The sequence below is a fragment of the Flavobacterium sp. XN-5 genome (genome assembly GCF_008033395.2).
In the GTDB taxonomy this organism is placed as follows: Bacteria; Bacteroidota; Bacteroidia; order Flavobacteriales; family Flavobacteriaceae; genus Flavobacterium; species Flavobacterium hiemivividum.
The window spans coordinates 1,095,760-1,153,430 of the sequence record NZ_VOGZ02000001.1; the positions used below are offsets into that span (position 1 = coordinate 1,095,760).

General features: G+C 34.7%; 40 protein-coding genes and 1 pseudogene (2 of these 41 only partly in view). 17 read left to right on the forward strand and 24 right to left on the reverse strand.

The genetic code is table 11. The annotated features are described in order from the left end of the window. The 3 genes in view from FQU23_RS04885 to FQU23_RS04895 are tightly spaced (at most 29 nt apart) and all read right to left on the reverse strand, a layout consistent with a single transcriptional unit that may run on beyond the window. A protein-coding gene (locus FQU23_RS04885) for a glycosidase (RefSeq protein WP_147672830.1) crosses the window boundary here: on the reverse strand, positions 1 to 730 show its 5' portion. It extends 467 nt beyond the left edge of the window; only the first 730 of its 1,197 coding nucleotides appear in the window; the start codon lies at positions 728 to 730; its stop codon lies off the left edge, out of view. A gap of 29 nt (positions 731 to 759) precedes the next feature. Beyond that, positions 760 to 2,151, reverse strand: a complete 1,392-nt coding sequence (locus FQU23_RS04890) for an MFS transporter (RefSeq protein WP_147672831.1) — start codon at positions 2,149 to 2,151, stop codon at positions 760 to 762. Positions 2,152 to 2,154: 3 nt separating this feature from the next. Further along, positions 2,155 to 3,330, reverse strand: coding sequence for a glycoside hydrolase family 26 protein (locus FQU23_RS04895; protein ID WP_147672832.1), 1,176 nt, complete (start codon positions 3,328 to 3,330; stop codon positions 2,155 to 2,157). Between the two features lie 255 nt (positions 3,331 to 3,585). On the opposite strand from FQU23_RS04895, the gene FQU23_RS04900 reads away from it, so the two are divergent. From FQU23_RS04900 to FQU23_RS04975, 16 genes and pseudogenes are all read left to right on the forward strand, one after another. Further along, on the forward strand, positions 3,586 to 4,464 hold the full coding sequence (locus FQU23_RS04900) for an AraC family transcriptional regulator (RefSeq protein WP_147672833.1): 879 nt from the start codon (positions 3,586 to 3,588) through the stop codon (positions 4,462 to 4,464). 314 nt (positions 4,465 to 4,778) lie between these two features. Beyond that, a complete protein-coding gene (locus FQU23_RS04905; RefSeq protein ID WP_147672834.1) occupies positions 4,779 to 7,958 on the forward strand; it encodes a SusC/RagA family TonB-linked outer membrane protein in 3,180 nt (1,059 codons plus the stop codon). Positions 7,959 to 7,970: 12 nt separating this feature from the next. Next, positions 7,971 to 9,533: a RagB/SusD family nutrient uptake outer membrane protein gene (locus tag FQU23_RS04910; RefSeq protein ID WP_147672835.1), complete on the forward strand. Its 1,563-nt coding sequence runs from the start codon at positions 7,971 to 7,973 to the stop codon at positions 9,531 to 9,533. Between the two features lie 25 nt (positions 9,534 to 9,558). Then, positions 9,559 to 10,626, forward strand: coding sequence for a hypothetical protein (locus FQU23_RS04915; protein ID WP_147672836.1), 1,068 nt, complete (start codon positions 9,559 to 9,561; stop codon positions 10,624 to 10,626). A gap of 86 nt (positions 10,627 to 10,712) precedes the next feature. Beyond that, positions 10,713 to 11,951 (forward strand): glycoside hydrolase family 27 protein, encoded by a 1,239-nt coding sequence (locus FQU23_RS04920; RefSeq protein ID WP_147672837.1) that lies wholly within the window; start codon positions 10,713 to 10,715, stop codon positions 11,949 to 11,951. 6 nt (positions 11,952 to 11,957) lie between these two features. Continuing rightward, a complete protein-coding gene (locus tag FQU23_RS04925; protein WP_147672838.1) occupies positions 11,958 to 12,923 on the forward strand; it encodes a glycoside hydrolase family 5 protein in 966 nt (321 codons plus the stop codon). Between the two features lie 5 nt (positions 12,924 to 12,928). Beyond that, complete coding sequence (locus tag FQU23_RS04930; RefSeq protein WP_147672839.1) at positions 12,929 to 13,444, forward strand: phosphoheptose isomerase; 516 nt, start codon at positions 12,929 to 12,931, stop codon at positions 13,442 to 13,444. A gap of 163 nt (positions 13,445 to 13,607) precedes the next feature. After that, positions 13,608 to 13,817, forward strand: a pseudogene (locus tag FQU23_RS04935) (ATPase); the annotation flags it as partial. 181 nt (positions 13,818 to 13,998) lie between these two features. Continuing rightward, positions 13,999 to 17,292, forward strand: coding sequence for a type ISP restriction/modification enzyme (locus tag FQU23_RS04940; RefSeq protein WP_147672840.1), 3,294 nt, complete (start codon positions 13,999 to 14,001; stop codon positions 17,290 to 17,292). Further along, the gene (locus FQU23_RS04945) at positions 17,293 to 17,838 is read left to right on the forward strand and encodes a hypothetical protein (protein ID WP_147672841.1); all 546 of its coding nucleotides are present in this window, start codon (positions 17,293 to 17,295) and stop codon (positions 17,836 to 17,838) included. It begins immediately after the preceding gene. A gap of 3 nt (positions 17,839 to 17,841) precedes the next feature. Then, a complete protein-coding gene (locus FQU23_RS04950; protein WP_165425725.1) occupies positions 17,842 to 18,009 on the forward strand; it encodes a hypothetical protein in 168 nt (55 codons plus the stop codon). Positions 18,010 to 18,345: 336 nt separating this feature from the next. After that, positions 18,346 to 18,678, forward strand: a complete 333-nt coding sequence (locus tag FQU23_RS04955) for a type II toxin-antitoxin system RelE/ParE family toxin (protein ID WP_147672842.1) — start codon at positions 18,346 to 18,348, stop codon at positions 18,676 to 18,678. 92 nt (positions 18,679 to 18,770) lie between these two features. Beyond that, positions 18,771 to 19,784: an ImmA/IrrE family metallo-endopeptidase gene (locus FQU23_RS04960; RefSeq protein ID WP_245181066.1), complete on the forward strand. Its 1,014-nt coding sequence runs from the start codon at positions 18,771 to 18,773 to the stop codon at positions 19,782 to 19,784. A 1,202-nt stretch (positions 19,785 to 20,986) separates the two neighbouring features. Beyond that, on the forward strand, positions 20,987 to 21,406 hold the full coding sequence (locus tag FQU23_RS04965; protein ID WP_147672844.1) for a DUF6943 family protein: 420 nt from the start codon (positions 20,987 to 20,989) through the stop codon (positions 21,404 to 21,406). Between the two features lie 243 nt (positions 21,407 to 21,649). Further along, positions 21,650 to 22,213, forward strand: coding sequence for a TIR domain-containing protein (locus tag FQU23_RS04970; protein WP_209282314.1), 564 nt, complete (start codon positions 21,650 to 21,652; stop codon positions 22,211 to 22,213). 5 nt (positions 22,214 to 22,218) lie between these two features. Continuing rightward, positions 22,219 to 23,064, forward strand: coding sequence for a macro domain-containing protein (locus FQU23_RS04975; protein WP_147672846.1), 846 nt, complete (start codon positions 22,219 to 22,221; stop codon positions 23,062 to 23,064). 100 nt (positions 23,065 to 23,164) lie between these two features. Here FQU23_RS04975 and FQU23_RS04980 read toward each other — a convergent pair whose 3' ends face one another. The 14 genes from FQU23_RS04980 to FQU23_RS05045 all read right to left on the reverse strand — a co-directional run bounded on the left by FQU23_RS04980 (position 23,165) and on the right by FQU23_RS05045 (position 46,558). After that, positions 23,165 to 23,335 (reverse strand): hypothetical protein, encoded by a 171-nt coding sequence (locus tag FQU23_RS04980; protein ID WP_165425726.1) that lies wholly within the window; start codon positions 23,333 to 23,335, stop codon positions 23,165 to 23,167. Beyond that, positions 23,322 to 23,582, reverse strand: a complete 261-nt coding sequence (locus FQU23_RS04985; protein WP_147672847.1) for a hypothetical protein — start codon at positions 23,580 to 23,582, stop codon at positions 23,322 to 23,324. The genes FQU23_RS04980 and FQU23_RS04985 overlap by 14 nt, the downstream gene beginning before the upstream one ends. Then, entirely contained in the window at positions 23,579 to 23,989 is a 411-nt protein-coding gene (locus FQU23_RS04990) for a DUF5675 family protein (protein ID WP_147672848.1), read from the reverse strand. Before FQU23_RS04990 ends, FQU23_RS04985 begins: the two co-directional genes overlap by 4 nt. A gap of 1 nt (position 23,990) precedes the next feature. After that, positions 23,991 to 24,746: a hypothetical protein gene (locus FQU23_RS04995; RefSeq protein ID WP_147672849.1), complete on the reverse strand. Its 756-nt coding sequence runs from the start codon at positions 24,744 to 24,746 to the stop codon at positions 23,991 to 23,993. Positions 24,747 to 25,582: 836 nt separating this feature from the next. Continuing rightward, on the reverse strand, positions 25,583 to 28,534 hold the full coding sequence (locus FQU23_RS05000; protein WP_147672852.1) for an FAD-binding and (Fe-S)-binding domain-containing protein: 2,952 nt from the start codon (positions 28,532 to 28,534) through the stop codon (positions 25,583 to 25,585). 52 nt (positions 28,535 to 28,586) lie between these two features. After that, the gene (locus FQU23_RS05005; protein ID WP_147672853.1) at positions 28,587 to 30,884 is read right to left on the reverse strand and encodes an aminotransferase class III-fold pyridoxal phosphate-dependent enzyme; all 2,298 of its coding nucleotides are present in this window, start codon (positions 30,882 to 30,884) and stop codon (positions 28,587 to 28,589) included. Positions 30,885 to 30,910: 26 nt separating this feature from the next. Continuing rightward, positions 30,911 to 33,046, reverse strand: coding sequence for a beta-galactosidase (locus FQU23_RS05010; protein ID WP_147672854.1), 2,136 nt, complete (start codon positions 33,044 to 33,046; stop codon positions 30,911 to 30,913). A 17-nt stretch (positions 33,047 to 33,063) separates the two neighbouring features. Further along, the gene (locus FQU23_RS05015) at positions 33,064 to 35,067 is read right to left on the reverse strand and encodes an MGH1-like glycoside hydrolase domain-containing protein (RefSeq protein WP_147672855.1); all 2,004 of its coding nucleotides are present in this window, start codon (positions 35,065 to 35,067) and stop codon (positions 33,064 to 33,066) included. Between the two features lie 204 nt (positions 35,068 to 35,271). Further along, complete coding sequence (locus FQU23_RS05020) at positions 35,272 to 36,774, reverse strand: RagB/SusD family nutrient uptake outer membrane protein (protein WP_147672856.1); 1,503 nt, start codon at positions 36,772 to 36,774, stop codon at positions 35,272 to 35,274. Positions 36,775 to 36,795: 21 nt separating this feature from the next. Further along, a complete protein-coding gene (locus tag FQU23_RS05025; protein WP_147672857.1) occupies positions 36,796 to 39,933 on the reverse strand; it encodes a SusC/RagA family TonB-linked outer membrane protein in 3,138 nt (1,045 codons plus the stop codon). Between the two features lie 58 nt (positions 39,934 to 39,991). Next, positions 39,992 to 41,548: an aldehyde dehydrogenase family protein gene (locus tag FQU23_RS05030; protein WP_147672859.1), complete on the reverse strand. Its 1,557-nt coding sequence runs from the start codon at positions 41,546 to 41,548 to the stop codon at positions 39,992 to 39,994. A 166-nt stretch (positions 41,549 to 41,714) separates the two neighbouring features. After that, on the reverse strand, positions 41,715 to 42,527 hold the full coding sequence (locus FQU23_RS05035; RefSeq protein WP_147672860.1) for a DUF1338 domain-containing protein: 813 nt from the start codon (positions 42,525 to 42,527) through the stop codon (positions 41,715 to 41,717). A gap of 947 nt (positions 42,528 to 43,474) precedes the next feature. Next, complete coding sequence (locus FQU23_RS05040; protein WP_147672861.1) at positions 43,475 to 45,169, reverse strand: tetratricopeptide repeat protein; 1,695 nt, start codon at positions 45,167 to 45,169, stop codon at positions 43,475 to 43,477. A 573-nt stretch (positions 45,170 to 45,742) separates the two neighbouring features. Further along, a complete protein-coding gene (locus tag FQU23_RS05045; RefSeq protein ID WP_147672863.1) occupies positions 45,743 to 46,558 on the reverse strand; it encodes a DUF1338 domain-containing protein in 816 nt (271 codons plus the stop codon). Positions 46,559 to 46,745: 187 nt separating this feature from the next. On the opposite strand from FQU23_RS05045, the gene FQU23_RS05050 reads away from it, so the two are divergent. Next, on the forward strand, positions 46,746 to 47,219 hold the full coding sequence (locus FQU23_RS05050) for an Lrp/AsnC family transcriptional regulator (protein WP_147672864.1): 474 nt from the start codon (positions 46,746 to 46,748) through the stop codon (positions 47,217 to 47,219). 54 nt (positions 47,220 to 47,273) lie between these two features. Here the strand turns inward: FQU23_RS05050 and nagA are convergent, their stop codons facing one another. The 7 genes from nagA to FQU23_RS05085 all read right to left on the reverse strand — a co-directional run. After that, positions 47,274 to 48,401 carry an N-acetylglucosamine-6-phosphate deacetylase gene (gene nagA, locus FQU23_RS05055; protein WP_147672865.1) on the reverse strand — a complete coding sequence of 376 codons (1,128 nt, stop codon included), beginning with the start codon at positions 48,399 to 48,401 and terminating at the stop codon, positions 47,274 to 47,276. 51 nt (positions 48,402 to 48,452) lie between these two features. Then, positions 48,453 to 51,137, reverse strand: coding sequence for a family 20 glycosylhydrolase (locus FQU23_RS05060; RefSeq protein WP_209282315.1), 2,685 nt, complete (start codon positions 51,135 to 51,137; stop codon positions 48,453 to 48,455). 16 nt (positions 51,138 to 51,153) lie between these two features. Continuing rightward, a complete protein-coding gene (locus FQU23_RS05065) occupies positions 51,154 to 52,299 on the reverse strand; it encodes a sialidase family protein (protein WP_147672866.1) in 1,146 nt (381 codons plus the stop codon). A 113-nt stretch (positions 52,300 to 52,412) separates the two neighbouring features. Continuing rightward, positions 52,413 to 53,597: an AGE family epimerase/isomerase gene (locus FQU23_RS05070; protein WP_147672867.1), complete on the reverse strand. Its 1,185-nt coding sequence runs from the start codon at positions 53,595 to 53,597 to the stop codon at positions 52,413 to 52,415. Positions 53,598 to 53,691: 94 nt separating this feature from the next. Then, complete coding sequence (locus FQU23_RS05075; protein ID WP_147672868.1) at positions 53,692 to 55,782, reverse strand: GDSL-type esterase/lipase family protein; 2,091 nt, start codon at positions 55,780 to 55,782, stop codon at positions 53,692 to 53,694. Positions 55,783 to 55,935: 153 nt separating this feature from the next. Beyond that, positions 55,936 to 57,180 carry an MFS transporter gene (locus FQU23_RS05080; protein WP_147672869.1) on the reverse strand — a complete coding sequence of 415 codons (1,245 nt, stop codon included), beginning with the start codon at positions 57,178 to 57,180 and terminating at the stop codon, positions 55,936 to 55,938. Between the two features lie 71 nt (positions 57,181 to 57,251). After that, positions 57,252 to 57,671, reverse strand: the end of a protein-coding gene (locus FQU23_RS05085; RefSeq protein ID WP_147672870.1) for a galactose oxidase. 756 nt of this gene lie beyond the right edge of the window; only the last 420 of its 1,176 coding nucleotides appear in the window; its start codon lies beyond the right edge, outside the window — the gene reads right to left on this strand; the stop codon is at positions 57,252 to 57,254.

The window sequence follows — 57,671 nt, forward strand, 5'->3', positions numbered from 1 at the left end:
TTGGATTTGACATATCATCGATATAACCAAGTCCAACACCTCCTCCATTTCCGATATCAATAAATCCATCTTGTGGACGGGTATATACTGCATATTTTCCGTTTACGAATTCTGGATGAAAAACTACATTTCTTTGTTGTCCAGTATTTGAAATTAAATCAGGCAAACGTTCCCAATTAACTAAATCTTTAGTTCGCACTATTCCTGCATTTGCAATAGCGGAGCTCGTATCTCCTTTAGGAGCATTAGGATCTTTTCGTTCTGTGCAAAAAATTCCGTAAATCCATCCATCTTCATGATTGACTAAACGCATATCGTATATATTTGTATCCGGGTTTCCTTCAATTTGAGGAATTACACAGGGTTTTTCCCAAAATTCAAAATTGTCAACACCGTTTGGACTTTCAGCAATAGCAATGAATGATTTGCGATCAAAACCCTCTACACGAACAGCAAGAATATATTTGTTATTCCATTTTATAGCTCCCGAATTTAGAGTGGCATTGACACCAATTCGTTCCATAAAGTAAGGATTAGTAAACTCATTTAAATCATATCTCCATTCAATTGGAGCATGATTGCCTGTAATAATAGGGTTTTTATAGCGTGTGAAAACTCCGTTACCAACAGCTGATTGAGGCTCATTTTTTTGCTCGATCAATTGTTGAAATTCATTTCTAATTTCAATTTTTCTTTTTTGAAAATCTGTGTTTATTGTTTTTGTATTCATAATCGAAAGTTCTAAAATCAAGTAATTATTTAATTAGTTAAATTTCTTTTTTCATCAAGTTCTTGTCCGATGAGTTGTAATTTCTTTTCGGTCAGTGGGTAGAATAATATAAAAAGGACTGAGATCACTGCTGCTGCTGCGGGGAAAATGCTCAACATGAGTTGAATTCCATTTTGTGTTACTGCAGTTTGCTCTATATTTGCCTGAAAGCCATAATACGCAAGAAGCCATCCAGTTGCTGCTCCACCTATAGTCCATCCAAACTTTTGAGACATGGAGGAAGCTGAGAACACTAATCCCGTAGCTCTACGTCCTTGCTTCCATTCAGAATAATCAGCACTATCAGCATACATTGACCATATTAGTGGAAAAATACAACCAGCGCAAATGCTTATTAATACTTGGAAGGACATAATAAGGAATAGGTCTTCTTTTCCAAAAAAATAAAAAACAACACTTAAGATAGCTGCCAAAGTCATAGCACCAAAAAAGGTGTTTTTTTTACCAATTTTATTTGCGATTGGTGTAGCGGCAATTACTCCAATAATATTAGCTGCTTGCCCCAAAACAAAGTATAATGAAGTTGGTGTCATGGCAAAAGATTCTCCAAAAAGATTAATGCTATAACTTACCGTATTACTGACATAGTATTTAAAGTAATAAACAGCTGCACCATCACGGATTGAGTTGAATACTAAGGCTCCGATTCCTGCTCCAAGAAGAATCCACCAAGGTTTGTTTTTCCATAAATCATTAAGGTCTTCCTTTAAATCATTTTTCTCATCAGAAATGGGTTGAACTCTTTCTTTAGTTAGGAAAAAACAACCCCAGAAAAAGATGGTTGTGATAGTTCCAAAAACGATTATCGTGTACAACCAACCTGTTTTTGAATTCATGTTTCCGCCAAAATGATTTACCAATGGTTCAATTAACCAAAGAGCCAATAAACTTCCTGCAAAAGCGAAGACCATTCGATAGGACGAAAGAGTAGTGCGCTCTTTTCTATCAGATGATATCACACCTAGCAATGAGGCATACGGAACGTTGATAATAGAATACACCATCATCATTGATGAATAAGTTACATAGGCATAGATTATTTTTCCTTTTTCATCAAAATCTGGTGTGTAAAAGGTTAGTATTCCAATAATAGCAAATGGTACTGCTGTCCATAAAAGATAGGGTCTGAATTTCCCCCAACGAGTCTTTGTACGGTCAGCAATAATCCCTACCAAGGGATCAAAACAGGAATCCCATATTCTCGTTATCAGAAACATAGTCCCAACAACAGCAGGCGCTAAACCGAAAACATCAGTGTAAAAAAACATGAGATACATACTGAATATCTTCCAAAACATGGAGGAGGCAGCATCTCCCAAGCCATAACCAACTTTTTCTTTTATACTTATTTTGTTGTGCATTTTTTAGAGTTTAATGTTAAAAAGTTTGATAAAATATCTATTATATAGGCATTCTTTTGCAGCTTCTTTTTCGAATAAAATATTATCAAGATTGTAAAACTTCAGGAAGTCTGCTTCACTTTTATGCCCTTTGTAAGGAGCGTAATAATGCATTTTGTTTTCTTTTTCTTGCCAGCCGTGATTCCTCCAAACCAATACATAAGAGATTTTATAGTCCCCAATAGCTTTCATTAATGTATTTGTCCACCATTTATCATAAGGAATCGTTTCATAGCCAGTCTCTGCAAATGCCATAATTTTATTTTCTTCTTTGGCTACTTCATTCATGATTTTAAATTGTTTCTGACAACTCTCAATAAACGAATTATCAATAATAGGATCTGAGTATTGGTACTTGTCAAAACTCAGAATATCAGCATAATCACTACCAGGGTAATACTCTAAAAATTCCTCTTTGCTATTGAAATCAGCCGTATTATAGACATATATCAAATTATGTAATCCTTTTTGCTGAAAATAATCTATAGTAAACCTCCATAAAGTTTTAAATTCTTCTGGGCTGGCATTATTTTTACACCACCAAAACCAGGTTCCTGTTAGTTCGTGATAAGGACGATATAGTATTGGAATTAATCTCCCTTTTTTATCTTTTAGGGTTAACATATATTTAGCAGCCTCATCCAACCAACCTTTGAATTTCTCATGACTTTCTCCACCTGGTAAAGCTGAAGCCAGCGATTTTGGAGTAGTGTCCCATGCGTCATTTCCCGTAAGTGGATTGTCAAAATGCCAGCTAAGGGTTATTACACCTCCTCTTTCATGACCATCTATTATATATTGTCTCATTTTGTCAAATGGAACGTCGTCAGTGTTAATTGGAGATTTGTTTTCTATACCGCCTAGATCCCATCCATAAACAGAAGGGTAGTCACCTGTGATTTCTTTGACATCACTTCTTCCTGCTTCATATCTCCAATTTACTCCATAAGCCAAATCATCCTGATGCCCAAAGAGGATTCCTTTATTGATATTTTTTTGTAGATTCTTGTAAAGAATAGTAGTTTTTCTTGTCGCTTTTTTATCTAAAAGAGATGATTTAGTATTTGTTTTTTGGGCCTCAGCCTGATAAAAGGTTGCGACTATAAGTCCAATTAGAAGTATTCTTATTTTATTTTTCATAGTTTTAAAATATTAAATATTGCGTGCTAAGACTACTTAATTACATGCTTTTGGTTAAATTTAATAGTTGGTAAAATTCTGCAAAAAGTATCGATATTATAAATAAAAAACATTAAAAATCCATTTTATGTTATTTTTAAAAACATTAAATGAGAATTTTGTAAATTTATAATTCAAAGGTAATTCGAAAGTTCAGGTATAATTAATAGTATATTATCAATATTATATCATATTATTGCAAATAAAAAATAAGACATGAGTAAGTTAAGTAAATTTTACAGAGAAATCCCACCACTTTCACCTCTAGATAGCTTTTTAGTATTTGATAGAGTTAAGGATACTTTTGATTTTCCAGTGCATTATCATCCTGAATTTGAGATTAACTTTATACTAAATGGTAAAGGAGTAAAACGTGTTGTAGGTGATAATATTGAAGAAATTGACAGTGTAGAACTGGTTCTTATTGGGTCTAATTTGTATCATGGTTGGGAATTAAACACCTGTACAACCAAAAAAATTCGTGAAATTACAATTCAATTCCACAATGATTTATTTCATGACTCTTTGTTATCTAGAAGAATTATGACTCCTATAAAGGAAATGTTTAATAGATCTATTCATGGCATATTATTTTCTAAAAAAATAGCAGAAGAACTTACTCCAAGATTAATTAAACTTTCCAAATTAGACGGAATGGATTATTTTCTAGAGATTACATCTATATTGTTTGATCTTGCAAATTCAAGAAACCAGAGGCTTTTATCAACCTACACTGTTGATTATGATACCTTTGAAGATTATGACAAAATGAAGTTAGTATACGATTATGTGCAAAAAAACTTTACTGAAAAAATAACACTTGAAGACGTTTCTAACGTTGCCAGTATGACAAGTATATCCTTTAATAGATTCATTAAAAAACGTACAGGAAAAACTTTTGTCAATTATATTAATGATATCAGAATTGGATACGCTGCAAGATGGTTAGTTGAGAAAGACATGAGTATCTCTGAAATCGCATTCAAATCTGGTTTTAATAATATTGCTAATTTTAACAGAAGCTTCAAAGCAATAAAAAAACGCACCCCGAGCCAGTATAGAGAAGATTTCTCTGGGTTGAAGCGAATATTGTAAATCATACTCCCCTTTTTTCTATACCATCGTAATTGATGGGATTCCCTCCTACTTCTGATATATTAATTATATATATTCTATTTATTTGTCTTTAAAATTATATATGGTGTAAATAAATCCATATATAATTATCGATTTATAGTTTTTATTAGTGTTAAAGTAAAAATATTATCATTAATTGATATTATACTATTAATTCAACGTATGCATATCCTATACATTTGTAAACGTAAATTATCATTTAATTGACATTATCTGATTTTAGAACGTCTAATCTGAGATTTGCAACATTTTTAACTAACTAACTATTTATTATGAAAAAAGTTTTAATTAATTTAAATCATTGGAAAGCAAATGGCAGAATTGTTCCACTGGTGTTAATTTTATTGCTCGCTAGCGGGTTTGTTTCTGCACAAACAAAAATTTCAGGGGTTGTTTCTGATAATGATGGACTAACATTACCTGGTGTGAACATTTTCGTTGTTGGATCTACTAAATCCGTATCAACAGATATGGACGGGAAATATGAGATTGATGTACCGACTACAGCGTCATTGACATTCTCTTTTATTGGGTATCAAACTCAAAAAATTGACGTAAAAGGCAGGTCAAGAATTAATGTAATATTAGTTAGCGATTCACAAGCTTTAAATGAAGTTGTTGTTATAGGGTATCAGACATTAAAAAGAGGTGATGTTAATGGATCAATATCAAGCATAAAGGCTGAGGATTTGGACGATATTCCGCAAGTGAGTGTAGATCAATTACTACAAGGTAGAGCAGCTGGGGTTGTAGTTACTAATAATTCAGGACAACCTGGTAGTAGTGTTTCTGTAAAAATTCGTGGAGCCTCTTCTTTAGGTGGATCAAATGAACCTTTGTATATTATTGATGGTGTCGCTATATCTGGGGATTCCAATAATCAAGCGACTAGTGGGCGACCTATATCTGCTGCTTACTCTAATGCAAATGCATCTAGTGTAACTGTTAGTCCTTTGTCTTTGATTAATCCAAACGATATCGAATCTATTGATATCCTGAAAGATGCTTCTGCAACTGCTATTTATGGTTCAAGAGCTGCAAATGGAGTTGTAATTGTTACTACCAAAAAAGGTAAAAAAGGAGAAGGTAAATTTTCATATGATTCATTTTTATCTATTCAAAAGGTAACAAATTTGTTGCCTACGATGAATTTACAACAATATGCTACACAACAAAATGCTCTTGCTGAAGTTTTTGGAAATGCACTAAGACCAGAATTTGTAGATCCGAGTTTATTAGGAAATGGTACTGATTGGCAAGATGAAGTTTTTAGGACTGCTCACATGAAAAGCCACCAAATATCCTATTCAGGCGGTAATGATTCTTCAAATTATTATATTTCTGGAGGTTTTGTTGATCAAGAAGGTACAGTAATTGGGTCGGCTTACAAAAGATATAACTTTAAGACCAATGTTAATTCTACTGTAAAAAGTTGGTTAAAAGTAGGGGCGAATATTGCGGTTGGACTATCGGATGATCAATTAACTTTAAACGGTAACACTTCTGGTATTATTAGTACAGCCTTGTTTGCAGCTCCAGATGTAGCTGTTAGAAATTTGGATGGTAGTTATTCAGGACCACCTGTTGGAGGAAATCCTTTAGGTGATTTTATAAACCCTATTGCTCAAGCGTTAATTAATACCAACACATTAAATAGAAAAAACTTTTCTGGAAACTTCTTTTCTGAATTCAAATTATTTAAAGGATTAGAATATCGCGTAGATTTAAGTGCTAGTACTGAATTTACAGAAGGCGAAGAATTTAGACCTACTTATGTATGGGGATCTAGAAGAAATGATATTTCTAATTATCTAGAGAGAAAGCAAGATTGGTATAGTATAAACGTAAAAAACATATTAACTTATAAAAATTCATATAAAAATAATAATTTTAATTTTTTATTGGGACATGAGACTAATGATGGTCACTGGAAAGGAAATTCGTATTCTATTTCAGGATTAGCTAGTAATGATTTACCTTCTATTGATAATGGAGATTTAAAAACAATAGCTGCTTCAAATTATCAAGGAAGCGCTAGTTTACTGTCTTATTTTTCACGTTTAATATATGATTATGATAATAAATATGGAATTAGTGCCTCATATAGAGCAGATGGTAGTTCAAAATTTGCCACTGGAAATAAGTGGGGATTTTTCCCATCTGTGGCGCTTTCTTGGAAATTATCAAATGAACCTTTTATGGAGGGCACTAGGGATTATGTTGATAATATCAAGTTCAGACTTGGTTATGGAGAAACGGGTAGTCAGGAAACTTCAGGAGGACAGTACACCTCAAATATCCAAAATATGGCTGTAGTAGGCGGTATCGCTTATTTGGCAGACAATATTGCAAATCCTAATGTAACTTGGGAAACTTCAGTTCAAAAAAATCTTGGTATCGATTTTACAATGTTCCATTCAGCATTGTCAGGTACAGTTGATGTGTATCAAAAAGTTTCAAAAGGGTTTTTGTTTCCTTTACCATTGCCAGGAATTATTACTGGATGGCCTGGACAAAGTTATAGAGGAGCTATCAATTCTCCAATAGCAAATCTTGGAAGTATGGAAAACAAAGGAATAGATGTTTCATTATCTTATTCTAAAAGATTTAATGATAGTTTTAATTGGAATTCAACAATTATTTTCTCTAAATATGAAAATAAGTTGTTAGAAATGAAAGATAATGTTGTTTTGTCTGCCTCTGCAGATTTGACAGACAATGACTCTAGAGTAGTCACTAATACTTTCGTAGGCGGAGCTATTGGTCAGTTTTATGGTTTTGAATCATTAGGAATATACAGAACAGCAGATGCTGCTGCTGCGGGACCTAAAGTAAGATTAGGTAATTCTGATATTGCAAGCCAAGCTGGAGATGTAATTTATAGAGATATTAACGATGATGGAGTTATTTCAGACGCTGATAAAACACAAATAGGTGATCCAAATCCTGATTTTACTTTTAGTTGGAATAATACTTTTAAATTCAAAAACCTTGATTTAGGGATTTTTGTAAGTGGTACTCAAGGAAATAAAATAATGAATTTAACTAGACGTTATGGAACTCTAAATGGTTCATTATATAAAAATCAATTAGCGGAAGCTGGAGATTTTTATTCAGAAACAAATACAAATGCTTCATTACCTAGACCTACAAATTTAGACAAGAGCGACCCTAACACTTATATATCTAGCCGTTATGTTGAGGATGGATCTTATATTAGATTACAAAACGTAACATTTGGATATTCATTTCCATCAGCTTTAATTAAAAAAATACAAATTTCTAAGCTAAGATTATACACAGGTATTCAAAATCTTTACACTTTTACAAAATACACTGGATACGACCCTGAAGTAGGTTCTCTTAATCAAAATGTTAGGTTATCAGGTATCGATAATGGACGTTATCCTTCACCTAGAACTTTTACTTTTGGTTTGAATGTTGAATTTTAATAAAAACATATTATGAAAAAATATAAAAATAATTTTAAATTACTAGCTTTATCATTAGTAGTTGTACTATCATCTTGTTCTGATGACTTTATTGAACGACCTTCTGAAGATTCATTTAATTCAGAAAATTTCTTTGCCACTGATGCACAAGTACAAAACACTACACTTGCTTTCTATAGTAGAATTTGGTGGGATTTTGATAACAAATGGAATGCTTGTATTGGTGACTTGGGTGCTGGAAATATTGTTGGTGGAGCTGATGGAAATGACTTATCAGAATTTAAGTTAACTTCTGCTTCTGAAGCCATAAGTACTCCATGGTATGTTAGTTATAGTGTGATTGCTCAATCTAATAATATTATTAATAATCTGGCTAAAAATGCTGGTCCAAATGTTTCCCCACAAGCAATCAATACTGCTATAGCAGAAGCACACTTTATGAGAGGTCTTGCTTATTTTTACTTAGTTAGGATTTTTAAGGAAGTTCCAATTATAGAGGATAATCTTGCAGTAGCTTCTGAGCCATTTTTATATCCTAATTTTGAATCTGATGTTTACACTTTAATCAAAAAAGATTTTTTATATGCAGCCAATAATTTGCCCGTAAAAATGAGAGGCTCAAACTATGCAAATAATATTAAAATATCAAGTGGTACTGCTAAATCATTTTTAGCAAAAGCGTGTTTGCAAAACAAAGATTATACTGATGCCGCTAAATATGCAACCGAAGTTATAGATAGTGGAGAGTTTAAATTGTTAGGAACATCGGATGTTCCAGGAACTACTTATAATGATCTATTTACCTATAAGTACAATAACAATGAAGAGACTATCTTCGCATGGCAACATGAAGCAAGAGGATATTTTTTCAGTAATACAAACACGATACAATATGGAATTCCTAACCTGACACTTACAAATTATGGTGCAACTTATGTTCCTTCAGTAGATTTACAAACTGCTTTTACAGCAAGTGGGGTTTCAGATGTAAGAAGAAAAGCATCTTATATGAAAGTTGGTGATTCTTACCCTGAATTGCTTTCAGATTCGGGACAAGGTTTTACCATGACTGAAGATTCATACCCTGATGGTTACAATACTAGTAATGCTTTTATAAAAAAATATGTTATTGGAAAACAAACTGGTGCCACTGGAGCGATGGATGGTAATGGTTCTTCATTAACGACTTATGTAATGAGGTATTCAGATGTTTTATTGATTCAAGCAGAAGCTTTGCTTGCGGGTGCTGCTTCGACTACTAATCCTGTTGCATTAGCATCATTTAACAAAGTAAGAAATAGAGCTGGATTACCTTCTGTAACTACAATTACAAAATTAGGATTACTTAATGAAAGAAGATTGGAGTTTGCTTTCGAAGGACAATATTGGTATGACTTACAACGCTTGCCGAGCAATGAAGCAATAGCTTTAATTTCGGCTCAGGACAGAGGCAAATTTGGTACTGTTTTAAATGTTACACCAAAAGCTGCAGATTTGTATTTTCCAAAACCAGCGGATGAGTTGATAAATAATCCCAATTTAGGAAAACCAGCCGTGGCATATCAGTCAAACTAAAATTTTAAAAATAAAATTATAAATTATGAAAAATTTTAAAAATTTCAAATTATTGAGTTTTTTCGTTATTGCCTCAATGTTTATTATAGCCTTGAGTTCTTGTACAAAAAACGATGATGATGCTTCAATGACAAATTTGAGTATCATAAGTGTTAGTAAGGCATTAAACGGTTCTCCTAATAATAGTAGTCCAGAAAACAATGATTCACTTACAAGTGTAGGATACCCTAGTAATATGTACATCATTAGAGGTACAGGTCTAAGTAAGGTGAGACATGTATATTTTAATGATTTAGAATCATCTTTCAATCGTACATTGGTTACGGATAACGTCATGTTTGTAACCATTAATAAAAACACTCCGTACACAGATGTGTCTAATCTTTTAAAATTAGTTTCAGATTCAGAATCTGCTACCTATTCATTTGTAGTAGGTCCTCCTGCACCTATATTTAGTTCTTTCAACCCTATCAACGCAGTTGCGGGTGACATAATGACTATCAAAGGAGAGTTTTTCTTGGATCCAATAGTTAAATTTGGTGATATTGATGCCGAAGTATTAGCTGGTGGTACATTAAATGAAATTCAAATTAAAGTACCTGCTGGAGCAGATAAGAAATTATTAACAGTAAGAACTATTTCAGGAACTACAACTTCTACTTATGCTGTTGGTACTGCTATTTTTGATGATATATTCTACAGTCCGTGGACAATTGAATCATGGAATAACCATAGTTATGAAACAGTTCCTAATGCCCAACAAGGAAATGTAGTGATTAAAAAGACGATGGCTGCTTATGATAATATGCAAGGAAATTGGGATTGGGATGAGCAAATAGCTGACTATAGAGGAATCCGAATTTCTATTAAAGCTCAAAAACCAGGTCAGCTTAAATTCATTTTTAATGGAGATTGGTCAGAAAGAAACATGTTAGATGTTACCACTGAATGGACTACTTATGTTATTACTTGGGATAAGTTAGGAAACCCTGCTGCGGTTCAAAATATATCATTTCAAAATTTCACAAAAGTTGGAAATGATGGTGCTGAAAATACATTCTATATAGACAATGTAGGCTATGCATTAAAATAATAAAAATGGTTTTTTGGTAAGTTTGGTTGAGATATTCCCTAATTGAAAAGTTAGGGAATATTTTTTTAAAAATAAATGAAAAATATATGAAAAAGTATAATTACTTAGTTTTGATGGCATTGCTGTCATTAACTGTATTTAGTCAAGGAAACACGTACACTCAGGGCTTTGGAAAATTTGAAGGTTTAGCCATGACTCCTCCAATGGGGTGGAATTCTTGGAATACATTTGAAACCAATATTGATGAAAAATTGGTAAAAGAAACAGCTGATATTATGGTGTCCTCTGGTATGGCGGCAGCTGGATATAATTATATTGTTCTAGATGACGGTTGGATGGCAAAGGAACGTGATGTTAACGGTAATCTAGTTCCTGATCCAGTTAAATTTCCAAGTGGAATGAAGTCATTAATTGATTATGTTCATGCTAAAGGATTGAAATTTGGACTCTATAATTGTGCTGGAGTACAAACCTGTGCTGGATATCCAGGAACTAGAGGATACGAATACCAAGACGCCCGATTTTATGCTAGTTTGAAAATTGATTACTTAAAATATGATTGGTGTAATACTGCGGGGATTAATGCCCCTGAAGCTTATGCTACAATGAGTAATGCTTTGAAAACTGCTGGAAGACCTATTGCTTTTAGTCTTTGTGAGTGGGGAGATAACAAGCCATGGGAATGGGGAAAACCTATAGGGAATTTATGGAGAATTTCGGGAGACATTTACCCTTGTTTTGATTGTGAATATCATCATGAAGAGGGAAACTGGTCCTCTTGGGGATTTATGAAAATTATAGAAATGCGCAAAGATATTCGTAAGTTTTCTGGACCCGATCATTGGAATGACTTTGACATGTTGGAAGTAGGTAATGGAATGAGTAATACTGAAGATAAATCTCATTTTACACTATGGTCTATGATGGCTTCTCCTTTAATTGCTGGAAATGATTTTCGAAAAATGTCAAATGAAACTTTGGCTATTTTAACCAATAAAGAACTAATCTCAATTAATCAAGATAAATTAGGGATTCAAGGATTTAAACTTTCGGCGGAAGATGGATTGGAAGTTTGGGTAAAACCCTTATCAGATGAAAATTGGGCAATTACATTTTTGAATAGAACAGACCAAACTAAAACAATCAATTACGATTGGAAAAAAAATCTAATTAAAGATGTTGATTTTGGCTTTGAAGCTGACTTTAATAAAACAACATTTAAAATTAAAGATCTGTGGAAAAATAAAGAAGCGGGTACTACCAAAAAGAATTTTGTTGCCAATATTGCTTCTCATGATGTAATTGTTTTGAAATTAATTAAATAATAAAAGATGAATAGTATTAATAAAATTATAGTAGTATTGTTATTGATTTGTTTTAATAGCACTAATGCACAGTTTGTGAAAAAGCATGGACAGTTAAAAGTGGTAGGAACACAACTTGTTGATAAAAATAATGAAGCTATTGTACTTAGAGGAATGAGCTTTGGTTGGCATAGCATGTGGCCAAGATTTTATAACAAAAGAGCGGTACGCTGGTTAAAAAAAGATTTTAAATGTACCGTAGTACGTGCTGCTTTAGGAGTTGAAGCGGGTGAGAGTTCTTATATGAAAAAACCAGAATTCTCAAAAGAAAGAATTGAGGCAGTGATAAAAGGAGCAATAAAGTCGGATATCTATGTGATAATTGATTGGCATAGCCATAACATTAATTTGGAGGAGTCTAAGGCTTTCTTTCATGAAATGTCAAAAAAATACGGAAAATACCCAAATGTTATTTATGAAATATTCAACGAACCAGACTATGAGTCATGGCAAGAAGTGAAGGCTTATTCCGAAGAAGTAATCAAAGTAATACGATCAAATGACCCTAATAATATTATTTTGGTTGGAAGTCCAAGTTGGGATCAAGATGTTCATCTACCTGCTAAAGATCCAATAATAGGATATAACAATTTGATGTATACCATGCATTTTTATGCAGCTACTCACCAAAAGTGGTTGCGAGATAGAACAGATGAAGCGATAAAAAGCGGCTTACCGATTTTTGTTTCAGAATCTGCAGGTATGGAAGCTACAGGCGATGGCCCGTTAAATTTTATCGCTTGGCAGGAATATATAGATTGGATGGAAGACCGTAAAATAAGTTGGATTACTTGGTCCATTTCTGATAAAGACGAAACCTGTTCCATTCTTAAAAAATCTGCAAAATCACAGGGTAAGTGGAAAGAAAGTGACTTGAAAGAATCTGGATTAAAAGTGAGGGAATATTTGCGACATTATAATACTAATAATTAATAAAAATGGATCTTAACATACCAAATGAATTAGAAAAAAGTGCTGTTTTTGAAGAAATTTCAGCAGCTTTAAAAAAGGAAAAATTTACCATTGTTAACCACGATGAAACTCGTCCTTGGGGTGGTTTTTTTGTAATTGACGAAGGTCAGGCTGCTGCTTTTGCGGCTAAATTTTTCCCGCACCTTGATATGGATACAATTAGAATTACAGAGAAGCTAAGTCCTAAAATTTTGGTTGTCGCTCCCCAAAAACGTCTCTCATGGCAGTTTCACTATCGTCGAGCTGAAATATGGAAAATACTTTCGGGAGTAGTTGGAATAAAAACTAGTTTAACTGACGAAGAAGGAGATATTCAGGAATTTAAACCCGGTACTTTTGTCCAAATGAACAAAGGAGAACGCCATCGCTTAATAGGACTGAATTCATGGGGAATAGTAGCCGAGATATGGCAACATACAGAGCCCGGAAATCCTTCTGACGAAGAAGACATTGTCCGTTTACAAGATGATTTCGGACGCTAGCTTAAGTAAGGTGCTCTGTTTCTAGTTTAATAAAACTACATAAATAAAATATTTTACAGGAGAATTTATCTCTGTTGTTTAAAAATCTAAAAGGTATCAAAACCTCGAAAATCCTAGTATTTTCGAGGTTTTTTGTTTTTTATCCTAGATGCTATACAATATAATCAAACACTTCGGTAACGACTGTAATGTAATGGCTGAAATCCTAATCACCCGTTACGAACAATTCATTGAAAATGGTACTGTAACGCACATCACTACAAACCTCTCGGCTTCCGAAATCGAAAAAGCCTATGGGAACAGAGTGCGGTCAAGATTGAGACAAATGTTTAACCTTATTACATTTTCTTCTGAGACTACCGACAAACGGTAAGAGGTTAAAGATTCACGTTTTCCAAAATTCAAATAAAGAGAATGAGTAAATGTTCAATTTGACAACATTTGATACAAAAACGATAGATAAAAGAAAATAGGTATTCTATTGTTAATAACAATTTCATCTAAACTAGATGAAATTACTTATTTTTAGAGTCTTAAAAATAAAGTGTTACCAAATGACAATTCAACAATACATTACCAAAATAAATACCTTGTTTCAAACAGGAAATGCTCGTGAACATTCGTATCGTGGGGACTTACAAAACCTCATCATGGCGATTTTACCTGATGTTTTGGTAACCAATGAACCTGCCCGAGTAGAATGTGGTGCGCCTGACTATGTATTGACCCGCAAAGACATTCCGTTGGGATATATTGAAGCCAAAGACATAGGGGTAGACTTGGCCAGTAAAACTTTAAAAGAACAATTTGACCGTTATAAATCAGGTTTGTCTAATCTGATTTTTACAGATTATATGGATTTTCATTTTTACAAAGAAGGCGAACTTATCACGAAAATTGCCATTGCCAAGATAGAAAATGGAAGTATTGTTCCTGTAGAAGAAAATTTTACAGCCTTCACAAACTTGATACAAAATTTTGTCCAAGTTATTTCGCAAACTATCAAATCTCCAACAAAGTTGGCACAAATGATGGCGGGGAAAGCACGATTGATGGCTGATGTTATCGAAAAATCATTGAACCATGATGATGTCGAAAATAAACGTACCCAGCTAAAATCTCAAATGCTATCGTTCCAGCAAATGCTGATTCACGATATTGATAACAAAGCATTTTCGGATATTTATGCACAAACTATAGCCTACGGAATGTTTGCAGCGCGTTATCATGACCCTACATTACCTACTTTTTCCCGTATGGAAGCCGCAGAGTTAATCCCAAAATCAAACCCTTTTTTGCGAAAATTATTTCATGATATTGCAGGCTATGATTTGGACAACCGTTTGGTGTGGATAGTAGATGAGTTAGTAGGCATTTTTCTTGCGACTGATGTATCGAAGATTATGAAAAACTTTGGTAAAAGCACCAAACAGGAAGATCCCGTAGTGCATTTTTACGAAACCTTTTTGGGCGAATACAATCCCGCGCTTCGCAAAGCCCGTGGAGTTTGGTACACGCCACAACCCGTGGTAAATTTTATAGTTCGTGCCGTTGATGATATTTTGAAAACCGAGTTTAACTTACCTCAGGGCTTAGCCGATACCTCTAAAATAAGAATAAAGAAAAAAGCTGTTACCCAAACTTTAGGTAAAAACGCAAAGATTAAAGAAGTAGAAACCGAAATTGAAGTGCACAAAGTGCAAATTCTAGACCCGGCTACAGGAACTGGAACTTTTTTGGCTGAAGTAGTCAGACACATACACCAAAAATTTAAAGGACAGCAAGGCATTTGGAGCAAATATGTAACCAATGATTTGATTCCTCGATTGAATGGCTTTGAGCTATTGATGGCGTCTTATGCCATGGCGCACCTTAAAATGGATATGTTATTAACCGAAACAGGATATAAACCAACCGATGATCAACGTTTCCGCATTTTTCTAACTAATTCGTTAGAAGAAGCACATCCTGATACTCAAACCCTTTTTAGTTCGTGGCTATCGGACGAAGCTGACCAAGCCAACGCCATAAAACGAGATGCACCTGTAATGGTAGTTATTGGAAATCCGCCTTATAGTGGCGAAAGTGCCAATAAAGGCGAATGGATTACGAGCTTAATGGATGACTACAAAAAAGAACCAGGAGGAAAAGTTAAATTAAAAGAGCAAAATTCTAAATTCATCAATGATGATTACGTGAAATTTATGCGTTTCGGACAGCATTTTATTGATAAAAACGGTAGTGGTGTTTTAGCTTTTATTAATCCCCACGGATTTTTAGACAATCCAACTTTCCGAGGAATGCGTTGGAACTTATTAAAAACTTACGATAAAATTTACACCATCGATTTACACGGAAATAGCAAGAAAAAAGAAACTGCTCCAGATGGTTCCGTTGACCAGAATGTTTTTGATATTATGCAGGGTGTTTCTATTAATTTATTGATAAAAACTGGAAAGAAAAAAGAAGAAGAATTATCAGAAGTTTTTCATTATGATCTATTTGGCAAACGAGATTTGAAATATGATTTTTTAACGAAGAACTCCATCAAGACAATTGATTTTTCTAATTTCACACCATCTAAAAACGACTATCTTTTCAAAAAAGTTGATGAAACTTTAAAACATGAGTATAGCAAAGGCATAAATCCAGTTGAATTATTCAAAGTAAATGTTATGGGCTTTCAAACCCATAGGGATAGTTTTGCTATTGATTTTAACATGGATATTGTTAGAAAGCGAGCTATAGAGATGAGAAACTCTGATATAACAAACGAGGAATTATATCAAAAACATTCCATTAGCGATAATAGGGATTGGAAGTTGTCAAAAGCACGAAACGAAATCCAACACGATAATAATTGGGAAAAAAAAGTTATAAAGTGTGGATATAGACCATTTGATAATAGACCTTGTTATTTTAGTTCTGTAATGATGGACTATCCGAGAAAAGAATTAATTCAAAATGTATTAAACAAAGAAAACACAATATTAGGAATTGGCAGACAAGGCATGGCTGTTGGCGATATTGAATGGTGTCTAACTACTGTTTCAAAAAATCCAGTTGACGCAAATATGTTTAGAAGAGGAGGAGTAAATCTATTTCCTCTCTACCTCTACCCCGAAACCAATTCCCAACAAAACCTATTAGAAACCAACGAAAGAACGCCAAACCTCAACGCAGAAATTGTAAAGCAAATTGCAGCAGGCTTGGGATTGTCTTTTGTGAACGAAAAAGAAACCGAGGGCAATGTTTGTTTTGCTAATAGTAATGAAGTTCGAACAGAGTTCAAACAAAGTTTTGCTCCAATAGATTTGTTAGATTATATCTATGCGGTTTTGCACTCGCCAACTTATCGTTCAACATACAAGGAGTTTTTAAAAATTGATTTCCCTCGTGTTCCTTATCCAACTGATGTAGAAACCTTTTGGCAACTGGTAAAACTAGGAGGAGAATTACGAGAAATTCATTTACTAGAAAGCAGCGTTGTCGAAAAGTATATTACCCAATATCCCGAAGATGGCGATAATATTGTGGGCAAACCCAAATTTGTCATTCCGACAAAGGAGGAATCACACAAGCAAATCCAACATTCAGAATCTGAGGCTTCCTTGTGTCAGGAACATAAATTAGGTCGGGTGTACATCAACAACACCCAATATTTCGATAATGTCCCTGAAACAGCATGGAATTTCTACATTGGAGGCTATCAACCCGCTCAAAAATGGCTCAAAGATCGTAAAGAAAGAGAATTGAGTTATGAGGATATTTTGCACTATCAAAAAATGATTGTGGCTTTATTTGAAACAGATCGAATTATGAAGGAGATTGACAAAATTGAGGTTTAGATGGGAAAATCAAAAGATAAATTTGAACAAGGTTGGATAGATTATCGCAATGCAGTTTCTGAAAACAAAAGTAAAAGTCAAGACGATTTTGAAAAATACATCAATTTGTTAGCTTCAGGAGGAATTGTATTGTCATTAACTTTTCTAGAAAAAATAATTACTGTTGATAATACAACTTTTAAAAGCTTTTATGTATTAGGACTGATTTTGCTAGTTGCAACTTTACTTTCAAATCTTTATTCACATTATAAATCAATTCAAGATTCGGACTTAACAATTCAGGAAATCGATGAAGAAAAGTATGATGATATTTTTAAAAATATTAAGAAACGAAATAGAATAATTAATCGATTGAATAAAACTTCTATATGGAGTTTAATAATTGGAGTAATATTCATTTTGACATTTGTAACTATAAATTTATTCAACATGAGCGACAAACAAACACCAAGACCATCAACACAACCAAGGCCCTCTACTGAAGAAAAAGGCAGGACAATTCCAACACCTCCACAAAACAGACCAACCAATAATCCGAAAAAATAAAAGATGATAGATAAAAAAACATTGAATATCTTAAAAGACACAATTGAAAAATTAGACAAAATCGAAAATTTAGGGCATAAAGTTATGGCTGGCAGAGTGAACCCTACACCGCAATTTTCACTTAAACCCCCTAAAGAAGAATCTGAAAATAAGTCTAAAAACAAAAAGTAGAATTTTATATAGGTTAATTAAAATTGTGGCGAGGCGAGAAATGATTAAGAATTTAGTTGTTGTGTCTATCATGTCTAGATGATGTATTTCCTGCAAGGTCTTTTTTTGATCTTGTAGGTAAAAATGATATAACAATGACACCTAAAGCTTTTAAAATAAAACTTGATAGTCTATCATTGGTAATCGAGCTAGGTTCCTAAAAGAGTGCTTGCGTTGTTCAAAAAGGGTAGTGTTTTGGGAGGAAATAGTAGTTTGATATTTGTTATAGTGAGTTCAGTATTAACAAAAAAATAATTTTAATTAACACTATCTGTTAATTAAAATAAATATCTTTGCATGAAAATTACGTTTGATGATAACAAATTAAGAAAGTATGCTAACGATGATCGATTAGCAGAAAAAAAACTTGGCAAACGAGAAGCTGATTTATACAAACAGCGTCTTGATGATTTAACAGCAGCACAAACCTTAGAAGATGTTAGACATTTACCTGGCAATTACCATGAATTAGTTGGGAACAGAAAAGGACAATGGGCTTGTAATTTAGTCCATCCTTATAGATTAATTTTTGAACCTCACGAAGACCCTATCCCTACCAATGGAGATGGTCAATATCTCTGGATAGAGATAAAAGGAGTTGAAATAATTGAAATTGAAGATTATCACTAACAAAAAAACAAATGGCAACAATTACCCAATATTACCCTCAAACAGTTTCTCATCCCGGTACTACTTTAGCCGAAATTTTAGCTGAAAAACAAATGGGAGCAAAAGAATTTGCAGTAAGAACTGGAAAACCTGAAAAAACAATTTCAGATGTTTTGAATGGAAAAAGTGGTATCACTCCCGAAATGGGGATTTTATTTGAACAAGTATTAAAAATTCCATCCCATTTTTGGATTAATAGACAAAGAGCTTACGATGAATATTTAGCTAGAGTTGAATACCAAAAAACAATAGAAGAAGGTATTGAATGGTCTAAAACTTTTCCTTATGCTAAAATGGCTTCATTAGGTTGGGTCAAAAGAACTCTTAAAAAAGAAGAAAAGGTTATAAATTTATTTGAGTATTTTGAAGTTTCTAATACTAAAGGATATTATGATTTTTACCATAATCAAAAACTATTAGTGAATTTCAGAATTTCACTTAAAGAAAATGAAAATGCAGGAGCAATAGCAGCATGGTTAAGACAGGGAGAAATTCAAGCTGATGTTTTGAACATCCCAGAATTTAATAAAAAGAAATTAACCGAAATTTTACCAAAGTTAAAAGCTATAATGGTTTCACAACCTGCGGACTTTTTTACCCAAATACAAGATTTATGTAGTTATGCAGGTGTTAAAGTTGTACATACACCTTGTTTACCTAAAGCGCCAATTCATGGCTCTACAAGATGGTTAAATGATGTTCCTTTGATACAATTAAGTGGACGTTATAAAAGAAATGATATATTTTGGTTTACTTTTTTCCATGAGATTGGGCATATTTTGCTTCATGGCAAAAAATACATTTCAATCGAGAATATCGAATATGATGGAGAAAATCAAATTTATGAAAAGGAAGCAGATGCTTTTTCTGCTGATTTGCTTTTGAGTAAAGAACAAGAGAAAGAAATTACAACTAATCACACACTAACAGAAACTGATGTTATTAAATATGCTAAAAAATTCCAAACACATCCTGCTATTATTATTGGAAGATTACAGCATTTAGGATTAGTCCCTTTTGGTTTAGGTAATAATTTGTTTCATCCTATTAACTTTTGTGTGGAATAAGGGCAATAGTTAAAAAGGATATAACACTTAAAATCAAGCAACTAAAGCATTACAAACTACTATTCTTTGAACTTTATTCAAGTTAATAAACTTTTTTCCATTCCAAAAGAGTATCGATTCATTTAGTCTATTCAGCTCTCCAAAGTCTCATGACTTCGGAGTTTTTTTATTCAAATCATCAGGCATCCTTCTTTAGTTCAGTATAACAATTTTGTTATGGGCGCATCCCTCTGGGTCGGGCTGTCCGCTGTATCTCCACGCCTTACCCCGTTTTAGGTATTCAAAAATCTAATCTTTAGGCGTGCAGGATGCCGCTTCCATCCCTTGCGCAATTCCCGTTTCCACAACACCATTTCCATTCAAAATCACGAGCAATCCAGCGGTCTCTCTCCGGTCGTTCGCTTTGTTCCGTTCGGCTGTTCCAGTCGGTCGTCGGCAGAAAAAGCCTCGTTCCTCCATTCCACAGTCCACTCGTCAGCATAGCGTCGGCCAGCCCTGAAAAAGGGCAGGCTGCCACTACGCTTCCTCGCCCTCATCTTCTCACGCTCTCTTCCTGCGTTCGGCGGGGCTATTACATCCACAATACAGCTTCATTCCATTTCTCTCCGCAGGCTCCGCTCCATTACATTCAGCAGTATTATGTCTGTCACCCCTGGTTGTTTCAGCGGTTGCTCCTTCGCACAGCCATCGGGGTTTGCTCCGTTATCACTTTGCACTTGAATAAGGAACGCCCCGAAAAAGGGGCTAATTTTTAGTTACCCCGCCGTTTCACGCTCATACCCGCTTCGTTTCGCTTCGTGCCTCCGCTGTACTCCCGCGTCTATGGTGGCAGTTCGATTGCCGCAACCCCGCCACTGCGCTCCTCGAAAAATAATAATTTTCGCTATCGCTGCCATCATTATTTTCTGCGGTGCTTGGGGGTGTTTATTGCCGATTTCAGAAGAAATTCACCGAAAAAGGAAATCAAGAACATCCTGCTAAAAAAAAAATAAAAAAAAGAAAGTAAAGGTAAGTTCCGGTTTCAAAAAGTAAAGTTCAGGCCCTCTGGGTTTTTGATAAAATCTCCACCCATTCGGGTTGTATTTTATCAAAAAAACTTGACTTCTTTTGAAACCTCCACCAGAGAGATTACTTTCTTTTTTTTCTTTTAAAATATATAGGCGAAGCTTGAAAAGCGAAAGCATAATTTTAAATCCACAATTATGACTTTCCACAACGTATTGACGCACCAGCCTCAAAGAGTAATCACACAGCCGCACTTTTTTATTTTAAGCAAAGGAAAAAACGCAGGCAAGCCCTTGAAAGAAAGCTGTCCAAATTGCTTTTTGATCACAGTAAAAACCGAAGAAGAAACCGAAATTCTGTATTGGATCGCCTATTTCCTTTGGAAATCCAATTTTTGGCATCAATTTCAAATAGGTTCCGTAATTCCATTTATCAGGATTACCACTTTTAAAAGCTGCTTTCGTGATGAGGTCCTCAAAGCCTATAAGCAATATCAAAAGCACCAGGAGTTTGTCAGCAGAATCCAGCAACTGGAAGCATATCAATATAAGTATGCAAAAACAATTGAACAGATTGAAAAACTCAAATGGGCATTGCTCCAAAATCAGTTAAGATAACCCATTCAATAGCCAGGTCTTGCGACTTGGCTATTAATTTTCATCCGGAAAAGTTATTGATCAAATCCAGATTATTTATTTTTAATATTATTCACTGATATTAAGTACTAATTAGTAAGAATTAGGGTTAAAATAAATTCTGTTCATCTTAATTTTTTTTAAATTAGCAAAAACAAATTGGTATCATACCGATCTTTACGTATCTGGATAGGTGCAATTATATAATAACCAAAACCAATAACCATGAGAGACAAAAATTACGCAGCGTTCTATGTAAGTGAGCCATTTGACGAGTGTAGCCTTGGAGCACACGCAACAAAAGACTTTGTATATTACAATATGCTAAGGGCTTGGAAAGGAAATGATTCATCTTTTCCTTTTAAAAATGCTCATGATACAACTTACAGCGTAAGAGATAGCAGTGACTGGGAGACAACATTAAAACCGCGAATTCGAGAACGAATAAGGAACTCAAAAAATGTTATTCTATTTTTAAGTTCATTAACCAAAAGTTCTGGTGCTATAAGAGAAGAAATTGACTATGCTATAAACTCGCAGCAATTGCCTATCATAGTTGTTTATCCAGATTTCACTGAAAAGAGTGATATAATTAATTGCAACCTGAACGTTATAAATAAAAAAATAACTGACTTATGGGACAACTTACCAATATTTAGAGATTCAATGAAGGCCGTTCCAATCATACACATACCGAATAAAAAAGATCTTATAAAAGCAGCTCTTAATGATCCTGATTTCATGCTTGACACAAAATGTAAGGCTGGACATTATTTCTACAAATGCTAAACTAAATGAAATACATTCTTAACTCAATATTGAGCACGGCCTATTGGCGTTACATTTTTTCATTCGAGGGACTAAAATCTATATTCGCCATTTTTGGTACTATGTGGCTTATTGCAGAAACGTTAGATTTTTTTAAAGTGTATACTCGAGATCAATATGGTTCGTACGCTTTCTTCATCTTCATGGTCCTTTCAATAATATTTTCGATTCTATTAAAAAGACCTATTAAATCAATTTCAGTTTCGTTTCCAGAGTATGACTTTTCAATTGATGTTCGTATTGCTGATTTATTTACTCTCAGCGGTGCGACTATGATAAGTACAAATACTCAATTTGAAGCTGATGTTGCAGGCGGAAAAATAGCGGTTGATAGCCTGCAAGGTCAATTTACTGCAAAGTATTTTACGGGAAATCAGATAGAATTAATTAAAAATTTACAAGAAAAACTTGGAGCTTTAAACACTACAACTCCTTACCCGATTGGAACTACAATTCCAATTCATACTCATGGAAAAACTTTTTATTTCACAGCTATGTCCACCCTTGGAGAAGGTGGAAATGCTTCGTCAACTCTCTCAGAAATAGAAGATTCATTAAACGGATTATGGGATTATGTACGAAAGAGTGGTCAGCTTCAAGAACTGATTGTACCTGTTATAGGTACTGGTAGAGGACGGGTAAAAATTTCTAGAAAGAAGATGATTGCTTTAATTGCAGAATCATTTGCAAAAGCATCTTTACAACATAAATTTTCAAGTAAATTGATTATCGCTGTTCGACCCGAGGATGCTCAAAATTTCGGAATGAATCTTTATGATATAAAGGATCATTTGGTTCACGTACTAAAATAACTGCACCTAACATAGATACGACAATGTTAAATAAAAAAAGCCAGGTCTTACGACTTGGCTTTTATACATAATCCGGAAAAGGTTACCAATCAAAACCGGATTATTTATTTTTTGTTAACCACTTTAAAAGGAGCGAAACCGTAAAACTTACAGTTGCTCCCACAACCGCTAAGATAATTGTTTTTATAATATCTTCAGAAAGGATGTTGGGTACAATACTCAACAAAGTTCCTGATGCGGTTCCAATCGGAAGGTTATTATTGGTTTCCATCACGTGCTTTGTTGAGGTTCTCCATATCCTGAGTTTGTTCAGGAGTAGGATTAACAGTGATTTGGCTTACCGCCGAAATAACTCCACCCGCTACAGCAACATATCCTGCGGCAGTAACAATCGCAACTGGCAAAGCCACTGGTGCTGCAATAACACTTCCGCTGATGGCCAGCAAAACCAATCCAATACTTCTCAACACCCTAAAAAACTTTGGCGTTGGTGCCTTTACTCTTTCAGCTAAATTCATGTTTCTACTTTTTTAGATTGGATACTTATTTTAATTTCTTCGTTGCGATTTAAAGCATCATAAACCAAAACTTTCAATTTTTCCAGTGCTTTTCGGGACGAACTTCCCTTTCCAATTCCGGTGTGTTTTGATACAGGAGCAATACAACCCAATAATTCTTTTTTGGCGTCATTGGCAGGATGGATTAAGATCAAATCTCGTCCTGGAACATTTTTCAAATGCAAGTGCCATTTGAATTTTGGACTAAACCGCTTCTGTAAAACATACTCCCCTTCGGGGACACAGGAAATACGCCGTTGGTTTTGCAACCAAGGCAATTCGATGGTATAACAAACTATTGTGCCGTTCCATTCCAAAGTTCCTTGTGTCCCTTCGGGAAAATAAGTTCTATTCAACACCAAAACCATCCTACAATCCGCTTACCTGAACCAATGATAATGGGTTGTAGGCTCCGTTTTTCAATGAATACATTTTACCATTTACTTCTTGATAAAACTCTACACCCAAAGCCAAAAACAAAGGTTTCGTACTATTGGCAGTAACCGAATTCACTTGATTAATCGCTACTGTTGGAGTCGCATCCCAGGGAAGAATAGCCGTTTCTGAATTGGCAACCACAAAGGTTTCTGCTTCAAAATCAATTTCGGCACCGCCTGAAATGATTTTAAAATGCGTGGTTCCCCCCGGAGCTGCTATCATATTCAATGGAGAAAAAGGAGCTATGTCCACCGTGATATCACCCGAAACACGGTCAATAGTCCCAACATAAGGGGCAAATAGGGTAGTGCCCAGTTTTCCTCCGATATTGAATTCAAAACCGGCAAGCAATTCCGCTTCCCCGTCAATTACATTTCTAAGTCCCCTGTCATTGGTCACATCCGCTTGGATTACTTTGACCATAGCCTGTGTTAATCGGCTCACCATTCTGCCATCCGCAGAATTGATAAGCAACGTTCTCAAAGCAGTCCGCATTGTTTTGCCAGCCTTTCCGGCTCTCCCAAATTCCGAACCATTCTCACGTGTTCTTTGAAATGCGGGATCATTTTTAATTCTGCTGGCATCGATACCGCCTTTTTCTCTGGCCAAATGGCCGTCTTTTGTTTTGTAAAAGGTGATATCTCCGATAGTACCTTTCAATTTAATTATGCCTTTCTGTCTTGCCATAATTCCTAAAATTTAGATTAATTTTTACTTACTACTCTTTCAATCATCATCCTGTTGCAACATCTTTCGATTGACTAGGAGACAAATTTTGGCCAATTAAACTAAATAAAAAAGGAGTGACTATGCCATATGGCAGTATGTTACACAGATGGCAGAAATTGACTCAATTGGCATGAATAAACGAGCAAATTTGAAACAAATAGTTACTGAAAAACAAATAATAATATTCACTATTTTTATTCCATAGTTTGGTAGCAATCATCTGTTATCCAAAGCCTAATCAAAAGCATAGATAGTGTATGAAAATCGAACCAAAGAGAGTGTGTATCTACCCAAAGGACATACAGCGAATAACAGGAAAGAGTTATCGTCAAAGTATTAGATTGATGCAGAAAATTAGAACCGATCTTAACAAGCTTGAAAACGAGCTCTTGAGCATAGATGAATTCTGCCGATATACTAGTTTAAAGTATGAACAGGTTGAGCCTCATATTGTCGGATAGTAATAAGTTTTAGTTCTAAAAGAAAGCATAAATAGTGGTAACTAGTTCAATAAATAGTATGATTATCTATCGTCAAAACTTTTATATAACACTATAGTTTTGTACTTTAGCTATGTCAAAAGGATACAAATCCAACTAAATTGATAGGGGTACAATTCGGAGTACTTGCATTATACACACTGATTAAAGTCAATAAAAATAGGGCATGAGGGAGTTTCTACAAATCCCATCCTCTCTGCAAAATAAAAATGCTTCCTGAAAGGGAAGCATTTTTTGTTATATAGATATTGTGTGACAAGTTTTGTAGTTTGGCAACGTATTAAAACAGCTGAACTATTTTAATGCATTATACAATATGCTCACAGGATGGGCTGCTTTTCGATTTGTGCCATCAGCTATTTGATGTCTGCAACTGGTTCCTGAAGCCGATATTAAAGTTGCTTCTTTTTCTGAACGAATAGATGGAAATAACACAAGTTCCCCAATCTTCATCGAAATATCATAATGCTCTTTTTCATAGCCAAAAGAACCGGCCATTCCACAACAGCCGCTAGGTATGTTGAGTACGGTATAGTTTTTTGGCAACATAAGGATTTTCTTCAATGGAACTAAAGAAGATAATGCTTTTTGAAAGCAATGTCCATGCATGCGAACACGTTCTTCTTTATTAGTAAAGCTGGTAGACGATATTCGTCCTTCCTCTAATTCTTTGGCAAGAAATTCTTCGATAAGAAAGGTTCTCTTTGCAATTCCCCTCGCTTTTTCTTTTAAATCTCCTCTGCATAAATCAGGATATTCATCTCTGAATGATAAAATGGCAGAAGGTTCTATTCCAATTAAAACTTTATCAGCAGGTATTGTTTTGATAAAATCGGCAATATTTTTCTCAGCTATTTCTCGCGCTTTTATTAACATTCCTTTCGATAAATAAGTTCGGCCACTGATACCGATTTCTGGTACGATGACTTGGTATCCCAAACGGTTTAGAAGTTTAACAGCGGTTTGCCCTATTTCTACATCATAATAATTCAGAAACTCATCATTGTACAGATAAATACTGCCGTGAACGAAGTTTCCTTGTTGCTTGTGTTTTTTTATCCATTTTGCAAAAGTGACTTTGGACATTGAAGGCAATGCTCTTTTTGTCGTAAAACCAGTGGTTGACTGGATGATCTTTCCCAAAAATCCTTTGGTAGATAAATTATATAGCCATGGTATCGATGCAAATAGTTCGTTTATTTTTGGGGTGTTCCCAATGAGTAGCGAACGGAATTTAACACCGTTTTTGTTATAATAATGTTGAAAAGTTTCTGCTTTAAGCTTTGCCATATCCACATTTGAAGGACATTCCGATTTACAACCTTTACAGCTCAAACATAAATCTAAGACATCTAGCAATCCTTCATCGTCAAATTTATTTTCTTGAGTTGAATTGGTAATTGTTTCTCTTAAAATGTTTGCTCGCGCTCGCGTGGTATGTTTTTCATTGCGAGTTGCCATATAACTTGGACACATGGTTCCGCCGCTTTTTTCAGTTTTTCTGCAATCACCAGAGCCATTACACATTTCGGCAGCACGAAGAAGACCGTCCTGTTCTGAGAAGTCGAAATAAGTTTCGATTTCGGCTGTGATTTGCCCAGGGGAGTACCTTAAACTAGTATCCATTGGTGGCGTGTTTACAATTTTTCCAGGATTAAAAACATTCCAAGGATCCCAAGTATGTTTTATTTGGGAAAATAACTGATAGATTTCTTCACCCAGCATTAGTGGGATAAATTCTCCACGAAGTCTTCCATCTCCATGTTCACCACTTAAAGAACCTTTGTATTTTTTTACTAAATGCGCAATATCAGTGGCGATGGTTCTAAATAAGGCTGTGCCTTCTGCTGTTTTTAAATTAAGGATGGGACGAAGGTGCAATTCTCCAGTTGCGGCATGAGCATAATGCACGCAATTTAAATTTCGCTCTTTTAAAATGGAGTTAAATTCTTCGATAAAATCGGGTAAATCATTAACATCTACAGCGGTGTCTTCGATCACGGCAACCGCCTTTGCATCACCAGGAATATTCGATAATAAGCCAAGTCCCGCTTTTCTCAAGTTCCATACTTTATTTGTTTCTTCGCCATAGACGACAGGGAAATGATAACCGAGGTTTTTAGATCGCATTAAAGCTTCCATTTCTTTGGCAAGGGCATCAATTTCATCTTGCGTATCTCTTAGAAATTCGATGGCTAGGATCGCTTTGGGATCGTCTTTTACAAAGAAACGGTTTTTGCTTTGCTCGATGTTTTCTTTAGTGCATTCTAGAATATAGTGGTCTATCAATTCGACGCTGTTCGGGCTGAATTTTAACGCTTCTAAATTGGCTTTCAACGCTTCGTTAATACTGTCAAAATGTACACAAACCAGTGCAGAAAATGGTTTTAAAGCATCAACTAAATTTAATTTTATAGCTGTCGAAAAGAATAAGGTTCCTTCTGATCCAGCGATTAGTTTACAGAAATTGAACTTTTCTTCGGTATCACTAAAAGGTTTGCTGTCTATCAGTAAGTCTAAAGCGTAGCCTGTATTTCGTCTTGCAATGGATTTTTTTGGAAAATTATCATCGAATAGTATTCTATTTTCATTTGAAGACAATATCTCTTTTATCTGAACATATATCTCTTGTTCTAATGGGCTTACGACATTTATTCCGCTGCATTTTTCTTCAAATTCAGCATTCGATAAAGCGCCAAATGTCACTTCGTTACCATCAGCTAAGAATCCTTTTATTTCTAATAAATGCTCGCGTGTGGAGCCATAAACGACTGATCTAGCTCCACAAGCGTTATTTCCTACCATTCCGCCAATCATACAACGATTGCTAGTGGAAGTTTCTGGGCCAAAAAATAGCTGAAGTGGTTTTAAATGAAGGTTTAGTTCATCACGGATGACCCCCGGTTCAACCCAAGCTGTTTTTTTTATTGGGTCTACCGAAAGTATTTTAGTAAATTCTTGCGAAATATCAACGATTATTCCGTTACCTACAACTTGGCCAGCCAGAGAAGTTCCTGCTGCTCTCGGAATCACACTGCTTTTGTTATCTCTAGCAAAATCAATGATTTTCTGAATGTCTTCTTTGGTTTTTGGAATCGCAACCGCCAACGGCATTTCCTTGTAGGCGCTCGCATCTGTAGCGTATAACAAGCGCATGGTATGATCGTAAAATAATTTACCCTCTAATTGATTTTCTAAACTTTTAAGATTGATAGTACTCTTGGCAAGAGAATTTTTATGTTTCATTTAGAATAAAATTATTACTTAATCTAGTATTTTATAAATGGAAAAATGATTGTTAAAGCTCGCTTAATGCAATGTCTAATAATTCAATCATCTCATCTGCATTTTGTTTGTTGAAAGGCATTGGTGGTTTTATTTTTAATACATTATGCAATGGGCCATCGGTACTTAATAAAAACCCTTTTTCTTTCATTTTTTCGACAACAATGTCAATTTCAGCGACAGCTGGTTCCATTGTAAGGTGGTCTTTAACCATTTCTGCACCAATGAATAAACCGTGTCCACGAACATCGCTGATAATAGGATATTTGGCCATTAATTTTCTAAGGCCGTTCAAAAGGTGGTTTCCGACTTCTAACGCGTGCTGTTGCATTTCTTCGTCTTGAAGAACATCTAACACCGCTAATCCTGCCGTCATAGAAACCGGATTACCTCCAAAAGTGTTGAAGTATTCCATGCCGTTATTAAAAGCATTTGCAATTTCATTAGTTACAATTACGGCAGCCAGCGGGTGTCCATTACCAATAGGTTTTCCTAAAACAACAATATCTGGAACGACATCTTGCAATTCGAAGCCCCAAAAATGGTCGCCAATTCGTCCAAAACCAACCTGAACTTCATCAGCAATACAGATTCCTCCAGCAGCTCTAACGTGTTCATACACCGTTTTTAAATAATTTTTAGGAAGCGGGATTTGGCCTCCAACACCTAGAAGCGTTTCGCAAATAAATACCGCAGGTGCTTTATCTACTTTTTTTAAATCTTGAATAATTCGTTGTACATCAACGGCATATTTTTCGCCAGCTTCTCCGTCTCCGTATTTATAAGGACCACGATACAAGTCTGGGTTAATTGCTTTATGAATCCAAGGCATTTTCCCAAAACCGCCTTTACCGTCAAATTTATACGGGCTCATTTCCATAGCAACCGTTGAGGTACCATGATACGCATGATCTAGTACGATAATATCTTTTTGTTTTGTGAAATGACGACTCATTCGAATTGCTAAATCATTAGCTTCACTACCCGAATTGACAAAATAGCAAACACTTAAGGCAGGTGGTAAAGTAGCGGTTAGTTTTTCGGCATATTCAATAATGGTGTCATTAAGGTAACGCGTATTTGTGTTTAAACTAGCAATTTGTTTTTGCATTCTTCTAACAACAACAGGGTGACAATGCCCTACATGTGATGGGTTGTTGACACAATCTACAAAAGTTCGACCTTTATCATCATAAAGATATTGTAGTGCGCCTTTGGTGATTTTTAATTTGTCTTTGTAACCAATACTTAAATTTCGACCAATGTTTTTCTCACGAGATTCTAATATATCAGTATAGTTTTCATCAGTGATTAATGCTTTAAAACCACACGCTTTTCTAAAAGTATCTTGCGCTTTTATTGGATTAATTCGAATAAGTTGGTTCAGCAATTCCCAAGCAGGCTTTTCGGTAAGAAAATGATGTTCGTTGTTGCTGTCTAATGATGCATTGTAAGCAGACTGTGTCACACTAATACAAAGTCTCGCTGCAATAAGATAATACAATAAATCAACTTCTTGCTCAGTGAGTGCATACGATTTATGATACCCTTCTACAATTGATGCCGCAACAGCCAATGGATCTTTCTCTCCTAGCATCGCATAAGTACACGCAATCGCTAGGTTGTTGATAAGTACTGTGTAAACCATATCTCCAAAATCAATTAAACCACTTATTTGATTTTCTTGAACTAGGATATTATAATCGTTTGCATCGTTATGTATGTAGGCATGACGCAAAGTATGGATTAGAGGCAGTACTTCGCTGTCAAATTGCAATAAGAAATAGCCCGCGATTCTTCTTTTTTCGTGATCTAAAATGTATTTTAAATTATCATTTGTCTCGCTAGCACAACTTACATCCCAGGTATAGCGACGGTGCATGGCAAGATGAGAAAAGTCGCGAAGTTCATAATCCATATTTCCTAAAAAGGATCCTAGATTGTAAAATAACTCCTTTGATCTGTTTTCTTTTTCTACCCAAAAAGTGCCTTCTAAAAAATTGAGTATTCTTACATAATATATTTTTGAATCAGCTTCAATTTTTGTCAAAGCATCGCCCTGCTTGTTGATGCAAAACTGCTGAAATTCATTGGCAAGCGAGCTTTTTGATAAGTGCTGAATAATTTTAACCTGCGCGTCTAAAAACGGAAGAGGATGATCTTCATTTGATATTTTTAGAATATACTTTTCGTTTGTATCAGTAGATAAAAGAAAATTTAACTCGTCATAACCATTTAATGATTTTGCGGTTGTAGTTAGGCCATAATGGTCTTTGGCTAATTGCTCAATAGTTTCTTCTGAAAAATTCATCAGTAAATTTTTAGTATTCGTAAATTTTATTTCCAAATTATAGCTTGTGCAGGCTGCAAAGGATTCTGTCCAACCAATATTTTGCTTCCTTGTGGAATCGCTAGTTCGACAGGGTCGTTTGAGTAATTAACTCCTACATAGAAGCCATCTCTCCATTCGACAAAAACACCACTTGGTAAATTCTCAATGGCCACATTTGCTCTTTCATATACGCTGCGTACAATTTGTCTCTCTAAATTTCCATCAGTACTTTCTACGCCAATGTAAGTTACTGTTCCTTTGCCTAATTTTCTAGTAACTGCGGCAGCTTTGCCTTTATAAAATTGGTCTTCATAAGTGGCTAAAACTTCGGTTCCTTTTCTAGGAGATAATACATCTGCCCACGTATTCCATTGAAAGTTATTGTTATCTGTCTTAATATCCCCTTTCATATCTGTAACCAAAACATCAAAAAAGTCAACATCAGCTCCAATTAAAGGCACGATTGGCGCGCTCCAGTTGGCTTCAAAAAAATGGCCGTTTTTATCTTTTTGTCCAGTTCTACAACTTAAAATCAAGTTCCCTCCTTTTTCAACATATTTAGTCCATTTATCCACTAATTTTTGATCAATTAGTTGATATGCTGATGCGACAATAAATGGGTAGTCATTAAAATTATCTTCCTCTGTAAGGAAGTCGACTGGCGCGCCTGTAGATTTGATAGCTGAAGAATACGTATTTCTATGTCTCCAAGTATTCCAATTTTTGGTTTGTTTGTGATTTTCTAAGTCCCAAAGATTTTCATGACTCCATAAAAAACCTGTTTTTCTATTGGCAATTTTTTGCGGAAGTACTGCTTTAGGATTGTACTCCTTACGCAATAGTTTCATATCTTGAATAGACTGTACAAATTCTTTTCCGCCAGTAGAAAGTGTCACTCCATCATTACCTACAATACCTTCGTGATACATTTCGCTACTTCCTAGTGGGTGTCTGTATCTATAAGTACAAGTAAAAGCGCAACCGCCTCCAAAGGCTTGTGAAAGCCACATGTGAACAGTTCCTGGTTGCAATTGTGGATTGATACCTGCCCAGTTTACCTGTCCTGGTTGTAATTCCATAATTCCTGTAACGCCACTGATGGAGCGGTAATAGTCGTTTGCCTCATGAATTTTACTAGGATGTCCCATTCTAAAATTAGCTCCGCCTAAATTATTTTGACCACTTACTGGATACATTGTATAGGTGATAAAGTCCATTTTATTAGCTCTTCGTGGATCTGAATCGTAAGTTACATTAGTAAAGTTAGTCGTGATCCATTGTTTTGGATCGGTATATTTTCTCAATATTTCGGCTTGGTCGTTTAAGAAACTAGCTTGAGCATCGGCAGTGAATCGCTTGAAATCTAAAATGGTATGTGGACTTAACTTATCTTCAAAATAAACTTCGGTGTTAGGTAATACAATTTGTTCAAAGTTAGAATAACGTGTACTCCAGAAACTACCAACCCATTCCGTATTCAATTTTTCAATAGTACCGTATTTGGCTTTTAGCCAAATTTGAAATGCTGTGCGAGCAGAAGGACTAAAATCCTCCGTAGACAAAGGCTCGTTGTCAATTTGCCAACCTATAACATTCTTATTTTTACCGTATCTTTTTCCTAATTCAGCTACTATTTTCGCTGTGAATTCACGGTATTTTTCATTGGTTACTGAAATATTTGCTCTATTTCCATGTTGTCTTCGGTTGCCTTTAGAATCAACTAGATATATTTCAGGGTATTTGTCTCCCATCCAAGCTGGTGGAGTAGGTGTAGGTGTGCAAAGAATCACTTTTAAACCTTCTTTTTCGGCTATTGCCATGGCTTCGTCCAGCCATTTAAAATCATATTTGCCTTCTTCAGGCTCCATATATGTCCAAGCAAATTCGGCGAAATGTGTGAATTCAAAACCTAACTTTTTTATGTTTTTTAAGTCGCGATCCCATTGTTCTCTTGGCCATTGCTCAGGATAATAATACACACCAATTTGCATTAAATCAGCTTTATCAAAAAATCGTTTCGGGTCTTTTTTTTCTGTTGCAGCTGCTTTTTTATTTTGAGCAACTATTGGCGTCGAATGGCAAGTAAATACTACCAAAGCTAATAATGTGAGCTTAGTTAATAAGGAATTATAAGTTATCATTTCTTAATCGTTTGTTTTTAGTTATTTAATAGTAAAAGTAGAAAATGAGCGGCTGACCAGCTAAAATTTTCAGCTTCTAATCCTTTTCCAGTTGTAGGATGGTAATTCTCTCTTATAGATTTTCCTTTTTCTAAAGCACCTTCGGTGTTATGAATCAGTTTTTTTGTTAGAAGATTGGCTTCTGTTTTGTAACCGTATTTTTCCAATCCATTAATACCAAAGTAAACTTGATCTAACCATATTGGTCCTCTCCAATATCCATTAGCTGGATTGAATTTCGGATTGTTTTTAGCCAATGTTGGTAAAGGTACAAAGGTATTGAAGGTGTTTGGATTAAGTAAATTATCTTTTATGGCCTTTGCTTGTTTAGAAGAAGCAACTTCAGCCCATAGAGGCAAGAAACCTTCACACCCCATATCTTTTACGAATGTTTTTCCGTCCAATGAAGTGTCATAAAACCATCCTGTACTTGGGTCCCAAAACTGTGTCTGAATTTGCTTTTTTAGGGTTTTGCTTTCCCTTTTCCATTTTTTTTCATCTTTAGCTAGTTTTAGAACGTCAGCCATTTGACTCAAATAGTTTTTCTCAGCATAAAGGAAAGAGTTTAAATCCACACTTTCTTGGTCCAGCGAATACGCATTTTCGGCGTTTTTTAGTACTTTGCTGTTGTCAAATCGCACCGCATTATCCATTCCGCTTTCCCATTTTCCAGCCACTAAAGTACCATCTGTGGAGCCAAATTCACAAATCCCGTCTTGATCGTGGTCACGCTCTTTGTACCACCAGGTATGATATTTCTTTAATTTAGGATACATTTCTTTAACGAAGTCTATATTTTTATTTTGTTTGTAAATTTCCCAAACTGCCCAAGCAGCAAGTGGTGATTTAGTATTTCGATAATTATTAGGTTCAATCGAGGTATCTCTATAGATACAATCAGGTATAAAACCATTAGGCTCTTGAAAATCGAACATAGCTCGCACTTGGTTTTCGGCTAGATTTGAATCTACATGAGCAATTGCCGCAGCATGCTTCCAGCTGTCCCAAGCCCAGAAACCATGGAACCATTCGTAATGATAGCTAGGGAATAAGCCTGCGTGTTTTAAACCTTCGGCGGCGATTCGAGTGTTGTTTTGCAAAGTGAGTACTAATTTCGCAAGGAAAGTGGAGTACTCAGAACCTTTGTATGTTGGTTTCTTTTTTGCAATTAGTTGTGATAATTGATTTTCTTTTTCTTGTTGTGTTTGTTCTAAAACCGAATCAAATTGTAATCTTGAGATACTTTCTTTTTCTTTTTTCCAGTCATATTGCGGAAAAATATACGTTTGAGAAACTACTATTTCTTTAGTTTCATTTGGTTTTAATACAAGTTGAGGAGTCTTTGCAGTAAAGCCGCTTTTTGTAACCTCTATTTTGCTGTCCTCATTAATAAACTGCAAATAACCAATCGCGTTACTTTTTGATGAAACTATTTTTAAAGACTTTTCTACAACTGAAAGCTCCAGGTTATCTAGATAGATATCTGATTTGAAAGCAGGCGTAAGTGTTATGTTTTTTGAAGAAGTATTTGTTATGCTAGTTTTTTGAATCGCAGTATGTCCAGATGAAAAAAACAATTCTTGTTTGATGCTTAGTTTTTCATTTGAAAACTCCTGTTCTAAATGACTATTGTAACTGTTCTGACTTTTTAAAGCCGTTTTCCAATTGATCATTTCTTGCTGTTTGTCATCGATTAGATGCAAAGAAAGAAAGGAAGAACTCAACCAAACTCCATTTTGTTCTGTCATTAAAAATGGACCAGAAAATCCACCTTGAATACTTGAATGCTCTAGCAATCCAAAGGCAAACCAAGCGCCCTTATCAGAAAAAGCCAATGATTTTCTATCCTTAGCATTTTCAGGGTTTCCTTTATAGTTTAGGTTGTTTTTACTTAATTCTAAGTTGCTAAATTTACTTTGGGCAAAACTAGCTTGTAATAGTAAAAAGAATAGAAGTATATAAAATGTTTCTTTTTTGTACATGATTATTTAATTTGTTAACATAGAAAAGTACAACTCACTTGTCATTATAATATGTATTTGGTACGAGCACACAATATTTGTTAATATACATTCTCTCACAATAACTCTATTGTGTAACTTAAAAAATGTATTTTTTTAAAAATAAGAAGAATAGCCCAAATATTATTCGGACTATTCTTTTTATTTGAATCTATTTTATTGTTTTTAATTATTTTGTATTTCAGTTAAAGGCACTGGATAGAAATTATTTTTTGCAGCGTCAAATCCAGTACGACCCACTGCGTCAAGAGCCGCTTTAGTTTTTCCCCAACGACGTAGATCATAGAAACGGAAGTTTTCTAAAGGGAATTCAATGATTCTTTCATGTTCAATTTGTGCTTTTACGGCATCATAAGTTAGACCTATCATCGCCGGCATATCAGCACGAGCTCTTACTAAATTGATATGAGGAATTGCTTCAGCTGAACGTTGTAATTCGTTTAATGCTTCTGCCTTCATCAAAAGCACATTTGAATATCTCATTAAAGGTACATTAAGCCCTAAAAATTCGGTATCCATTTGCTCTTGGGTAGGAGGTAAATACTTACGGAAAACAGGTTTGTTAGCAGTTCCAAATTTCTCGTCATAAGTAGCTCCAAAAATTCTAGGATTTGAGGCATCATTAAAATATGGATCTTTAAAGAAAATAGTACTATAAAGACGGCTGTCATAATTTCCTGTAGTTGCTATTTTTCCTTCTTTTTTGAACTCATTCATCAACATATCTGTTGGTAAAATTTCGTCCCAACCGCCTAATTCACTCGCAGCCATCCAGAAATGAAGTGCAGTACGATAGAATGCTCCGTTAGAAGTGTTTTCACTAAATTGAAGTTCAAAAATAGATTCTTTTGAGTTTTTGTTTGTTCCATTAAATAAACTCACATAGTCCTTTACTAGTTCGTATCCTTGAACTTTATCAAGAGCTTTAACTGCTTCAGTAAGATGGGTTTGTTTTTCAGCAGTTTCCTCATATGCTCTAGTCAAATATGCAAAACCTAGGTAACTATTAGCAGCTCCGCTTGTTGCACGACCGGCTTTATCGGCAGCTTGAGCTGCAGGAAGCACTTCAGCAACTGCTTTTAATTCACTAACAATAAAATTCCAAGTTTCTGCACGTTCAGCAAGAGGACTGCTTATTTCATTCTGATTTGTAATATATTTAGTTCTTAATTTTATTTTTTCCCAATTAAGAATTAATTTCAAATGATAGTAAGCTCTTAAAAATCGTGCTTCTGCAATAATTTGGTTTTTATCAGCATCACTAATAGCAGTTGCAGGCATTTCTCCCACTTTAGTAATAACTTGATTAGCATTACTAATACCACGATAATTTAACTTCCAGTAGGATGTTAATTGGCTATTACCATTTGTATACGTAAAATCGGCAAGTTCCACCCAATTTTGATAATTTAAGGCATCGCTACCCAGTTTGCAAATGTCTTCGCGATAGGCTTCAACGGGCCATTTTACTTCGGCAAAGGCATATTCTTCAACTGATCCTTCTAAATAAGCATAGGTTGAGGATAATCCAGCCTCGGCATCAGCCTTATTTCTCCAAAAAGTAGAAGAATTAAGTTGGTCTAGAGACTGCTGTTCAAGGAAATCATTACTACATCCTACTAGTGTAAAGATGCATAATACGGTAATAAAATTATATATGTTTTTCATGATTGTTTCTTTATAAATTTCTTAAAATACGTATTGTACACCTACAATAAATGATCTTGTAAATGGATATACAAAACGGTCAACACCAGTGTCTAGCAAGTTAGTTCTTGAGAATTCTGGATCTGTTCCTGAGTATTTAGTGATGGTGAATACATTTTCAGCACTTACGTAAAATCTAAGTTTGTCTATTTTTGCTGCTTCTAATAATGAGCTAGGTAATGAATATCCTATTTGTAACTGTCTCATTCTTACAAAATTTCCGTTTTCAAGGAAACGATCTGACTCTCTGCTGTTTCCGTTTGGATCACCAAGTACAGCACGTGGAATGTTGCTATTGTTATCTGGAGTCCAAGAATTAAGGGTTGAAGCCAACATATTAGTTCCTGAGCTCATAGACTCATAGAAATATCGATTTCCGTTGTATAGTTTGTTTCCAAAACCACTTCCAATCAATGTACTAAAGTCAAATCCTTTGTAGCTAGCTCCTAAAGTTATATTAGCTTCTACTTTTGGTAAACCTGTACCTGCATATTCTTTATCATTTTCATCAATAACACCATCATTATTTAAATCTTTGAATCTAATGTCACCAGGTTTTGCATTTGGTTGTAGTAAATTTCCGTTTGTAGCATGGCTATCAACTTCGGCTGTAGTTTGAAATATACCATTGGTACGGTAAAGATAGAAAGAGCTTATTGGCGTTCCTACTCTTGCTTGAGTTGGGAAATGTTCTGTGTCAAATTTAAGTCCTTGTCCGTTAATAGCTTGGTCTGTATTAGCAAGACTTTCTACTTTGTTTCGAAGAGAACTGATATTAAATCCTACATTATATTTAAAGTCATTACTTTGTTCGCTATAATTAACTTCAAACTCAAGTCCGCTATTGCTTACTTTTCCAACGTTAAGAATTGGGTTGTCTATTCCAGCTGAAGGTGCTAATTTCTTGGTAATTAACAAATCAGCTGTAACATTGCGATAGTAATTTATCGAACCACTAACTTTACCATTTCGAAGGGTATAATCAATACCTATGTTTTTAGAATCCGTAGTTTCCCATTTAAGGTTACGGTTTTCTAATGCAGTTGCAATACTTCCTGGCCAAGGGTTACTTCCTGTTCCTTGTACGTAACCAGAATTTAAATAATTCCCTGAGTAAATCAAAGAGCTAGAAGTGTAATATCCTAAAGCAGCTTCGTTACCTAAACGTCCCCAGCTCGCACGTAGCTTAGCAGTAGAAACAATGAAATCCTCTGGATAAAAATCTTCTTTATCAATTTTCCAACCTAAAGCCACAGATGGGAATGCCCCCCAACGACTGTCTTTACCAAATTTAGATGATCCATCATAACGCAAAGTAGCTTGTGCTAAGTAACGATCTTTGTAAGAGTAGTTGATACGACTAAAGTAAGAAAGTCTATTGTATTGGTATTTAGAGCCATCAGCTGAGTAAGTTCCTCCTTTTCCTGCTCCAATGGTTTCAAAACCAGAGTCTAAAAATCCTGCAGGACGTTCAGTTGAAACAAGTTGACCGTCTACTACAGATTGGTCCGTCGTTTTACCTTCGACCGTGATGTCATTCCAGTTAGACGATGATGGATTGATGGTACTACCTAATAAAAAGTCAATAGCATGTTCGCCAAATTTTTTATCCATCATTATGGTATTTTCAAAAATTTGCTCACTCCAATACGTTCTAACTTCTCTGTGTACCGTATATTTTTCTGGCGCTTGTATGTTTGCGATAAAAGGCGCGTTATGTGCTGTGCGTTGTGAATTTAATTCGTGGTGAGAATAGGCAGTTTTAAATTTCAACCAAGGTGCGATATTAGCAGTGATCGAAATGTTAGCCGTTAAATCTTGACCTCTTAATTCGCCACTTCTAAAGCGCTCATCAGCTACTGGGTTTGTGTTAAATGGTAGTCCATCTTTGTTTGTTAATCCATATCCGTAAGTTTCATTTGAATCCAATACAGGAACTAATGGAGCTATTGCATACACTTCTTTTAATTGAAAGTTAGGTTGCTCACTTTTAGTCGATAGGTATGAAAGTTTAGTATCTACGTCAAAAATTGATTTCTTAAAACTTACTCTTGCACTTGCATTTTTTTGTCCAAAGTTATTATCGATGATAATTCCTTTTTCTTTAGCATAGTTACCGTATAAAGCAAATTTTATAACTCCTTCGCGGCCTTGAATACCTAAACCATAGTTTTGTGCTAATCCCGAACGAAAAACTTGGTCTTGCCAGTTCGTGTTCGCTGTTGTCGGAGCGCTTATATATGCTGGCAATGCAACTGGTGTATTCGCATACTTATTGTATTCGTCATACATTCTTTTATGAACGGTTTTATAACCTTCAGCATCTAATAATTCTATTCTTTTTGCTGATGAAGTGCTATTTACAAAAGAAGTGAAATCAACTTTTATACCTTCTTTAAGACCAGATTTAGTAGTAACGATAATTACTCCGTTAGCAGCAACTGACCCATAAATTGCAGCAGCAGCTCCATCTTTCAGCACTTCAATAGACTCAATATTTGTTGGGTTTACAGAACTTAAAGAACCTTGAAATCCATCAATGATACATAAAGGTTCTGTGTTTCCAAAAGTATTAATTCCTCTAATTTTAATTTTTACAGCAGCACCTGCAGCACCACCACTTTTTTGAACATTTACACCAGCTACTAAGCCTTGAATAGCTTCTGAAGCATTGTTTGTAGCTCTGGTTTCAATACTTTCTTTCTTTATCGAAGAAATTGCTCCAGTAACATTCCCTTTTTTGATGGAACCGTATCCAATTACAACTACTTCGTCTAGTTTATTGTTTTCTTCCTGAAGTGTAACGTTTAACTCTTTACTGTTGTTTACATTTAATGTTACTTCATTAAATCCAATATAAGTAAAAGTTAAGCTTGGGTTTTTTATATCAGCAGGGATTCTTAATGTGTATTTTCCATTTTCATCACTATTTGTACTGATGCTAGTTGTTGCTAATATAATATTTACTCCGGGGAGTGTATTTCCATTAGCGTCAGTTATTTTTCCTGAAACACTTTTTTGCGGTTGATTTTCTTGTGCAAAACTAAAGTGTGGTTGGCACAGAAACATCATAAAGAGAATGAAATTTATCCTCTTAAATAATAGAATTCGTTTTTTCATTGGTAATAAATTTGGTTAATTAAAGTTTTTTATTTGTCTAGTTTTTAGTTACTTGTTTTTATTGTAAATCGAATTTTATCCCTTGTGCAAGTGGTAAGCTTGTGGTGTAATTAATCGTATTTGTTTGGCGTCTCATATATATTTTCCAAGCATCAGATCCAGATTCTCTTCCGCCACCAGTGTCTTTTTCGCCACCAAAAGCACCTCCTATTTCTGCTCCAGAAGTTCCAATGTTCACATTTGCTATTCCACAGTCAGAACCTACAACTGATAAAAATCTTTCAGCTTCACGTAAATTATTAGTCATAATAGCCGATGATAATCCTTGTCCAACTCCGTTTTGAAATTCAAGTGCGTTATCAACATTTCCGCTGTATTTTATTAAATATAAAACAGGGGCAAATGTCTCGTGTTGTACAATCTCAAATGAATTTTGAGCTAAAGCAATTGCTGGCTTTACGTAACATCCACTTTCATAACCTTCTCCAGAAAGAACTCCGCCTTCAACTAAAATAGTTCCGCCTTCTTCAACTACCTTATCTAAGGCAGCGGTGTACATTTTGACTGCATCTGTGTCGATTAGTGGACCCACATGATTGTTTTCGTCCAATGGATTACCTATTTTGAGTTGTTTGTATGCTGAGACAATGGCGTCTTTTACTTTTTCGAATATACTTTCATGAATAATCAAGCGGCGAGTTGATGTACAACGTTGTCCCGCTGTACCTACAGCTCCAAAAACAGCCCCAATAACAGTCATTTTTATATCGGCATCAGGAGTTACGATTATGGCATTGTTTCCTCCAAGTTCTAAAAGAGATTTACCTAAACGTGCAGCAACAGCTTGCGCCACTATTTTCCCCATTCTGGTTGAACCTGTAGCTGAAATTAATGGGATTCGATTATCTGAAGTCATCAGTTCACCCAATTTATAATCACCATTAATCAAGCATGAAATTCCTTCGGGTAAATTATTTTCTTTAATAACTTCGGCTATAATATTTTGACAAGCGATTCCACAAAGTGGCGTCTTTTCTGAAGGTTTCCAAATACAAACATCTCCACAAATCCATGCAAGAGCTGTGTTCCAAGCCCACACGGCAACAGGAAAGTTAAATGCCGAAATAATCCCAACAACTCCCATAGGATGGTATTGTTCATACATACGGTGTCCAGGTCTTTCAGAATGCATCGTTAAACCGTGTAATTGACGAGATAAGCCAACAGCAAAATCACATATATCAATCATCTCTTGTACTTCTCCGTATCCTTCTTGTAGTGATTTCCCCATTTCATAAGAAACCAATTTTCCTAATGCTTCTTTGTTTTGGCGTAATTTTTCTCCAAATTGGCGAACAATTTCACCACGCTGCGGAGCTGGCATTAAACGAAAGGTTTTAAAAGCCTCCGTAGCCGATTGTATTACCTTTTCGTAATCTTGTAATGTAGACATTTTTACAGAACCAATCAATTTTCCATCGACTGGGGAATTACTTTCAAGGATTTCGCCATTTGCAAAATGATGCAATCCTGTAGAGGTACCTTCATTAATATCCTTTACTCCTAGTTGGGTTAAAGCTTCTTTTATTCCAAATTGTGACGTTGTTGTAGTCATGTGTTTTATTTACAATTAAGCATAGTTCCAGCGCTAAAAAACTTGATTTTATCTAGTTTTTAAGGATAGCATTGGATACGCTGTAGGGTTTTCAGGTTATTTTGTAGTTAAATCAAAATTAGAAGTATTCAAATATTTAGCATTTTGAGTACCGCTTATTAATTATTTATTGATTTTGTAATTTAACGTCTGTACTTTCAAAAATTTTATCAGCTGATGAAGCGATAAAACCTTGATATAATTCTCCATTTGGCATAGGGTAGCGAAGTGCAAATTCGTAATAACAAGATGGAATTTGCATGGTACCTTCATCAAAATTTACGCTATGTAAATCAGCAAGTGTGCTTGATTGTTCTAATAATTGTGCTGGAGTACCTTTGATTTTTCCCCCAGAGGAATTAAGTTTCCATCCACTATTTTCTAGGAAAGTATTCAAATCCTCTAAACTATTAAAACCTTTTAAAGCATTTGCGTTGATCGTGAAGTGGTTTGCACGAAAGCCATATACGTACATCCAAGCGGCGTATTCAGACTCTTCTAAAAGCAAATTGTAAACAGCTAGGGACTTGGTTTTCCATATAGCGCCACTTAATACTAATTCTGGATTATTGAATGTTTCTGCATCACAATTATCCAAAATCTCTTTTACTGTTGCCTGTAATTTTGGAGAACATTTCTCTAATTCTAATTCTGAGATAAAAATTCTTGGAGCATTTTTATCAGTTGAATGCTCATAATGCTTTGCAAATAACTTTTTTGATTCAAAAATATACTCTCCTTTTTCTTGATATCCAACTTCCAGAAAAAGTCTTTCTAACACATTAATATTAACTCGTTTATCATTAAATGTTCGAATAGCGATATGATCATTTTTTATTTCTTCTCCTTTTTCCTCTAATAAATCGTGAATTTTTTTAGCGGATGGAGTAATTTCAGCGTATTGCTCCCACAATTTTGAAAGTAATTCGGTTTTGTTCATTTTTAAAATATTTAGTATGATGTTAAATGTAACTTTAGTGACAACTGTGTCACAATGGCACTAATTTATTATTATAAATCCCCCATTTTAAGGTTGCATTTATGTGGGTTTTAAATTTTATATAATTGATAAACAATTGGTTGAATAATAATATATCATAGCGATAAAACGAATTATCTAGATAAATAGATCGTAAAAATTCATGATACAAATGGTAGAATTTCTTAAATACTAATCCAATATTGAGGACTTGACTATTTTCACCAAAACTTCCTTTTATAATAATGTAATTTGGATATGACATTGTTACAAATCCGAAATGCATTATTATAGAAAGCAATAAATTAGACGTTTTTAAGAACGTTTTTGACTTTTTGATTACCATCGTAATTTATTTGTTAGCAGAGTTAAAATTCAATTTTAATTTAAGTTTTGGATTCACAAATATTAAATTATTTCAAGATAAAACATCATAAAGAAACTTTACTTGACCTTTACATTTTTAACTAAACCATTAAATACAGAGGGCTTAGCAAAGAATTATGAATATTACTAGTACATTTTTAGTATGATAGGGATTTTTTTTAAAGGCAGTTTTTATTCTTATCAAAATAAAATTCAATTACAGAAAGAATAGAGGGTATCTTAAAGTAAGAATATGTTGTTGATTAGTTTGATATAGCACTACCAATTATGAAGTTCTCAGTGAGAAAAGCAATCAAAATTTACAGTAAAAAAACAACACATTATTCAAATTATATATTAACACCTAATGGAGTGCATTAACAGATGAAAATAAAAAGGAGTACTTATAATGTAAAAAACAGTTGCGAAATTAATTTCGCAACTGTTTAATAATTTGACAATTTTTGTCTTATAAATTTTGTTAATGATTGAGGACGACGACAGAGGATAATATTTGAAGATGTCCAAGAAAGATTAATAGCCTAAATGTTTTCCAGATAAACAACCAAGTTGTCTTTGTTTTCTAATCCTAATTTTTTTCTTAACCTATGTCTTCCAATTTCTACTGAATTAGCAGAGATATTATTAATATTTGCTATTTCTTTAGAGCTAAGTTTGAGCTTAACCTGTACGGCCAACTTTATATCTTTATCAGTTAAATTAGGATGTTTTTCTTTAATTCTAAATAAAAAATCACTTTGTAGGGTCTCTACGTTGGCGTGAAATTGCTGAATATCTTCATTTAAGTCAAATTTAAAAGTGTACTCTTTTATAAGCGTATTGATGTCTTGCTTAAGTAAGCTTAAATCGGTAAATTTTAAATTTTTTAAAGATTTTGCTAGGTCCTTATAAATGTTAGTTCTTTGAGAAATGAACAAAGCTAGATTTGTAAGTTCCTTCGTTCGAAAATCTAGTTTGCGTTCTAAATTCTCCTGTAATAGAAATTGTGATTTTAGTTTTTCCTTAGAAAGTTTATGATTTTGTAGATAAATAGCTTTTTTCTTTTTTATATTATTCCACAACGAAGCTATTACTAGAATTGCTATGATTGCCAATAATATAGAACCAATCAACAAGGATTTTCTTTTCTGTGATTCCAATTGACGTTGTTGCTCTAATAACTTGATTTCAGATTCGCGTCGTTCAGCCTCATATAGAATTCGCATTTCAGCCAACTTTTCACTTTTATTGCTTGAGAAAACTTCAGAGTTCCCATTAGTATATTTCATATAAAAATTGAAAGCCTCCTTATAGTTATTTAATGCTAAATAATAATCAGACATAATTTTATCATTCTCTAAAAGCAGTTCCTTTTTATTACCCAATGCTTTAATAATAGTCCTAGATTCTTCTAACAATGAGTAGCATTCTTCATAAATTTTAAGCTTTAAATACACTACTGCAAGTTCATGAAGAATATAAACCTTTTTGTAGTCATATTTAATTTCACTCTCAAGATCCAGAGCAGACTCTAAGAATTTTTTGGCCAAATTGAGTTCATTAATTTTGCGATAGCAAATGCCCATATTTTTCATGGTTTCTGCGATTCTGTCCTTATTTTTAGAATCTTTTATGAGTTTTAAAGATTTTTTAAAAAAAAATAATGCCAAATTATAATCGCCTTTGCCATCATGAATTATGCCGATACTGTTATAACTGTATGCAATTCGCTGCTTGTCGCCTATTTTTTCATGTATGATTAAAGCCTGGGTATGATATTCTAATGCTTTTTCAAAATACCCAATGTCATAATATAACCAGCCAAGTGTACGTAGAGTAAAGGCAAGATCATAATCGTTTCCAATTACTTTTCGTATTTCTAAGGATTGTAGCCCGTATTGTAAAGCTTTATCATAGATATTATTAAACAAATAACTCTGACACAAATTTATTAGTGCTAACCCTTCTTGGTCTTTATTTTTCAACTCACTTGATAAACGTAAAGCTTCCGAGCCATATTTCATAGTTTTATTAGGATCAATGACCCAATATATCTCGGCAATTCTATTTAATAATGACAGTTTTTTTTCTCCTATAGATTTTGGCAATATTGTTAACAAACTGTCTAGTTCAACCTGTGAATCACTTGGGTTTTCATCCCATATATTTTTCTGAGATTTGGCTGTAAAACAGACAAATATAAAACTAATAAGTAGGAGATGAGGGAGTTTTTTCATTGCAAGAAAGTTTTAAAAATAGAGTTATACTCTTTATTATATTGCTTCTAAAGCTTCAAATATCATCATTATTTATGTGTTTAAGTTCAATTGTGTGGACTTAAGATAAGATGAAAACCCAATGTTTACTATTATGTTCATTGATATTATTGTAGTTATATTTTAGAAGTAGTTCATTTCCTGATGTTTTGTCGAGTAATAATGCGGGTAAATTTTGTAGAATTTGGTAAAGCGAACCATTGATTTTAAATCTTTTGCGATTATAAAAACAAAACAGTAGGATATATTTGCTACATTGATTTGAATACGAGCAGCATTTTTTGTTGTTCTTCAAAAGGTATTGACTTTTTTACTTAGTTAAATGTCTAATTTTATTAAATTAACTTATGGTATTTTTAAGATTTTGACCATGCTTTCAGCAATTAAAAACAAGAATTTATCTAATTTTTAATTGCTGAAAAGGCTATATTCTATTTTGTAGCGGTGTTAGAATGATCACTTGCTAATTATATTACTAGTTTAGTAGTAGTAGGTGATATTTCTTTTAGGCAGTTTTGCTAGAATTAGACTTAATTATAAATTGTTTTGCAATTTTACGTCTGTGCTTTCAAAAATTTTATCAGCTGATGAAGCGATAAAACCTTGATATAATTCTCCATTTGGCATTGGGTATCGAAGTGCAAATTCGTAATAGCAAGATGGGATTTGCATTGCACCTTCATCAAAGTTCACGCTATGCAGATCAGCAAGTGTGCTTGACTGTTCTAATAACTGCGCTGGTGTACCTTTGATTTTTCCTCCAGAGGAGTTTAGTTTCCATCCACTATTTTCTAGAAAAGTATTCAAATCCTCTAAACTATTAAAACCTTTTAAGGCATTTGTGTTAATCGTGAAGTGGTTTGCACGAAAGCCATATACATACATCCAAGCAGCGTATTCTGACTCTTCCAAAAGCAAATTGTAAACAGCTAGGGATTTGGTTTTCCATATAGCGCCACTTAATACTAATTCTGGATTATTGAATGTTTCTGCATCACAACTATCTAAAATTTCCTTGACAGTTGCCTGTAATTTCGAAGAACATTTCTCTAATTCTAATTCTGAGATAAAAATTTTTGGAGCATTTTTATCAGTTGAATGCTCATAATGCTTTGCAAATAACTTTTTTGATTCAAAAATATATTCTCCTTTCTCTTCATAACCAACTTCTAGAAAAAGCTTTTCCAATTCATCTATATTAACTCGCTTATCATTAAATGTGCGAATAGCAATATGGTCATTTTTTATTTCTTCTCCTTTTTCCTCTAATAAATCATGAATTTTTTTAGCGGACGGGGTGATTTCGGCGTATTGCTCCCACAGTTTTGAAAGTAGTTGACTCTTGTTCATTTTTAACAGAATTAATATGTTATATCGACACAAATGTAGTATGATTTGTGTCACAATGGCAACGATATAATATCATTATTAATAATTAGACATTTCTTGTCTTTTTTTATGTAGATTTGACATTTAAAAAAATAAATACCGCTAAGTAGTTGTCAAAATAACAACTTGGGGAAAAAATAATTGTAGGATGACAAATACAAAACACAGTGATAGTACGGATTATTTAGATCAAGAGATTGTTAAAAAGCTCGATGAAAATGGTAGAATTCCCTTTTCTGAGATTGCAAAGGAATTAAATATTTCAAATTCCCTAGTTCATTTACGTGTTCGTAAAATGCAAGAATCTGGAATAATCGCTGGATTTTCTGTTAAATTAAATGCGAAGCAAAGTGGTTTCGAAACCATCACTTACACAGGAATCACCGCCAAAGAAGCACACTTCTCGTATTCAATTGCCGAACAGTTAAAATTAATTCCAGAGGTTGTAGAATGCCATTGGGTTTCGGGTAAATATGCGCTCTTTATAAAAATTGTAGCAAAAAATAATGATGAGCTTCGAAAAATTTTATACGAAAGAATTCATCAAATTGAAGGCGTGGGCGGAACAGACTCTTTCTTTTCATTCGGATCCGCCTTTGAAAAAAATCTGCCTTTGAAATAAGAGGGTTTGTTTTCGAATGAAGGTGTCATTTTGGTATTAAAGTGAGCTATGTATTTAGTTAAAGCTGTTGCAATTCAAAGTTTCGACAATGGATAAATCATCATTAAACTGAACAAAACTCGCTGGAAAACCTCGTTTTATTTTTCCAATTTTATTTTCCATATTTATAGCTGCTGCAACTCGAGAAGTAGCCATTTTTATGGCTTCATCCGCAGATACATTTAGGTATTTGTAAGCATTTTGTACCGCTTCATCCATCGAGATACTCGCTCCTGCAAGATTGCCTTCTTCATTACGATAGAATCCATTTTCAAGATGAGCGTCAAAATTTTCCCATTTGAAATTTGCAACTTTACGTCCTAAAAATGCAGCGTCACTAATCAAAAAAAACTTTTCTTTCTTTAATTCATAAGCTATTCTTGCCGCCGCATAATCACAGTGAGCACCGTCCAAAATAACTGGAGCATACACAGATTCGTTTGCAAAAGTTGCTCCTACTAATCCCGGTTCGCGATGACCAAATTGCGTCATAGCGTTGAATAAGTGCGTAACGAGTTTTATTCCTTTCGAAAAGTAGTATTGCGCTTGCTCATAAGTCATGGTCGAATGTCCCGCTGAAATCACAATTCCGCTTTCTAAAAGGATATTTAATTGATCTTCAGTAAAACATTCCGGAGCAATGGTTATTACTTTTATAACGTCTTTTCCATAACGGATAATCTCTTCTAGTTCAGAATTCGTTGGAGTTCGAACTTGATTCAAGCTATGCGCACCACGTTTTAAAGGGTTCAAAAAAGGTCCTTCTAAATGCATTCCTAATACTCCGTTTTTATGTTTTTCCTTATAATTGCGGATCGCTTCAATTCCTTGAAGTATGGTTTCATTCGAAGAAGAAATTAAACAAGGCAGAGTATGAGTCGTTCCATATTTCAAACTTGAATCATGAATGTCTTGAATGGTTTCCTCATTTGGATATTGACTAAAATAGAATTGCTCACCACCATTAATTTGAATGTCGATAAAACCTGCAGCGATATGTTTTCCTTTTAAATCAATTTGTGGAATATCATTTGGAATTTCTTTTTGAACACTGATAATAATATCGTTTTCTATGATAACAACGCCGTTGTGGATTATCTCCTCTCCAGTATGTACTATGGCGTTAATAATTGCTTGTTTCATTTTATTCTGTTTTATAAAGAATTACTCTCATCAATGGAGCAACAGCGGTTATTATTCTGTTACTGCTACAAAGGTAAACATCCATTTCACCGGATTTTGCCAATTCATTCCTTTAAATGAGCCAACCGGTAATTTTACATTAACTGTATTCCATCCTTTTTTTAAAGGAATCAATGTTGGTTTCCTAAATTCATAGCCTTCATCAATTAGCGGTATTTCTAAATTACCTTTTTGCGCAGGACGTTTCCAAAGTGGTGTAGGGATCAACTGATTATTTACCCAGATGGAGCTATTCAAATTATTCCAAGTGCCAGCATTTGGTGAATCGGTATTCATCGAACGCGATAAGTTATTAAAGCCTATCCAAAAATCTTGTTCTTTATCTTCATCACTCCAAATTTTTGTTTGAGCGTACCATGTTGTATTTTCTTTTGGCTCCTCAATAATTCCGGAAATTAATGGCGCCCACCAATGTCTCATTACTAGAGTTCCTCCAGTAGCTTTGTACGTTGGTTTTTCTTTGGATGCATTGAATTTTACATTTTCAGGTGAAAAAGTTTTAGTTAAATCACCTTTGTTATCAAAAGGGCCATAAATGTTCCACGCTAAATCAGCTTGCTTCACATAAGGAAAATCTAAGCCTTTAAAGTATTGTTTTTTTTGGTCTAATAGTCGGTTTTCAAACTCCGCAAAAGCAGTAGCTCTTTCGGTTTCTGGTTCGCCAATAGTTGCTGTCCAACCAGCAGAGCCGCCACCTCGCCAGCTGCGTTCTGCAAAAGCTAGCATTCCAGGATAAACAGGATTCATTTTCATAACATCATCACCGTTTTCTAGCGCTCTATCATTCCATACACAAACAATTCCCCCCAAAGCATTTTCATTCCCTTCAGTTAAATTGCATATTTGGCGGTTAAAAATGGTAACTACACTTTCTAAAGGGTCCATGTGGTTTAAGTACAAATGTCGAGAATCAATATATTTAATATTTTTGTTTTTACTAACTTTTGTTGCTCCTTCCATCCATAATTGGCGAATTACGCCATCAGTAAAATTACCACCTGGCTCCCAGCCAATCACTTTTTTTCCTAAACTTTCAGTTAGTGCAATAACTTCGGGTAGGAATTTCTGATTGGTAATTTTTACTTCGTCCGCTCCCAAATGCAAATAAGGAAAATCGTAAGTACTGCAAAATTCCTTAATTATGTTTTTTACAATTGCTAAACCCTCGTCGCTTTGCATATCTACTCCCATGGCTCTTTTGAATGCTGCACTGTGACCCGGCATGTCAATTTCAGGAACTAAGGTGATGTAACGTTCTTTGCAATACGCAATCAGTTCTTTCAAATCGTTTTCCGTATAATATTCGCCTTTATCACGCAGCATATATTCGGGATCTGTTAATTGTGGGTATAATTTACTTTGCAAGCGCCAAGCGATATCTTCAGTAGGATGGAAATGAAAAATATTCATTTTGTAAGCTGCCATTACATCAATCTGTTGTTTTAGAAGTTTCATAGATTGGTAATTTCTTCCTACATCTACCATAAAACCACGCCATGCAAATGCAGGCCAATCGGTAATTTCAGTAGCATCGACCGCTACATTATCCCGCATTAATTGCAATAAAGTTTGAATTCCGTTATGAATTCCATTAGGAGTATTAGCCGTTAGTGTAATTCTATCAGTACTAGTTTTTAAATTGTAGGCCTCCGCAGCATTTAAAGGAGCATTTACATTTCCTAATTGAAGCGTGATATAGTTTTCTTTGTTAGGTTTTTTGTTCGTTATTTCGGCGCTTAAACCTTTTTGCTTCATTGCTTTTTGCAATACCAATGCTTCTTTTTGTAAAGTTGCATTTTCGACAAAAATGGTATTGGTAGCCGTTAAAGGGTAATAGCCATTATTCCAAGTTAGTTGTTGTGGTTTTGGAAGTAAAGCCGCTTTGGTTTCTAAATCATATACATAAGGATAAACAATACGTTTCCATAACAAATAACCTTCGCCATTAACATGTAATCCGTCATTCGTTAGCTGTTTTGCCATTTTTCCATTCTCATCAGAGAACGCTGAGTATAGGTCAATAAAAGTATAATTGTAATCTTTGGCATTCTGCTTAAGACTAGCATTTAGTGATCTTATTTGTTCTCCTTTACCAGTGTGGCCATCAAATTTTTTATAGACTTCATTTACAGGCAAAATGCTTTGGATGTATAGTTTTGTCGAAGGGATTTCTTGTTTCAGGAATCGAGCAATTTGAACAATGTTTTTAAAAATACTATCGGTCGATGTATTACGCGCCAAGTCATTAACTCCGATTAATAGAAAAACTTTCTTTGGTTTTCGCAGACTTATTTCATCTAAACGATTGAGTACTCCCGTAGTAAAATCACCACTAATTCCGCGATTTTTTATTTGGTTATCCGCAAATAACTCGCTCCATTCTGCACCATCAGTAATACTATTTCCTAAAAAAATAATATCATCTTTGGTTTTTGGTAGGGTTTTGAAATGGCTAAGTCTCTGATGATAGTAAGTTGAAAATAGATCGTCAGGGAATGTGGTTTTTTTAAGCTGAGCAGTCGCACTTCCGGCAATGAAGAACAGCAAGAAAATTAGGATATAATAGAGCCAGCTCTTTTTTTTAGAATAACGCATGACTAGTAGTGTTAGTAGTGGTTTTTTTAAGTTTTTTGGTTTGGGATAAAAATTAAAACCCTCTAGGAATACTGAATTCATAGAGGGTTAATAATTTTTATTTATTATTTGATTTTCTTTTTTTGGAGGCTTTCTTAAATTTGTCCTTTCCGTCTGTTAACCATTTCAAAGAAAAGCTTACAAACTCATTTTTAGTATGCTCATCTTTTTCGAAAAATACCGCTAGATCTCCATTTTTTAATACAGTAAGAGAAGAATATGCCGAGCTTCCAGCATAAATAGTTTTTCCTTCTGACCATGTCTTCCCTTCGTCATAACTGATACGAACGTTCAAATTCATACGCCCTTTTTCCATTTTTGCATTCGAGAAAATGATTCTGTCTTTATTATATCCATCCGCTTTTGCCGTATATCTGATAATACTACCGTTACAACTAGGATCTATAAGTGCAGGTTCTGCCTTACTTGTCCATGATTTTCCTTGATCTGCTGAAGTATGAACATAACGCATTTTTCCACCGTTAACTCTTGAATTAACCATCCAAGATCCGTCCGCTAATTCGATAATTTTAGATTCATCAGCTGGTTTTATTGGAGTATCAATAAAGTACCACGTTTTTCCATGATCGTCACTTCCAAAGATGAATAAACCTTTACTTAGATTAACTAAAGTATGTAAAAGTTTACCGTCTCTAGTTTGAATTCCACGACCTGAAGTGATGAATTTAAAGTCTTTATGCCATTCTGGTTTTGCAATTTGTTTTGTAATATCTTCTGGTTTACTCCAAGTTTTTCCGTTGTCCTTACTTTTTACTACGTGTAAATAATAAATGTCTCTTTCTTTTTCATAATCCATGTAATTATAAAAAAGAATAATTTCTTTAGTATCTCTATCTACAATCATCGAAGGATCTGAAGCTGATAGTCCCAAAGGAAAATTAACTACGGTTTCAATTCCAGACCACGTTTTACCATTGTCAGCACTTCGTCTCACAACAATATTAATATCACCGCTTCGGTTTAAATCTCCGCAATTAGGAACACGCTCATCAATAGCAGCGATAAGGTCACCGTTTGGAGCTGTGACAATAGCTGGAATTCGGAAGCAGTTCACTCCTTGAACCATTGACGTATTAAATAAATCCTGATGTGAGATTACGCCATCTGCAATTTGGTACTTCTCATTTTGTGCCGAAAGCCCTATAGCGGTGATCAATAGTAACGATGTGAAAATTTTTCTCATAATAAAATTAGTTTAATGTTAGTGTGTGTTGTTTGTTTAGTAGGGAAATTAAATTAATCTCCAATCCTAATTTTCGATTCAACTATCCCTAAAAATGGTAGCTGTATTTATAGTTATTTATCTAAATGCTCCTTCAATATTTCTAAGCAGTACCATTCTTGTCTTGGCAAATGAAATGGACCTTTAAACATATTCCCTTTTGCAGTTTGTGCAATAGTCCCGTCTTTATGAAGGTACCCAAACCACTCTCCGTTTTCCTTATCGTGAAATTTACTGTATGCATAATCATGAACTAACTTGTGCCATTCTGCATATTTTTCATCACCCGTCATAGTATAAGCTAGAAGTGTTGCAATAATCACTTCATTGTGTGGCCACCAGAATTTCATGTCTTGCCAATACTCTTGCACCGGTTTGTTATACACATCACGGAAATACAAAATTCCGCCATGCTCTTTGTCCCAACCGCGTTCCCACATATAATCCAGCATTTTACAACCTAACGCAATTAATCGAGGATCATTATTTCTATATTTAGCTTCATGCAGAATAAACCAAGCACCTTCTATGGCGTGTCCTGGATTCAAAGTACGGCCGTCAATATGGTCAATGATTGAACCATCTGGCGCCACTTGTTCCATTACACATTTGATATCGTCTTTTACAAAATAGGTTTCAATTTCGTTTATCCATATATCAATCCATTCGTCGCAACGCGGATCACCAATTGTTTCTCGTAATTGCTGAGCTGTGTTCATCATAATCATTGGTACTCCAATTCCCTTTGAAGGACGGGTCGATGTAAATTTAGGCGCTAACAATCCAGGAGTTGTAGAGTATTCGATACACTTCCCAAATAAATAACGTGCTTTTTCAGCAGCAACTTCATCGCCACTTGCTTTTGCATAAGATGCCATCGCGATAACTGCAAATGTTTCGGAGAAATAATAACGACGTTTGCGTATCGGCTGTCCATCACGTGTTACATGAAAAAACATCTGACCATCGGTGTCAAAGCAATGCTTGTTTAAAAAATCAATTCCCGACTTGGCGCCGTCTAACCATTCCTTTTTAGGCTCTACCGTATTGTAAAGCGTGGATAAAAGCCAAGAAGCGCGACCTTGTATCCAAACCGCTTTATCATCATCAATTAGACTTCCGTCTTGATCTCGCATTAATAAATAACCGCCAAATTCGGTATCTATCGAGCGTGGAAACCAAAATGGAACCGTGTCATTTAATAATTGATTTTGGTAAAAATCTTTTAAATCCTGTAGATCTGTAGTCGAATAATTCATCTCTTAAAAGTATTATAGTTAGGTTTTTCATCACCTACCTGCTTATTGTACTTATTTTATATTGTTGTAGCATCCTTTGGAGTACTTTTTATTTCTATTTTATTTCTATCTTAAAAGTAGAACATGGTAAACCGGCTTCATTTACTAAATTTGCCCTCGTAAATGGATCCCAAGCGTAATAAACTGACTTTATATTTTCTCCTTTTGGAATAGTGATAAAAATTTGATTGTTTTTGGCTGTGGCCAAAGTTTTAATGTGTTTTCCTTTAACAGTCACCAATTCAAAGCCAATAATCTCTTTTTTTTCTGCTGCCATTATTTTTTTTGAAAAAGTAAAAGAAATCACTATTTGATCCTTATTTTTTATTGCATTCAAAGGGTAAGGTCCATTAGCGATAACTGATTTTCCGTAAGTGTTTTTTAAGGCTAAAAGTGCCAATCTATCTCCAATTTCTTTCTTTCGAATAGGATGCACATCAGTCGAGTCTCCATAATCCAGACTCACGGCCATACCGCTGTTAGGAATTATTTTTTGCATTCTATTTTGGGCGTCTCTAAAAGCAGGCCATGTTGGTCGATCCAAGCTAGATAATTGCACATAATAAAACGGGAAGTTTGTATTCCAGGCTTTGCGCCAACTTTCTACCATCGTAGGTAAAAGGTGTTCATACAATTCTATGTTGTGCGCATTGCTTTCGCCTTGATACCATAGCACTCCTTTTATTGGAAATTTAGTAAAGTGTTTTACTCCCGCTTCAAAATTATATGCCGGATCATAAGGATGACGTTGTTTTGGATTGCTGGCATTATTGAAATTCATGTTGGCTCGTTCTCGTACCCAAGGCATGATAAAATCAGATTTGCGCCAGTTGGTTAATACATCAACGACTTTATCATCATGTTCTAAAGTTTTTCGGTCAATCCAAGATTCTATTGGAGATCCACCTACAGCGACTTGTATCAGTCCTATTGGTACATTTTCTTCGAAAGCGATTTTTTTTCCAAAGTAATAGGCAATTGCCGAAAAGTCTTTTGCATTTGTAGCATCACAAGCAGTCCATTCGCCAGAAAAGAATTCTAATCGATTTGTTTTTGCCAATGTGATGGAGTCCCAGATTGTATTGTCTGTTTGTCTTAAATCCTTAAAATTGAATAAACGAATTGCGGCATTAGGAAGTGCTTTTTTGATTTCTTCATTTCCGTTTTCAGATTGTTGCAGTTGAAAAACCATATTCGATTGCCCAGAAAAAAACCAAACGTCGCCAATTAGAATGTTTTTTAAGACAATGTTTTTTTGATTGCTTTTAATATTCAGTTCATACGGCCCACCATGGGACTGAGCAGGAAAAATGATTTCCCATTGTCCGTAATTATTTGTAATTGCTGATTTTTTTTGTCCTTTAAAAGAAACTTCAACTACCTCACCACCATTAGCAGTTCCATAAATGGAAATAGCTTGGTTTCTTTGCAAAACCATATTATCTGTAAAAACAGTAGCTAGTTTTAAGCTGCCAAAATCTTGAGTGATATTTTGATACACGGTCTTCGCCAAAATAGATGCTCCCTCTTTTGTAGGATGTAATGCATCTGGAAAAAGATCAGGACGTGAATACAAATTTTCATGTAAGTCAATCAAGCCAACTTGATTCGCTTTCGCAATATTAGTAATATGCGATTGAATTTGCCAATACCAATCTCTTGTCCCCGATTTAAAACGGGAATGATCATTGAAAATAGGCGTCATTCTACAGATGTATAATTTAACAGCTGGATTTTGTTTTTTAAAACTGTCTATCAACCAGGAATAATCGGCGTCAAATTCCTCTTTGTAGTTGGGCCAATTTCTAGGATCAGTATCATTCAGTCCTAAATGAATGATGGCAATATCCGGATTGAATGCAATAGCATCTTTAAATTCCTTTGTTTTGTAATAGGGTTTGTGACCTTTTTTTAAAAGTGTAGCGCCACTATTTCCAAAATTCTTAACGTCATATTTTTCTCCCATCATCGACTGAAGTTGTGATGGATAGGATTCTGAACCAGCATTTCCTAGTAAATATCCGGCAGTTACGGAATCACCAATACAAGCTACTTTTGTAGCCGCTTTCTGTGCAATTATCAGCTGCCCAAAGCAGAGGAAAATTAGACATGAAAATACAAACTGATTTGCTTTAAATCGTTTCATAGTATGGGTGTAAGCTCTTTTTTATTGTGTAAATAGTCTATCGAAAAGACGAAATATGACATTTCGCCTTAACAGATAGAACTAACCAAAACAAAACTCAGAATATTTTAAATTATATGATGTGTATCTTTTACTGATTATTCGAATGAAATATTATTCGTCTACAAAGTCATTTACCTTGGGACGTAAGAAACTTATTTGGACGATTAAAGCAATCAAAACAACTCCTGCCATTAAAGCGAATCCATTGCCTAGTGTTCCACTATCAGAATATTTTCCTAATAGAGAAGTGACTAATGCACCGCATCCAACTCCAGTCATGTTTAGAACGCCATAGGCTGTTGCTCTGTATTTTGAAGAAACAAACTGACAAAGAATAGGCATGTTATTAGCATCAAACATACCGTAACCAATACCGAAACAAAGTGCAGCACCGACAACACTAATTAATGAGCCTCCAAAACCAATAAATAATAATGCAGGGATAGTTAATCCCAGACCTATGGCACTGGTGTAAACTCTTCCTTTAATATTTTTTTCAACCCATTTATCAGATAAAATCCCTCCAAAAATAACACCTATAAATGCAGATACTGATATGGTAATGGTTGCTAGAGGACCAGCTTGTTCCATCGGTATATTCAAGTTTTGAGAGAATAGGGTAGGGAGCCAGTTTTTAGTTGCCCAACCTGGTAAGCTTGGAATAGCAAAATAGAACAGGATAATCCAAAAGGACATATTTGTGAATAAAATACTCAAGCCTTTTAAGACTGAGGCTTTTTCTTTTGTAGGTGAATTAGTAGTGGCTTTCGGGGCTGATTCAGGATGTTTAAATTCTAGTAATAAAAAGACTAAAACAACTGAATACACGATTCCGATTAAGCCAAAATAATGAAAAGTGGTATGCCAAGAAAAAGAAGCCGCGATTGTTGCTCCGAATCCGCCAATTGCAGAACCCATATATAGTCCCGTCATGTGAATCCCAATGGCCAGTGATCTTGTTTTTTGTTGGTGGTAATCAGCGATCAAAGACAAACCAGCAGGAATGTATAAGGCTTCACTAACTCCCATTAAGGCTCTTAGCCAATATAATTGATTGTAAGTCGTTGCCAAGCCCATTGCATAAGTTACGGCTGACCAAACAAACAGGCTGCCTACAATTAACCATTTTCTGTTCATCTTGTCGGCGATGATTCCTGATACAGGACTCATTAAAGCATAAATCCATAGGAATATAGCCATTAGTCGGCCAAAATTCTCTCCCGAAACTAATTCTGGGATATCGGTTTCCATTGAAGGTCGCATAGTTGCCAGCATTTGTCTGTCCATGTAGTTCAGTAATGCAACAATCCACAGTAAGGCCACGACAACCCAAGGATAATATTTTGATTGTTTCATATTTAGGTTTTCTTTTTTTTGGTTTTTTGGTTGCTGCTTCCGCAAAGAAATAGCTAGGGTAACAAATATTTTTATTTCTTGATTGTACCTAACATTACATCAGGGGTGCGAATTCCAGGTTTAATTTCCCCGTTAGACAGGATTATTTTTTTATCCCATAAAACAGCTGGTGTCGTAACATGTGGTAAAAATGGCAATTCGCCTATTTTAGACCATTGATCCGTAAGGGTGTTGTATAATAAGATTCCGTTATAAAATCCGGGGTGATTTGTCACTAAATTATTTTTCTTAGCGATGAGGTCGGCTTTCAATTCAGGGGATTCTGCTTGTGCTATTTGAGATAGATAGGTTTCGATTTGGTGAAAAATAACACCATTGTCTCCTCCAACAATTAAAACAGAATTAGTTCCTACGGCAACTCCGGCTCCCGCTGAAAAGTTAGTGCTGCTTTTTCCATCAGAAATTGTTGCGGCAGTTTCCCAGCTTTGTTT

Bases quoted from the DNA above. Each gene is read 5' to 3' on its own strand.
- FQU23_RS04890 (WP_147672831.1), bottom strand. From the start codon at position 2,151: ATGCACAACAAAATAAGTATAAAAGAAAAAGTTGGTTATGGCTTGGGA.
- FQU23_RS04895 (WP_147672832.1), bottom strand. From the start codon at position 3,330: ATGAAAAATAAAATAAGAATACTTCTAATTGGACTTATAGTCGCAACC.
- FQU23_RS04900 (WP_147672833.1), top strand. From the start codon at position 3,586: ATGAGTAAGTTAAGTAAATTTTACAGAGAAATCCCACCACTTTCACCT.
- FQU23_RS04905 (WP_147672834.1), top strand. From the start codon at position 4,779: ATGAAAAAAGTTTTAATTAATTTAAATCATTGGAAAGCAAATGGCAGA.
- FQU23_RS04910 (WP_147672835.1), top strand. From the start codon at position 7,971: ATGAAAAAATATAAAAATAATTTTAAATTACTAGCTTTATCATTAGTA.
- FQU23_RS04915 (WP_147672836.1), top strand. From the start codon at position 9,559: ATGAAAAATTTTAAAAATTTCAAATTATTGAGTTTTTTCGTTATTGCC.
- FQU23_RS04920 (WP_147672837.1), top strand. From the start codon at position 10,713: ATGAAAAAGTATAATTACTTAGTTTTGATGGCATTGCTGTCATTAACT.
- FQU23_RS04925 (WP_147672838.1), top strand. From the start codon at position 11,958: ATGAATAGTATTAATAAAATTATAGTAGTATTGTTATTGATTTGTTTT.
- FQU23_RS04930 (WP_147672839.1), top strand. From the start codon at position 12,929: ATGGATCTTAACATACCAAATGAATTAGAAAAAAGTGCTGTTTTTGAA.
- FQU23_RS04940 (WP_147672840.1), top strand. From the start codon at position 13,999: ATGACAATTCAACAATACATTACCAAAATAAATACCTTGTTTCAAACA.
- FQU23_RS04945 (WP_147672841.1), top strand. From the start codon at position 17,293: ATGGGAAAATCAAAAGATAAATTTGAACAAGGTTGGATAGATTATCGC.
- FQU23_RS04950 (WP_165425725.1), top strand. From the start codon at position 17,842: ATGATAGATAAAAAAACATTGAATATCTTAAAAGACACAATTGAAAAA.
- FQU23_RS04955 (WP_147672842.1), top strand. From the start codon at position 18,346: ATGAAAATTACGTTTGATGATAACAAATTAAGAAAGTATGCTAACGAT.
- FQU23_RS04960 (WP_245181066.1), top strand. From the start codon at position 18,771: ATGGGAGCAAAAGAATTTGCAGTAAGAACTGGAAAACCTGAAAAAACA.
- FQU23_RS04965 (WP_147672844.1), top strand. From the start codon at position 20,987: ATGACTTTCCACAACGTATTGACGCACCAGCCTCAAAGAGTAATCACA.
- FQU23_RS04970 (WP_209282314.1), top strand. From the start codon at position 21,650: ATGAGAGACAAAAATTACGCAGCGTTCTATGTAAGTGAGCCATTTGAC.
- FQU23_RS04975 (WP_147672846.1), top strand. From the start codon at position 22,219: ATGAAATACATTCTTAACTCAATATTGAGCACGGCCTATTGGCGTTAC.
- FQU23_RS04980 (WP_165425726.1), bottom strand. From the start codon at position 23,335: ATGGAAACCAATAATAACCTTCCGATTGGAACCGCATCAGGAACTTTG.
- FQU23_RS04985 (WP_147672847.1), bottom strand. From the start codon at position 23,582: ATGAATTTAGCTGAAAGAGTAAAGGCACCAACGCCAAAGTTTTTTAGG.
- FQU23_RS04990 (WP_147672848.1), bottom strand. From the start codon at position 23,989: ATGGTTTTGGTGTTGAATAGAACTTATTTTCCCGAAGGGACACAAGGA.
- FQU23_RS04995 (WP_147672849.1), bottom strand. From the start codon at position 24,746: ATGGCAAGACAGAAAGGCATAATTAAATTGAAAGGTACTATCGGAGAT.
- FQU23_RS05000 (WP_147672852.1), bottom strand. From the start codon at position 28,534: ATGAAACATAAAAATTCTCTTGCCAAGAGTACTATCAATCTTAAAAGT.
- FQU23_RS05005 (WP_147672853.1), bottom strand. From the start codon at position 30,884: ATGAATTTTTCAGAAGAAACTATTGAGCAATTAGCCAAAGACCATTAT.
- FQU23_RS05010 (WP_147672854.1), bottom strand. From the start codon at position 33,046: ATGATAACTTATAATTCCTTATTAACTAAGCTCACATTATTAGCTTTG.
- FQU23_RS05015 (WP_147672855.1), bottom strand. From the start codon at position 35,067: ATGTACAAAAAAGAAACATTTTATATACTTCTATTCTTTTTACTATTA.
- FQU23_RS05020 (WP_147672856.1), bottom strand. From the start codon at position 36,774: ATGAAAAACATATATAATTTTATTACCGTATTATGCATCTTTACACTA.
- FQU23_RS05025 (WP_147672857.1), bottom strand. From the start codon at position 39,933: ATGAAAAAACGAATTCTATTATTTAAGAGGATAAATTTCATTCTCTTT.
- FQU23_RS05030 (WP_147672859.1), bottom strand. From the start codon at position 41,548: ATGACTACAACAACGTCACAATTTGGAATAAAAGAAGCTTTAACCCAA.
- FQU23_RS05035 (WP_147672860.1), bottom strand. From the start codon at position 42,527: ATGAACAAAACCGAATTACTTTCAAAATTGTGGGAGCAATACGCTGAA.
- FQU23_RS05040 (WP_147672861.1), bottom strand. From the start codon at position 45,169: ATGAAAAAACTCCCTCATCTCCTACTTATTAGTTTTATATTTGTCTGT.
- FQU23_RS05045 (WP_147672863.1), bottom strand. From the start codon at position 46,558: ATGAACAAGAGTCAACTACTTTCAAAACTGTGGGAGCAATACGCCGAA.
- FQU23_RS05050 (WP_147672864.1), top strand. From the start codon at position 46,746: ATGACAAATACAAAACACAGTGATAGTACGGATTATTTAGATCAAGAG.
- nagA (WP_147672865.1), bottom strand. From the start codon at position 48,401: ATGAAACAAGCAATTATTAACGCCATAGTACATACTGGAGAGGAGATA.
- FQU23_RS05060 (WP_209282315.1), bottom strand. From the start codon at position 51,137: ATGAATTCAGTATTCCTAGAGGGTTTTAATTTTTATCCCAAACCAAAA.
- FQU23_RS05065 (WP_147672866.1), bottom strand. From the start codon at position 52,299: ATGAGAAAAATTTTCACATCGTTACTATTGATCACCGCTATAGGGCTT.
- FQU23_RS05070 (WP_147672867.1), bottom strand. From the start codon at position 53,597: ATGAATTATTCGACTACAGATCTACAGGATTTAAAAGATTTTTACCAA.
- FQU23_RS05075 (WP_147672868.1), bottom strand. From the start codon at position 55,782: ATGAAACGATTTAAAGCAAATCAGTTTGTATTTTCATGTCTAATTTTC.
- FQU23_RS05080 (WP_147672869.1), bottom strand. From the start codon at position 57,180: ATGAAACAATCAAAATATTATCCTTGGGTTGTCGTGGCCTTACTGTGG.